The organism is Stenotrophomonas sp. GL_101 (assembly GCF_057835675.1).
In genome coordinates, this window is record NZ_CM174432.1 from 566,360 (window position 1) to 623,737 (window position 57,378).

Here is a 57,378-nt window from a genome sequence, read left to right on the forward strand (position 1 = left end):
CGTCGAGGTCTACCTGCTCGACGACGAAGGCCGCATCCTGGGCCACGACGCGCCCGACGGCCACCTCAAGCGCGACCGCGTGGACCTGGCCCCGGTGCGCGCGCTGCTGCGCGACGAGCCGCTGCCGATCCTCGGCGACGACCCGCGCAGCGCCACCGGCCGCAAGGTCTTCAATGCCGCGCCGTTGTGGGTGCAGGGACGCCAGGCTGGCTACATCTACGTGGTGCTGGTGGGCGAGCAGCGCGAGGCGCTGGCGGCCAACATCGCCGCCAACGCGACCCTGCGCACCACGCTGTGGTCGCTGGCGATCGTGGCCGTGGTCGGGCTGCTGGCCGGCGTGGTCGCGTTCCGCTGGGTGACCCGTCCGCTGCGCCAGCTGACCCGGCGCATCCAGGCGTTCGACGTGGACGCGGCCGGCGCCGGCACGCCGCTGCCACCCACCCCGCTGCGCGCCGGCGAGCGCGACGAGCTGGCCATCCTGCAGCACAGCTTCGGCCACATGGGCCAGCGCCTGGGCGAACAATGGCAGCAGCTGCGCGAACAGGATCTGCAGCGCCGCGAGCTGGTGGCCAACATCTCCCATGACCTGCGCACGCCGTTGTCGTCGCTGCATGGCTACCTGGAAACGCTGGCGTTGAAGGACGCCACGCTGGGCGCCGAAGAACGCCAGCGCTACCTGGGCATTGCGTTGGCGCAGAGCCGCAAGGTGGGCGCGCTGGCACAGGCGCTGTTCGAACTGGCACGGCTGGAGCACGGCGGGGTCAGCCTGGACCTGCAGGCGTTCTCGCTGCCCGACCTGGTCCAGGATGTGTTCCAGAAGTTCGAGCTGGCTGCGCAGGCACGCCGGCAGACGCTCACCGCCGACATTCCGCCGGGGTTGCCCGCGGTCGTGGCCGACCTGGGGCTGATCGAGCGGGTGCTGACCAACCTGCTGGACAACGCGATCCGGCACACGCCCGAAGGCGGCCGCATCGAGGTGGTGCTGCGCGCGCAGGACGGCGAGGTGCAGGTGGCCATCGCCGACACCGGTCCGGGCATTGCGCCGGAGCGCCGCGCGTCATTGTTCAGTACGCCAGCGGCGCTGGGCAGTGCGCGCCCGGACAGCGGCGGGCTGGGGCTGTTGATCGTGCATCGCATCCTGCAGCTGCATCACCGGCAGATCCGCCTGATGGACAGCCGCGAGGGCGCGCTGTTCGTGTTCAGTCTGCCCACCCTGGCAACGCCCGGGCGGCGCTAGCCGTCCGCGAACGGGTCAGGGCGGAAGCAGCAGCCTGAACTGGGCGCCGCCCAGCGCCGAACGGCGCACATCGGCCCGCCCGCCGTGCTTTTCGGCCACCACCCGAACGATGGCCAGGCCCAGGCCGAAGCCATCGGCGTGCGCATGCAGCTGCACATAAGGCGCGAAGATCTTGTCGCGTTGGGCGATGTCCACACCGTCGCCATCGTCATCCACCGCCAGGATCACCCAGCCGCCTTCGCAGCTGGCCGTGAGCCGCACCCGGCTGCGTGCGAATCGCAGTGCATTACCCACCAGGTTCCGCAGCGCCAACTGCAGCGCCTCGCGATTCGCCCACAGGTGGATCTCCGGCTCGATCCGGATAGAGCATTGGATCGATTGCGGCGGCGTCTGTGCAGACAGGACCTGGTCGAACAGTGCGTCCAGATGCACCGGCGCACGTTCCACCCGCTGCAGGCGCCCGATCTTCGAGTAGCCCACGCCGGCCTCGGTGAGCCGTTCCAGGCGCGCGATGTCGCCAAGTACGCCGTCCAGTTGGCGCTCCCGTTCGCGCTGGCTGGTGGCTTCGCGCAGCATCTCCATGCCAAACCGCATCCGCGCCAGCGGCGTGCGCACTTCATGGGCCACCGCGTCGGACAGAATGCGCTGGGCATCCATCAAGGCGCGCAGCCGCGAGGCCATCGCCTGCAGCGACTGCTGCAGGGGGTCCACCAACCGGGTACGGGTTGGCGGGATGTCGGCGTGCAGTCGTCCATCGTGAATGGCCAGTGCGGCAGTGCCCAGCACGTACACATCCCGCCATACCCGATACAGCAGAAAGTACAGCGGCAGGGCAACGGCGATGACCGCATTGAACAGCAGCACCAGCACGTGCACCAGGTCGGACGCATACCAGGGCGCCGGTGGCATCGGGTAATCGTTGAAGTCACCCAGCACCAGCACCTGGTCGCTGCCGGACAGGCGCTGGTAGGACTTGCTGGCATCTGCACGCAGCACCACCGCGCCGTCCTGCAGGTGCTGGAACTGGCTGGCCTGCAGGACGCGTCGGGTGGACGGCAACGGCACCAGCTCGATCGGGTAGGCGAAGCCGCGCTGCACTTCCTCGCGCAGCGCAGGCCATCGTGCCTGCGGAGTATCTGCGAAGCGCAGCGCCAGCAGGTGGTGGGTACCGCTGACCTGGGCTTGCACGTAGGGGGCATGATCGTACTCGCCCAGGGTGGGGATGGACATCGACAACGCCCCCCCGAGTGAGATGACGACCATGTACGCCGCCACAAAGCCGGCGCAGTAGCGCACGAACAGGCCGAAGTGGCCCGGTGCGCGCGGTCGTCCGCTGGCCAGTGGCGCCGCCCCCGGGCTCACGCCCAGCCATCCCGGTTGAACAGATAGCCCTTGCCGCGCACGGTCTTGATGCGTTGGGACGCCTCATCGTCGTCGCCGAAACAACGCCGCAGCCGCGATACGCGTGCATCAATGGAACGGTCGGCACCATCGAAGCCGATACCGCGCAGTGCCTTGAACAGTTCGTCCCGGGACAGGATCCGGCCCGCGCCTTCGGCGAGTACCCGCAGCAGATCGAACTCGGCAGCGCTCAGCGCGATCCGCAGGTCGCGAAAGCGCACCTCGCGGGTGCCGCGATCCAGCTCCAGCCGGCCAAACACCAGCGCTTCATTGTCCTTGTGGGACGAAGGCGCGCGCCGCAGGTGCGCGCGGATGCGGGCCAGCAGCACGCGTGGCTCGATCGGCTTGCCAATGTAGTCATCCGCGCCAAGTTCCAGGCCCACCACCTGGTCAATATCGTCGTTGCGCGCGGTGAGCATGCAGATGACACCGTCGAAGCGCGGGCGCAGGGAACGACAGATATCAAAGCCGTCGCGGCCCGGCAGGGTGACATCCAGCAGGATCATGGACGGCGCATGCGCCATGACCGTTGCTTCGGCGCATAGGCCATCAGCCTGGTGCAGTACCCGGTAGCCGTGGCGCTCAAGATAGCTGGCGATCAACCCGCCAAGTCGTACGTCGTCTTCGATGACCACGATATCGATCATGTTCGACCTCCTGCAGCATCCAGTGCGGGAGCGCATGCTGCCCCGGCGCGCATCGCCAGGACAAGGCGAACTGTCGCAATCGGGCGCGGGCGCACGCCTGCCGTTACGCGCCGTTACCTGGCCGGCACGTTTGGTTGCAAACGCGGTACGAAAGGCGTGCTGACGGGTGCAGCGTCCGCTGCGAGCATCGGAGGAATTCAACAACGGAGCCTGACATGGCCGCACACACTGTGTTTATCGTCCTGAAGCTGTCCTTCTGCAGGTGTCGTGATGATCGTGCCGGCGCGGCACGACGGAGTTGCCGATGAGTGGTCTGTGCGGCGCGCTGGAATGTGTCGCCAACGCCAACGCCAACGGCAACGTGGGGCCCGTGCACGGCACAGGCATCGGTGCGATGGTGACGATGCTGTGCCGACACGGTCGCAAGCGCTGGTTCCATTGGCAGGATCCATCAGCCGGCATCGCGTTGGCTGCCTGCGGCCCGATGCAACCGCTGGACGCGGCACCGGCACATTCGCCCTGCGGCCGTTACGTGGTGGTGTTGGACGGTGTGCTGGGCAACCGCAGGGCAGTTGAGCAGGGGCTGGGCCACAGTGCCGCCGGCGCCACCTGCGACGCTGCCGTGCTGGCGGCGGCCGTGGCTGCCTGGGGGCTGCAGGCCAGCCTGCAGCGTTGCCACGGTGCATTCGCATGCGCCGTGTGGGATGTGCAGGAGCGCACCCTCAGCCTGGCCCGCGATCGCGCCGGCGAGCGGGCCCTCTACTACGGATGGAGTGGCAGCACCTTCCTGTTCGGTTCGGAACTCAAGGCGCTCCAGGCCCACCCGATGTTCGCCGCGACGATCAATCGGGATGCGTTGGCGCTGCTGCTGCGCTTCGGCTATATCCCTGCACCGCACAGCATCTATCAGGACGTGTTCAAGGTACGGCCGGGTCACGTGGTCGTCATGGACTCCGTGGCCCAGGCTGTCGGATCCAGTGGCCACGATCCCCATGCGTCCAGCCAGGCCTACTGGTGTGTTCGTCAGCAGATGCGCGCGCATGCGGGCGCTCCCACGGCGCCATCGCACTGGGTGGAGGGGCTTGAAGGCGTGCTGCGGCCGGCACTGGAGCGGTGCCGGATGACGCGGCAGCAAGGTACCGCCGTGTTCCTCTCCGGCGGTACCGATTCATCCGTGGTGGCAGCACTGGCACAAAGCCAGAGTCGCTTGCCGATCGACACCTTCACGCTGGGTTTTGACGCGGCCGGTCATGACGAACGGCAATGGGCCACGCGCGTTGCCCGGCATCTGGGGAGCCGGCATACCGAGCAGGTGATGGGGCCGCAGCACCTGCTGGACAGTCTTGCCGCTCTGCCGGAGGTCTGGTGCGAGCCGTTCGCCGATCCCTCGCAACTGCCGACGCTGCTCGCCAGCGCACTGGTGTCGCGCCACCGCGACAGGGTATTGACTGGCGATGGCGGCGACGAGCTGTTCCATGGGCACGCCGCCTATACGCGTGCGGTGCGCAACGCGCGCTGGGCAAAGCAGTGCCCGGCCTGGTTGCGACAGCCCCTGGTCGCCCGCTACCGCGCCGCACCGGAGAGCGCTCGGCTTGGCGGGCTGCCTGCGCTGGGTGCCGAGCTTGCCGCGCGTGAAGTGGAGGAGCACTTCCTGCTGCGCGTATTGCGATGGCGGGATCCTGCCGGCGTGGTGCTCGGCGCGCGTGACGCAAGGACCTGTTTCAGCGATCCCACGCAGTGGCTGGGATGCGGCAGCGATGCTGAGCGCGTCCGCTATCTGGATACGCGCATGGACCTGGCCGAAGGCGTATTGACCAAGGTGGATCGTGCGGGGCGCGCTTACGGCCTGACCACGTGCGCCCCGCTGCTGGATCTGGACGTGATGCGCTACGCGTGGTCGCTTCCCGACCAGGCCAAATACGCTGACGGCGTGCACAAGCGTGTGCTCAAGGATCTGTTGCGTCGGCACCTGCCCGATGCACTGGTTGACCGTCCCAAACAGGGTTTCGGCCCGCCGATGGCGACGTGGCTGGCCGGTCCCCTGCGCAGCTGGGCCGAAGAGCTGCTGGCACCGGCGCGCCTGCAGCGGGAGGGATTCTTCGACGCCGCCGTGATCGGGGCGATGTGGCGCGATTTCTGTGCCGGGCAGCGCAAATGGCACACACACCTGTGGCCGGTACTGATGTTCCAGGCGTGGTACGCAACGCATCGCCGCTAGCACCACAGCATGCTCGTGTGCACGCCGTTACACGCGGTCACACAGTGTCCAATGCCGTTGCGATGGACACACCGTAACTGCACTGACAGGCCGTCGGTGGAGGGGCACGCTGGTCGCTCCCCAACCCAAGGAGTTTCCATGAAGCACGTTATTTCCCTCGTCGCGGTCATGTCCGCACTGGTTGCCGGCAGCGCCCATGCCACCCCTGCCGACCGCGCAGGCGGCTACCTATACGGGGGGATCGGCAAGGCGAACGCGGCCACGACGCGTTCTGCGGCGTCGACTGCCGATGGCCGGCGCCACACGGCCAAGGGCTCCGGCACCCTCTATACCGTGGGCGCCGGCTACCGGCTGGCACCCTACCTTGCGGTGGAATCATCGTTGCAGAGCACGGTCGGCTCCGGGCGCAGCAGTACGCAGGGTACGCTCGCCCATCGCAGCGTCGACGTGGGCGGCCTGGTGCTGCTGCCGATTGGCAGTCGCGTGGAGGTGTTCGGCAAACTTGCCTTCGGCAGTCGCCAGCAGCGCTATCAGGCACCGACGATGTCCGATGCCGGATCAACCAGCGACAAGGTCTTTACCGTTACCCCCGGTGTGGGCGTGAACGTTTACCTGACCCCGTCCCTGGCGTTGCGGTCGGATTACACCTTTGCAGGCAAGGTGAGCAAGCGCGTGGTCAACGCCGCCGGTGCCGACAACATACGGCTCAACACCTGGACCGCCAGCCTGGCCTACGGTTTCTAAGCGGAGCTTCGCGACGCAAAAGAAAGGTTCTCCCATCTGAGGGGCGAGTGGAAATATGCGATAACGCTTTCAGACGCGGTCGTCGGCGGGTCGAGCGCTGGGCCCCCATGCCCTTTCCGGCGAATGTCCTCCGGCGTCGGCCTGCGGCCGCCCCTTCCCCCTTTATTTCGCCTCCAAGGGCATGGGGGCCCAGCGCCCGACCCCCTGCTTACCGCAAGCCAAGCCCCGTAGCAGCCGGTAGGCGCCTGGGCAAAATCAAGGAGGAGGCCGCCCGCGGCCGGGGGATATTTGCGCCAGGGGCCTACCGGCTGCTATGGGGCCCTCACGTTCGCGGCCGGCCTGATCGGAGACGCCAGCCGAGCCACGCGGTGTCACCCGCGTAGTGTCGTGCTCACTCTGCGCCAGCCCTCGCAACAAGACGCTCCCCTTGGATGGGAGAAGAACCAAAAAAAGACCCGACAGAGGGAGGGTTCTGTCGGGTCTGGGATTGCGTGGGGGGAGGGACCCACGCAAATTCGATGCGGGTGTGGCTCAGCGCTTGGCAGCACCCGGCTTGGCAGGGGCATCCGCGAACGGACCCCGGACCAGCGCGCTGAACGCCTCGGAGGCTTTCAGCCCCAGGCCGACCACTTCCTGGTGGGCATGGGTCCAACGGGCGAGGTTGTCACGGGCCAGCTGCGCGCCCTTGGGCAGCAGCGTGCCCGGTTCCTGTGACTGCGCGATTTCACCGAAGAACCCGCTGGTGGCGGTGATGTTCTTTTCCAGCGTCTTCAACTGCACGCCGAACATGCTTTCGGCATTTTCCAGTGCGAGCCGATTGGCGCGCGTGGCCGTGGCGGCCAGCTGGCGGGTGTAGTCGCTGAAGGAATCGGTGAACGCGGACGCCATGGGAGCGGCTCGAGAGCGTTGATGCAATGCAGCATACGCCGAAAATATTGCATTGCAACATGTTGTTGCCAGTTGTGGTCCGGTTTCAGAAAAACCGGTTTCCAATCAATGGGTTGCGTTGGCTTGCGGGCGGTTGGGTGGGCCGACAGCCGACCAACGGTCGGCTCTACCGCGCCGTGCACCCGCGCGCCGCCGGGTCAGCCGCGGTAGCGGCAGCCGGAGGTGCAGGTTTCGTGCACGGTCACTTCGCTCAGCTGCGGCAGGGCCGGCTTGAGTTCGTTCCAGATCCAGATCGCCAGGCGCTCGCTGGTCGGATTCTCCAGGCCCGGGATGTCGTTGAGGTAGTGGTGGTCCAGGCGGTCGTAGATCGGCTGGAAGGCCGCTTTGACATCGCCGAAGTCCATGATCCACCCGGTCTGTTCGCCCGGTTCGCCTTCCACTTTCAATTCCACCCGGAACGAGTGCCCGTGCAGGCGCGCGCATTTGTGGCCCGGCGGCACGTTGGGCAGGCGGTGGGCCGCTTCGAGGGTAAAGACTTTGAAGATTTCCATGCCGCCATTGTAGCGGTCGGCCCAGGGCGGCGTGGGGGGCGGGACATGGATGCAGTCGAAACCAAATCTATCCATCCGGATGAAGAGATGGTAGTTTCTCTTATATCCGTATGAAGAGATGTTATTGGCCGGTTCATGGCCAGGCATGGACTACTGCGGAACTTGTCGTCCACCACCCCACTGAAGTTCATGCCCAAGCACACTCTTCTTGTAGCAGCGTTGTCTGCTGCTCTGGCCACGCCTTTGCCTGCGTTTGCCGATACCGCCACCGATGCCGCCGCTGCCGGCGACAGCAAGACCCTTGCCGCCGTGCGCGTCACCGGCTCCAACATCAAGCGCACCGACACCGAGTCGGCCAACCCGGTGCAGGTGATCGACCGCCAGCAGCTGGAGGAGACCGGCAAGGCCACCGTCGCCGACCTGCTGCGCTCGATCTCGGCCAACACCGGCAACGCCAACAACGAGACCACCAACAACGGCTGGGCGTCCGGCTCGGCTGGCATCGGCCTGCGCGGCCTGTCCCAGAAGAACACGCTGGTGCTGCTCAACGGCCGCCGCCTGGCCAACTACGGCTTCCCGGCCGGTGGCCTGTCGGACACCTTCGTCAACCTCAACGCGCTGCCGCTGGTGGCCGTGGAGCGCATCGAGGTGCTCAAGGACGGCGCCTCGGCGGTGTACGGGTCGGACGCAGTGGCCGGTGTGGTGAACATCATCACCCGGCAGAATTTCCAGGGCGCCGAACTCGGGGGCAGCCTCGGTACCGCCGACCAGGGCGGGCTGGACGAGCAGAACCTGAAGTTCATCGGCGGCATCGGTGACCTGGACGCCGACGGCTACAACATCCTGGTCAGCCTGGAAGGCTACAACCGCGAGCGCCTGGACCAGGACCAGCGCGACCTGACCAAGTCAGGGATCTACACCGATCAACCCGGCGGCCGCTGGAACGGCTGGTCGGCCAAGGGCGCACGCTACCTGGTCAACGGCACCTCGGTGCCGATGCTCGATGCCAACGGCAATTGCCCGCAAGGCTCCACGCTGGTGGCCAGCGCGCCGATCGACGGCCTGGCCGGCAATACCTGCGGCTTCAACCAGGCCCCGTACACCACCCTGATTCCCTCGACCAAGCGCTACCAGGCCTACGTCAACGGCACCTTCCGGGTGAACGACAACGTCGAGGCATTCGGCGAAGTGCTCTACAGCGACATCAAGGGCGTGTCCTGGTTCGGCAGCAGCCCGTTCTTCACCCTGGAAAGCGGCCGTTTCGCGCTCAACGCCGATACCGGCCTGGCCGAACCGGTCTCTTCCAACCTGCCGGCCAGCAGTCCCTACAACCCGTATGGGCGCGCGATCCCGATCGAGTACACCTTCTTCAATCTCGGCAGCACCATCAAGACCAACCGCTCGCAGGCCTATCGCGGGTTGGTGGGATTGCGTGGCAGCCTGCAGAACTGGGACTGGGAAGTGGGCGCGTTCGGCGCGCGCAGCAGCGAGCGCGAAACCGTCTCCGGCGGCTTCGCCAACCGCTACGCGCTGGCCGCCGCGCTGGCCGATGGCAGCTACAACCTGCTCAACCCGGCCGCGACCGCCCCAGAGGTGCTCAACGCGATCAACATCAGCACGCTGCGCCCGGCCGAGTCGGTGCTGCAGGGCGTGGATGCCAAGATCTCCGGTGCGCTCGGCCATACCTGGGCCGGTGAGATCGGCTTTGCCGCTGGTGCCGAATGGCGCCGCGAAAAGCTGGACTCCAACAACCCGTGGCAGATCGACGCCGGGCTACAGATCCGCCCGGCCATCGCTGAGGTGCACGGCGAGCGCAAGGTCACCGCCGCCTATGCGGAAGTCAACGTACCGCTGGCCGAACGGCTGGAGCTGCAGGCTGCCGCGCGCGCCGATCACTACAGTGATTTCGGCGATGCGTTCTCGCCCAAGCTGAGCCTGCGCTGGCAGCCGTGGGACATCCTGCTGGTACGTGCCGCCGCCTCCAAGGGCTTCCGTGCGCCGTCGCTGTCGGAGAACTCCAACAGCACCAGCATCGCCTACGGCAGCGTGATCGACCCGCGTGACCCGGACGTGCCCGGTTCGCGGCAGAACCCGACCTTCTTCACCGTCGGCAACAACGACCTCAAGCCCGAGCGCACCAAGAGTTTCAACGCCGGCTTCGTGCTGTCGCCGTGGACCAACACCAGCCTGAGCGTGGACTACTACCGCATCGAGCTGGAAAACCTGGTGGGCACCAACAACACCCAGACCCTGGTCACCGACGACATCCCCGGGGCGGTGCTGCGCGATGAGCGCGGCAAGCTGCTGGCGGTGTACAACCGTTACCAGAACCTCAGTGAGCTGAAGACCTCCGGCTTCGACGTGGAACTGCGCCAGCGCTTCCCGACCGAGCGCGCCGGCGACTTCGCGCTCAGCAGCGCCTTCACCCACGTGCGCAACTACAGCCGCCCCACCGTGGTGGGGGGGCCGCTGGTGGATTACGCCGGCAGCAACCTGGCCGCGACCCTGCCCAAGAACAAGGCCACCACCACCTTGGACTGGAGCTACGGCGACTTCCGCACCGCGCTCACCTGGTACTACACCAGCGGCTACGACCAGAAAGCCAGCGCGGCGGCCACCGCCGTGCAGGATCGCGTGGATGCCTACAGCCAGTTCGATCTGTACCTGGGCTACACCGGCATCGACAAGCTGACCGTGTACGCCAAGATCCAGAACCTGGCCGACGAGGAACCGCCCTACGATGCGTCCTTCCCGGGCATCCGGGCGCCGTATGACTTCAGCCAGTACGACCTGCGCGGGCGCTACTTCACGGTCGGTTTCGACTACCGCTTCTGATCGGGCGGGCCGGTGCTGCCTGCATCGGCCCGGACCTTGGCTGCACCGGAGCGTGCGCATCAACACGGGGCCGGCAGCATTGCCGGCCCGTCACCTTGGGGAATCGCTGTGTCTTTGCATCATCGTGTTTCGCGTCGTATCCGCTGGCTGCTGGGCGCGGTTTGGTTGCTGGCTGCACCGGCGTTCGCACAGAGCGCCTACTTCTTCCCGCAGGGCGGCGATTTCGATCCGTCCATTCCCACGCCGCAGCAGTTCCTGGGCTACGAGATCGGCAGCCGCTATACCCGGCATGACCAGTTGGTGGCCTATTTCGAGGTGCTGGCCAAACACTCGGACAAGATCAAGGTCGAGCGTATCGGCAGCAGCTACGAAGGGCGCCCGCTGCTGATCGCCACGGTCACCTCGGCGCAGAACCAGCAACAGCTGGAAACCCTGCGCCAGCAGCACGTCACCCTGGCCGATCCGGCGCAACCGCTGAGCGCGGCCGGCAACAGCCCGGTGGTGGTGTGGCTGGGCTACAGCGTGCACGGCAATGAAACATCCAGTGGCGAAGCGGCGCTGCTCACCGCCTACTACCTGGTGGCCAGCCGCAGCGCCGATACCGCGCAGTGGCTGCAGCAGGCGGTGGTGTTGTTCGACCCGGCGCAGAACCCGGACGGGCGCGACCGCGCGGCCAGTTGGCACAACGCATATGCGTCCTCGCCGGCCTCGGCCGATCCGGCCGACAAGGAACACGTCGAGCCGTTCCCGCAGGGCCGCACCAACCATTACTTCACCGATCTCAACCGTGACTGGCTGGCGCTCACCCAGCAGGACACGCGGCCGAAAATCGCTTACTTCCACCGTTGGTACCCCAACGTCCAGATCGACTTCCACGAGATGGGCAAGGACAGCACCTACTACTTCGAACCGTCGCCGGCGAGCATGCACAGCCCGCTGATCCCGGCGTCGTCGTACGACTTCAACAAGACCCTGGCCAAGTACCACGCGCAGGCGCTGGATGCGCTGGGTTCGCTGTACTACACCGGGGAAAATTTCGACAACTTCTCGCCGGTGTACGGCTCCACCTATCCTGATTTCCATGGTGCGGTGGGCGTGACCGTTGAGCAGGCCAGTTCACGCGGGCGCGTGCAGGAATCGGTCAACGGCCTGCTCACCTTTCCGTTCACCATCCGCAATCAGGTGGCTACCGGCCTGGGCACCATCCGGGGCGCCGTCACCGAGCGCGATGGCCTGCTCAAATTGCAGAAGGACTTCTTCCAGTCCGCATTGAAGCAGGCCGGCCAGCAGCCGGTGAAAGCCTTCGTGTTTGGCGACGCGCATGATCCGGGCCTGACCAGCAAACTGCTCGACCTGCTGCTGCAACACCAGATCACCGTCGAGGCCCTGTCCAGCGCGGTGACTATCGATGGCCAGCGCTTCGAGCCGGGCAGTGCCTACGTGGTGCCCACCGCGCAGCCGCAGTTCCGCCTGGTCCACTCGATCTTCGCCGAGACCCCGCCGATCAAGGGCGATGTGTTCTACGGCAGCACCTCCTACGCCATCGCACCGGCCTATGGCGTGGCGTTTGCCGGCAGCCGCAGCCGTATCGGCGGCGGTACGCGCGTGGCCGCGGTGCCCGCCGCACACGCGGGCGTGGTCGGCGGCCAGGCCGGCTACGCCTACGTGCTGGACTGGCGTGATTACAACGCCAGCCGTGCACTGTATGCGCTGCAGGCCAAGGGTCTGCTGGCCCGCGCTGCGTTCCAGCCGTTCACTGCCGGCACGGCCGGGGGCGAGCAACCATTCGCACGCGGCAGCGTGGTGATTCCGGTGGCCGGCCAGCCATTGAGCGGTGCCGCATTGCTGGCGGCCGTTGACGAGGCCGCGCGCGCCAGTGGCGTGCGCGTGCACGCCGTGGCCAGTGGCCAGAGCCGCAGCGGCATCGACCTGGGCAGCGACAGCGTCAAATCGTTGCGCAAGCCGGCCGTCGCATTGGTGATGGGCGAGGGCGTCAGCGCCACCGAGATCGGCTCGGCGTGGTTCGTGCTGGACCAGCAGGTCCAGCTGCCGGCCAGCAAGATCGACCCGGCGCAACTGGGCAAGGTCGCGCTGGACCGCTACACCACCATCGTATTGGCCGGCGGTACCTACAGCGGCGTGGATGCCAGCGCGGTGGCCGCGCTCAAGCGCTGGATCAACGCCGGCGGCTCGCTGGTGACCTACGGCAGCGCCGCGCGCTGGGCGATCGAACAGAAGCTGGCCGACGAAGTATTGGGCGAAGAAGAGAAGGACACCGATGCCGCCCGCCGCGCGTTCGGCGACCAGCGCGACATCGCCGCGATCGAGCGGGTCAGCGGCAATATCCTCAGCGCCGACGTCGATACCAGCCACCCGCTGGCCTTCGGCGTGCCGCGTACGCAGTTGGCGGTCAACAAGGAAAACGGCATCAGCTTCAAGCCCAGTCGCAACCCGTTTTCCACCGTGGTGCGCATCGATGAGACGCCCCGGGTGAACGGCTACCTGTCCCAGAGCAACCGCAATCGCGTCGCCGGTGCGGCCTGGCTGCTGGTGTCGCCGCAGGGGCAGGGCAACGTGGTGCTGTTCGCCGATGATCCGGCGCACCGCAAGTACTGGCACGGCACCGAGCGGTTGCTGTTGAACGCGATCTTCTTCGGCAACCAGTTGAACCCGACCAAGCCGCGCGGGTAAGCGGAGGGCAGGGCAGCCGACCAACGGTCGGCTCTACGCGTGGTCCGGTGTCCTCCGAAACCTCCAGCACACCTCATGTGAAAGAATCGTATTGCGAATCATTCGCAACACGGATAGGATGGCGCCCGCCGGGAACGCCCGGTGTCCTCCGCGAGCCCCGCCATGTCGTTTCGACCGTTCGCCGCCCTGCTGCTGACCGCATTGGCCCTGCCTGCCGCCGCGCATACGCCCTACCTGGCCCCGGCCAGTTTCTCGGTCCGGCCCGACAGCGTGGTTACCCTGGATGCCAGCTTCGCCGAAACCTTCTTCGTGCCCGAAGTGGTGTTCGACAACAGTGCGTTCGTGGTCACCGACCCCGATGGCCGCCAGCACGCACCGGACACCGTGCAGCAGTTCAAGACCCGCACCGTGGTCGAACAGACCCTGCCCGGGCAGAAGGGCACCTATCGCTTCAGCACCGGCAACCGCCTGGGCGCGGTGTTCCGCAGCTGGGAACACAACGGCAAGACCGAATCCAGCCGCGACCCGGCCAAACCGCTTCCTCCGGGCGCCACGCTGACCAGCCACTACCAGAGCCTGTCGCGCTCGGAGGTCTACCTGACCGCTGGCGCGCCGAGCACTGCTGCGCTCAAGCCCTATGGCGTCGGCCTGGAACTGGTCCCGATCACCCATCCCGATGATCTGTACCGCGGCGAACGCTTCGATTTCAGCGTGCAGTACGACGGCAAACCGCTGGCCGCGCAGAAGGTGGAGATCCACCGCGCGCAGGGCGCCGGCGCTCCGCAATCCGCGCCACAGGTGCTGACCACCGACGGGTCCGGCAAGGTCAGCCTTGCGCTGGACCAGGCCGGCAGCTACCTCGCCCTGATCCGCTACCGCGGCCCGGCGCCCGCCGGCGCTGCCGCCCCGATGTACGGCAACAACTACACGCTCACCTACCGCGTGCTCGAACCGTAAGCCCACCACACTCTCCAGGGGAACCACCATGAAGATCGCCACGCTCACCGCGGCCCTGCTGGCCCTGGTGCTGGCTCCGGCTGCGCATGCGCAGTCGACCGCCGCACCTGCGCCTGCTGCCACCTCGCCCACCGCGGCCGCCTTCCTGGCCCAGTTCGCCGCCGACGGCGCCGACAGCGTCAGCTGGGCCCAGTTCGAGGCCTTCCGCCAGCAGCGCTACGCCACCACCGACCGCAACCACGATGGCCACGTGGATGCGCAGGAATACGCCGACGAATATCTGCAGCGCTTCGACGTGCGCCTGGCCACCGCGCGCGCCGGGCACCTGAAACAGACCGGCACCCGCTTCAAGGCGCTGGACCGCGACCAGGATGGCGCGATCAGCCGCGCCGAGTACGACGCCGCCGGCGAACGCACCTGGGCCGGCTACGAAATCTCGCAGAACGCCACCCGCGAAAGCGCGGCGGCCACCTTGCGCGATCCGCTGAAGATGCCGACCTCGCACACCGCCAACGGCATGCTCGAGCTGTACGACCGCAACAAGGACGGCGTGGTCGACCGCGCCGAGTTCGATGCGGTGCGCGCGGCCAGCTTCGCCGCCACCGATACCGACGGCAACGGCAGCCTGAGCCTGGCCGAATACACCGCCGAGTTTGAGGGCCGGCTGGAGCAGCAGCGCGTGCGGGTGCGCGCAGACGCGCAGCGCCAGGCCCAGGTGCGCTTTGCCTCGCTGGACAAGGATACCGACGGCCGCATGACCTTCGCCGAGTACCAGGCCTCGGGAAAGCGCATGTTCGACCGTGCCGACAGCAACGGCGATGGCGTGGTTGACGCGCGCGATCCCGAGCCGGTTGCCGGCGCGCATTCGGCCAACGGCAACCGCTAGCGCACGGCGCGCGGCCGGGTCGCGCATGTTCCACCGTCCGGCCCTGCAACGGGCCGGGCAGCGCCTGCGCGCCAGCCCCATTGATGATTCCGGCGCGCCGCCCCGCGCGCCGTCCAGCGCCCCCCAGCCCTGCACGATCACTTGATCGCCGCTGCCAGGAACGGCCTGCCGCCATGCGGCACCACGCCTTTTCCTTTTCCTTGCGGAGTCCGATCCATGAAGTCGTCCCTCACCCTGCTGGCCCTGGCGGTTGCGGCCAGCCTTGCCCCTACTGCGCACGCTGATACGGTCAGCGATGCCGGCACCCTCGATACCGTGCGCGTGCAGGCCGAACGTGCCAAGAAAACCCGCTCGACCAACCAGACCGTCACCGTGCTGAGCGCGGCCGATCTCGATGCCGAGATGGCCAACAGCATGGAAGAGGCGATCCGCTACATCCCCGGCGTCAGCATCGTGGACATGGGCCGCTTTGGCGACAACGGCTTCAACATCCGCGGCCTGGAGAGCGACCGCGTGGCCATCACCGTCGATGGCCTGAGCCTGGGTGAGTCGGTGGAGACCGCCCGCTCCTACGAGTTCTTCCGCGGCGGCCGCGGTGATGTGGACATCGACACGCTCAAGAGCCTGGCGGTGATCAAGGGCGCCGACTCGATCAGCGCCGGCAGCGGCGCGCTGGGCGGCGCGGTGGTGTTCACCACCAAGGACCCGGCCGATTACCTCAAGGCCAGTGGCAACGATACCCACCTGGGCTTCAAGGTCGGCTATTCCGGCGCCAACGACGAAACCATGGGCACGCTGACCTTCGCCAACCGCACCGGCATCGCCGAGTCGATGCTGGTCTACACCCGCCGCGAAGGCCACGAATCCGAATCCTGGTACGACACCACGGTGGATCGCATCGGCATCGGCCGGCGCACCCCGGACCCGGTCGACAGCCGTCGCGACAACCTGCTCGGCAAGCTCGACCTGCAGCTCAATGAGGCCAATACGCTGGGCTTCCTGTATGAGCGTGGCCGCGCCACCAACGAGGTGGACAACCTCTCGCGCGTGTACGCCCCCGGCTACCTGACCCGGCAGGGCCATGACAGCAATGACCGCGACCGCTACGGGGTGAACTACCAGTGGCGCGCCGACAACGCGTTGTTCGACACCCTGGATGCGCAGCTCGATCGCCAGGTCACCGACAGCCGTGGCATCACCACCATCATCGCCGGTAGCGGCTGCCCGGGCGGCGCCACGCCGTGCCTGCGCAGCGAGAACCGCGCCACCGAGCAGACCCTGGACCGCGCCGCGGCCGATTTCAGCAAGGTATTCAACACCGTTGGTGCACGCCACGACGTGGTCTATGGCCTGGCCTGGCAGCAGCGCGACGTGGACTTCACCGCGGTGGATACCCGTTGGAATGCCGCCGGTGCGGTGGCATCGGTGGACGTGGACCCGCGCCAGGTACCCAAGACCGACGTGAAGAACTGGAACCTGTACCTGCGCGACAGCGTGCAGCTGCTTGATCAACGCCTGACCCTGAGCGCCGGCGTGCGCTACGACCGCTACGAATACTCGCCGACGCTGGATGCGACCTTCGTCGACCCCACCGGCAGCGTGCGCGATGTGTCCTTCGCCTCGCCCAGCTGGCAGGCCGGCGCCGAGTTCCGCTTCCTGCCCGACCACGCGCTGTGGCTGCAGGTGGGTCGCGGCTTCCGCGCCCCCAGCGTGGCCGACATGTACTCACCGACCAGCACCACGCGCCTGATCAACGCGCAGAACGGTCAGCCGCTGGTGTTCAACGACACCGTGTCCAACCCGGACCTGTCGGCCGAGAAGAGTCTGAATGTCGAGTTCGGTTATCGCTGGAGCACCGACCGCACGCAGCTCGGACTGTTGGTATTCCGCGACCGCTATGACAATTTCATCGAGTACAGCAGCCTGGTCCAGTCGATTCCGGGCGGCTTCCGCACCACCGCCACCGGGCCGATCCTGTACGAGCGCATCTACACCATGCCAACCAACGCCGGCCAGGTGACGGTGAAGGGCGTGGAGCTGGAAGGGCGCTGGCAGATCAGCGATGCGTGGTCCTCGCGGCTGGCCGCGTCGTACAGCGAAGGCGAAAAGCGCAACGGTGACCCACTGGAGAGCATCGTGCCGGCCAGCGCCGTGCTGGGCGTGCGCTACGCGCCGTCGCCGGTGTGGAACCTCACCGCCAGCGTCACCCACGCAGTGGCCAAGAAGGCCGATGACGCCTACACCACCAACGCGGCCGGCACCCGCGCCACCCCGGCGTTCGTGGACAAGGCCGACGGCTACACCGTACTGGACCTGTACGGCACCTGGAACCTCACCCCGCAGTGGAAGCTCAGCGCGGGCCTCTACAACCTCACCGACCGCCAGTACTACCTCTGGCAGCGCGTGCGTGGGGTCAACAAGGGCACCACCACGCTGTACGGCTACGTCAACGACGAAGGCATCGGCCGCTACAGCGAGCCGGGCCGCAACGCGCGCATGACCGTGGCCTACAGCTTCTGAGCGTAGAGCCGACCGTTGGTCGGCTGTCGGGACGTCCGAACGAAGCGCAGCCGACCAACGGTCGGCTCTATCGGGTCGGGCGCACAACACAGGACGGGTCAAGCCACAAAAAAAGGTTCATCGCGGAATACCGGGGAACGCTGCACGGATTTTCAGGAAGAAGTACTCCTGATCCCGATAGCCGTAGGCCCGGCGTTTGATGACCTTGATGGTGTTGTTGATGCCTTCGACGATGCTGGTATTGAGGCGGTGTCGGCAACGCGACACGATCCCATGCAGATAGGCTTTGAGCCGTTGTGCAAACAGCGCCAAGGCGGCGATTCCGCTGCGCTGGGCCTGCTCCAGCCACTGGTTCCAAGCCTTCCTGGCCCATCCGGGATGGCGGTAAAACCACAGTCGCTTGAGCTCATCGCGCATCAGATAGGTGGTGAGGAGCGGTTGATTTGCTTCCAGCAGCTCATCCAGCCGCACCGTCTGATGCCGGTCCAGGTTGCTGCGATTGCGCAGTAGCAGCCATCGGCTGGATTTGATGACACGGCGCGCAGGCTTGTCGTGCCGGAGCTTGTTGGCCTGGTCCACGCGAACCCGGTCGATCACTTCGCGACCGTACTTGGCCACCACATGGAACAAGTCGAAGACGATCTCGGCATTGGGACAGTTGGCCCGGATCTCCACTTCATAGGCCGTCGTCATGTCGATCGCCACGGCGCGCAATTGCTCGGAAACGCCCGGGGGAAGCTGCTCAAAAAAGGCACGCGCCGTATCGCGGGAGCGCCCGTTGCCCAGCCAAAGTACCTGGCGACTGATCGGATCCACCACGACCGTTGCATAGCGGTGACCCTTGTGCAGCGCAAATTCGTCCATCGCCAGGTAGTGGATCTGGCTCCAGTCCGGGGCTTGGACAGACTCACGCAACAAGGCTTTATCCAGTGCCTTGACCGTATGCCAGCCCAACTGGAAAAAGCGTGCCACGGCCAGGATATTGCTGGATACCAGCAACTGGCTGACCGCTTCGGCCAGCCGGTCAGTGACCCGCTGGTAGCGGCCAAGCCAGCTCAACTTCTCCAGGCGCGGCCCAGCGCACTGGGGGCACCAGACGCGCCGTCGCGGCACCACCAGCGCAACGCGCAATGCCATCAGGGGCAGATCGCGTACCCGGCGCACCGTCGTCTCGTGCACTTGCCGGCATCGGCTCCCGCAGTGCTCGCAATGCATCGTGCGGGCCGTGGGTTTGAGGTAGATAGTGACGGTCCGGCTGTCGCCTTCCGGCCAGGCGATCCGCTCCACCCGGTAGCCTTCCCAGCCACCCAGCCTCTCAATCGTCTTCCGATCCAGCATGACCTGACCCCTGAGGCCCTGATTTCAGGCTTCAAGGGTAACGGGAGCCGGCAAAAGCTCCACGCTAATCCGCGATGAACCCAAAAAAAGGGCGACGCAGATGCGTCGCCCTTTTCAATTCAGCCGTGCCGCGAACCGATCAGCTGGCGCGACCGCCACCGCCGCCCTGGCCGCGACCGCCGCCGGCATTGCCGCCGCCACGGCGCTGGCCCTGCGGCTGGCCGCCGCGCGGCGCACCGCGGCCGGCACCATCACGCTGGCCGCCACCGGCCTTCTTCGGACCGGCATGGGCGTGGCGCGGGGCCTCGGCGTGCGGACGACGCGCGTGCTTGCGCGGCGAACGATCGCCGCCCGGCAGCTCGGCCTTGCCCGGCGCGCTGTTGCCCCAGCGGATCGGGGTCTGCGGCTCGAAGCCCGGCACATCGCGGATGTCCATGTCCTTGTCCAGCAGGCGCACGATCTGGCGCAGCAGCTTGGCCTCATCCTGGGCCACCAGCGAAATCGCCTCACCGGTGGCACCGTTGCGGCCGGTACGGCCGATGCGGTGCACGTAATCCTCGGCCACCATCGGCAGGTCGTAGTTGATGACCTTCGGCAGCTCGTTGATGTCGATACCGCGCGCGGCGATATCGGTAGCCACCAGCACGGTCACCCGGCCAGCCTTGAAATCGCCCAGTGCACGCAGGCGCTGGCCTTGGCTCTTGTTGCCGTGGATCGCGGCGGTCTTGATGCCGGACTTGTCCAGGAACATGGCCAGCTTGTCGCAGCCATGCTTGGTACGGCCGAACACCAGGGTCTGCTCGCGGCTGTCCTTGGCCAGCAGGTGCAGCAGCAGCTCGCGCTTGCGCGCGCCATCGACCGGATGCACGCGGTGGGTGATGTTCTCGGCCACCGTGTTCTTCGGGGTCACCTGGATCTGCGCCGGATCGCGCATGAATTCCAGTGCCAGCTGCTTGATGCTCTCTTCGAAGGTCGCCGAGAACAGCAGGGTCTGGCGGTTCTGGCGCGGCAGCTTGGCCAGGATCTTGTTGATCGACGGCAGGAAGCCCATGTCCAGCATGCGGTCGGCTTCGTCCAGCACCAGGATCTCGATGCCCGACAGGTCCACGCTGCGACGCTCGATGTGGTCGATCAGACGGCCCGGGCAGGCCACCAGCAGGTCCACGCCACGGCGCAGCACGTCGAACTGGTTGCCCATGCCGACGCCGCCATAGATGCAGGCGCTGGGGATGCGCAGGTACTTGCTGTAACCGCGCAGGCTGTCATGCACCTGGGTGGCCAGTTCGCGGGTCGGGGTCAGGATCAGTGCGCGCGGCTTGCGCGGGCCGCTGACGGCCTGCGGGTTGGTGCCCAGGTGCTGCAGCAGCGGCAGGCCGAAGGCAGCGGTCTTGCCGGTACCGGTCTGTGCGCCGGCCAGCAGGTCGCGCCCGGCCAGGGCCAGCGGGATCGCCTGCTCCTGGATCGGGGTGGGGGTTTCATAGCCCTGCTCGGACAACGCGCGCAGCAGGAACGGGGCAAGGCCCAGGGATTCAAAAGACATCGGGTGGAAGCTCCAAAGACAAAGTAACGCCAGGCCGAATGGCCGGACGCGAGGCAGATCAAGGTGATCGGCTGACTCGGAGCGTTCCCGTAAACCGCGCTGCGAGAATTGGGTGCAGCCGGCGCGGTGCGCAGACTGGAATGCATGACGAATGGCGTCGGAGTGGGGGCGGGCGACGGATCAGTAGATCCATATCGCCGGCGATCCCGAAGGGAAACGGACGGCCGTTGCAGACCGGCGAAGTCTACCGGATAACCATGGTCCGTACCAAATAGCCCTGTTCAGGTTCGCTACCCCGGCCTCGGGCCGCCGATGCATTAGGGTAGGCCGATGCGGCGGTGCAGCTGGTGAGCGTGCCCGCCATTTGGTTACACTCGAAACCTGTTTTCGCGATCCCGGATACCCACCCATGAAGCTTGGTTCTTTGAAGGAAGGCGGCCGTGACGGCACCCTGATCGTGGTGTCGCGCGATCTGCGCCACGGCGTGCGTGCCACCGGTATCGCCGCGACGCTGCAGCAGGCGCTGGAAGACTGGAGCCACCTGGCCCCGCGTTTGAACGCCCTGTACCAGTCGCTCAACGACGGCAGCGCCGATGGCGTGTTCGACCTCGACCTGCAGGCGCTGGCCGCGCCGTTGCCGCGCTCCTATGAGTTCGTCGATGGCAGTGCCTACCTGCCGCACGTGGCCCGCGTACGTCGCGCCCGCGGGGCCGAAGTGCCGGAGAGCTTCTACACCGACCCGCTGATGTACCAGGCCACCAGCGCTGGTTTCCATGGTCCGCGCGATGCGGTCAAGGTGGTCAGCGAGGACTACGGCATCGACCTGGAAGCCGAAATCGTGGTCATCACCGATGACGTGCCGATGGCGGTCAGCGCCGAACAGGCCGCCGGCCACATCCAGCTGATCGGGCTGGTCAACGATGTCTCGCTGCGCAACCTGATCCCGGGCGAACTGGCCAAGGGCTTTGGTTTCCTGCAGTCCAAGCCGCGCTCGGCGCTGTCGCCGGTGTTTGTCACCCCCGACGAGCTGGGCGATGCCTGGCAGGACAGCAAGGTGCACCTGCCGCTGGTGACCCACGTCAATGACGCGTGGTTCGGCGCCCCGGAAGCCGGCGTGGACATGCAGTTCAACTTTGCCCAGCTCATCGCGCATGCGGCCAAGACCCGTCCGCTCAGCGCCGGCGCGATCGTCGGCTCGGGCACCATCGCCAACGAGGACACCAGCAAGGGCGCCTCGTGCTTTGCCGAACAGCGCACCGTGGAAACCCTGCGCGACGGCAAGCCGAGCACGCCGTTCATGTCGTTCGGCGACGTGGTCCGGATCGAGATGTTCGACGCGGCGGGCGAGAGCATCTTCGGTGCGATCGAACAGCGTATCGAACAGGCCGCCAAGCCCTGATCGCCCCCCGGGAGCCGTCCATGGAATCCATCGAGCTGTTCAGCTACTGGCGCTCCAGTGCGGCCTATCGCGTGCGGATCGGGCTCAACCTGAAAGGCCTGGCGCACCGGATCACTCCGGTGCACCTGGTGCGTGACGGCGGCCAGCAGCACAGCGAAACCTACGCCGCGCTCAACCCACAGGAACTGGTGCCCACGCTGCGCCACGACGACCGCGTGCTGCACCAGTCGATGGCGATCCTGGAATACCTGGACGATGTGTTCCCCCTGCCGGCACTGCTGCCCGACGATGCCGCCGGCCGGGCGCGGGTGCGTGCGCTGGCACAGCTGGTCGCGTGCGACATCCATCCGCTCAACAACCTGCGGGTGATGCAGTTCTTCAGCGGGACCTGGAACGTGCCGCAGGTCGAACGCGACGACTGGACCCGGCACTGGATGCAGGTCGGGTTCGACGCGCTGGAGCGGTTGCTGGTCGAATCGGTCGACACCGGCCGCTTCTGCCACGGCGATACCCCGACCGTGGCCGATTGCTGCCTGGTGCCGCAGGTGTACAACGCCCGGCGCTTCAACGTGGACCTGGGGCCGTACCCGACCCTGGTGCGGATCGATGCGGCGTGCCTGGCGTTGCCGGCGTTCGATGCCGCCCGCCCGGAAAACCAGCTCGACGCGGGGTGAGCCGGGACGCGTCGACCGTTGGTCGATGCGGCATGGCGCATGCCCCCACCAACGGTGGGGGCCTACCAACGTGTGGAACCGGTAGGCATCGACCGTTGGTCGATGCGGCGTCACCCGCGCTCAGAACCCGTGGGTAATCGCCGGCGGAGTGCTGTTGGCGGAGAAATCCGCGTACGGATCGTGATCGCCGCTGCCCCCTTCGGACAACCGGAACTTCAGCGCCAGGCCATCGCGTGAGTCGGCCGCGCGCAGCGCTTCCTCCTGATCGATGATGCCGCTCTTGGCCATCCGGAACAGGCACTGGTCGAAGCTCTCCATGCCTTCTTCCAGCGAGGCTTCCATGGCCGCCTTGATCTCATGCACCTGGCCGCGGCGCAGCAGGTCGCGGATCATCGGGGTGTTGATCAACACCTCGGTGGCCGGCAGGCGGCGCCCGTCCTGTCCCTTCACCAGGCGCTGGGACACTACCGCGCGCAGGTTCAACGACAGGTTCATCAGCACGTTGCGGTGCGCACTCTCGGGGAAGAAGTTGAGGATGCGCTCGATGGTCTGGTCGGCGTTGTTGGAATGCAGGGTAGCCAGGCACAAGTGCCCGGTCTCGGCGAAGGCGATCGCCGCCTCCATCGTTTCGGCATCCAGGATCTCGCCGATCAGGATCACGTCCGGCGCTTCGCGCATCGCGTTCTTCAGCGCATTGTGGAAGGCGTGCGTATCCAGCCCCACCTCGCGCTGGTTGACGATGGACATCTTGTGCTTGTGCAGGTACTCGATCGGATCCTCGATGGTGAGGATGTGCCCGGTGGTGGTGCTGTTGCGGTGGTCGATCATCGAGGCCAGCGAGGTCGACTTGCCCGAGCCGGTCGAGCCGACCACCAGCACCAGCCCGCGCGGGGTCATGATGACGTCCTTGAGCACCTGCGGCAGGTTGAGTTCTTCGATGCTGGGGATCTTGCTGCGGATGGCACGGATCACCATGCCCACTTCACCGCGCTGCTTGAACACGTTGACGCGGAAGCGCCCGGCCTCGGCCAGGGCGATGGCCATGTTGAGCTCCAGCTCGCGCTCGAACTCGGGCACCTGGCCCTCGTCCATCAGCGAGTAGGCGATTTTCTTGACCATGCCCGGCGGCAGCCCGGTGTTCCCCAACGGGTACAGCTTGCCCTCGATCTTGATGTATACCGGGGCTCCGGTGGTCAAGAACATGTCCGAAGCGTTCTTTTCGGTCATCAGCTTCAGGAAATAGCCGATATCCATGCGAAATGTTTCCCCAACAATCGGCCGCGTGCCATTGCAAGCACGCCGCAGGCTTCCGACAATGGCCGCGCTCCTACTTCTGGCGACGGCACCCCCAATGAAAGCTAGCTTCGCACAAATTCGACGTTTCCCGCCGACCCTCATGATCGTATGCGTGATGGCGTGCACAGTTGCGCTCACCGGTGCGGCCCAGGCGCAGGACGGTGCGCTGGAGCTGATGCAGGCCCGCCAGGCGGTCGACAAGGCCACCCAGGCCGATGCCGACCAGTACGCGCCGGACCTGATCGCCGTGGCCCGGCAGGGCCTGGAACAGGCGCAGCGCGCGGCCGGCGACCGCCGCGAGCGCAAGAACGCCCCCGCGCTGGCGGTACGTGCCAGCGCCGATGCCGACCTGGCCCGCGCCCGCAGCGAGGAAGCCACCGCCACCGCGCAGCTGCAGTTGCGCCGCAATGAAGTCAGCCAGCTGCAACGCCAGCTCGCCACCGGGGAGAATCGCTGATGAAGGCTGTACCGATGCGCGTCACCGCGCTGCGCCTGCCCGGCCTGCTGCTGCTGGCCAGCCTCAGCCTGCCCCTGCTGGTGCAGGCGGCCGAAGACCCGGCCGTGGCCCTGCTCAACCAGCGCCTGATGGCCATCCAGGCCAATCCCGACGCCTCCCAGCTGGCCGCCTTCGAGCGCCTGCAGGCCCAGCAGGCCGTGGCCGAACTGGCCAAGGCCAAGCGCCGCGACCTGGACCAGGCCCGCTACCTGGCCGAGCGTCGGGTCGAGATCGCCGAGACCAGCGTGCGTGCCGCGCTGGCCCAGCGCGAGGTCGACCAGCTTGAGCGCACCCGCAGCGAGCTGTTGATCGAGGCCAGCCGCCGCGACGCCCAGCGTGCCCGGCAGGAGGCCGAGCGCCTGCGCACCCAGGCGCAGATCCAGGCCGAGGAAACCGAGCGCCTGCGCCAGGCCGCCGAAGCCGAGGCGCTGGCCCGCCAGGATGCCGAAACCGCGCTGACCAGCGTGGCCGGCAAGCAGACTGCCCGCCTGAGCGCGGCCCAGCAGAGTGCGGCCAAGCTGGCCCGGGAAGAGGCCGAACTGGTCTCGGGCAGCAAGCTGCCGGGGTCGAAGTTCGACAGCCGCGGCGAGGTGTTCACCTTCAACGGCGATGCCTTCGCCGCTGGCAAGGGCAGCCTGTCCGGCGGCGCCAAGGGCCAGGCCAAGGCATTGGCCGAATACCTGAACATCGGCAAGAAGGGCCGGGTCCGGATCGAGGCCTACGACGCCGCGGCCGGGGTTGGCCAGCAGCGTGCCGAGGCCCTGCGTGATGCGCTGGTGGCCGCCGGGGTCAGTGCCAGCCGGTTGCAGGTCAGTGGCAAGAAGGCGGCGGCGACCAAGGCGCGTTCGGCCGAGGTGATCATCGCGCCCTGATCACCGCGCCAGCGGCCGGTCATGCCCGTAGGGCATGACGCAACTGGTTGTTTTTGTTTAATTTTCGTTGTTCTGCGCGTTCAGCCTGAACCTCGACTGGGCGTCGTCGACGATTTCCAATGAAACCCTTGAAGCGGGTTTGCAGCAGGCGTAGGGTCGATTGTCCGGGTTGCCTGTTGCGGCCCGGACAATGGGAGGGCCGGGTCGATGAACCGAGGGCAAGAACCACAGCAGTCTGCAGTCCGGGCAGTTCCGGTTGCACGTGCGGGTTCGGTCGCGGTTGTCGCCAGGAACTCCACCCAAAAGCAACGCCCCGTGCCGTGAGGCCGGGGCGTTCTTGTTACTGCATGACAGCGATAGGAGGTTCATCATGTTTGAAGGTCAGCCCCAGAGCGATATCGACGCACGCCGCAAGCGTGACCCGGAATTCAAGGCGCTCTACGAACGGCACCAGAAGTTGAACAAGAAATGCATGGATGCCGAGCTGGGCGTACTTCCGATAGACGGTCTCACCCTGGGCCAGATGAAGCGTGAGAAGCTGCTGGCCAAGCAGAAGCTGGAACGCATGTTCGCCTCCCCCCTGCACTGAGTCGTTTTACGTGCCGACCCACGGTCGGCACCTACCGCTTGAGTGCCGGCCCCACCGGCTGGCACGTAACGCTTGTGAGTGCCGGCCCAAGGTCGGCACGGACCACCAAACGCCGCGGGCGGCGTCCGTCTCCTCGTCGAGGGGCGCCGTCCGCGTCGCTCTGCGCCGTGTTCGCCCGGTGCACGCCGCCCGAACGCCGCCAGCGGCCGCTGATCGCCGCAACCTGACTTTCTACGCCAACCGTCGGATAATCATCGGTCAGGCCGCGATGCGGCGCGAATCGACGTGAACCGATGGCAATCCATTCCTCCGTACTCGACCTCATTGGCCAGACCCCGATCGTCAAGGCCCAGCGCCTGGACACCGGCGTCTGCGAGCTTTACCTGAAGCTCGAGAGCGCCAATCCCGGAGGATCGATCAAGGACCGCATCGGCCTGTCGATGATCGAAGCCGCTGAAAAGCGCGGCGAGCTCACCCCCGGCGCGACCCTGGTGGAAGGCACCGCCGGCAACACCGGCCTCGGCCTGGCGCTGGTGGCCCAGCAGAAGGGCTACAAGCTGATCCTGGTGGTGCCAGACAAGATGAGTCGCGAGAAGATCTTCAACCTCAAGGCGATGGGTGCCGAAGTGCGGCTGACCCGCTCGGACGTGGCCAAGGGCCATCCCGAGTACTACCAGGACATGGCCAAGCGCGTGGCCGAGGAGACGCCTGGCGCGTACTTCATCAACCAGTTCGGCAATCCGGACAACCCGGCCGCGCACGAGTTCGGCACCGGCCCGGAGATCCTCGAACAGATGGGCGGCGAGCTCGATGCGGTGGTCTTCGGCTGCGGCAGCTCGGGCACCATGACCGGCCTGTCGCGTGCCTTCGCCGTGCATTCGCCCAACACCGAGCTGGTGCTGGCCGACCCGGTCGGCTCGATCCTGGCCGAATACATCAACGACGGCGTGCTCAACGACAAGTCCGGCAGCTGGCTGGTGGAAGGCATCGGTGAGGACTTCCTGCCCTCCATCGCCGACTTCAGCCGGGTCAAGAAGGCCTACGCGATCAGCGACGCCGAGAGCTTCCACACCGCCCGCGAACTGCTGGGCAAGGAAGGCATTCTGGGTGGCTCCTCTACCGGCACCCTGCTGGCGGCGGCGCTGAAGTACTGCAAGGAACAGACCACCCCGAAGAAGGTGCTGGTGCTGGTCTGCGATACCGGCAACAAGTACCTGTCCAAGATGTACAACGACTACTGGATGCTGGACAACGGCTTCCTGGAGCGCCCGCAGTCCGGTGACCTGCGCGACCTGATCCTGCGTCCCTACGGCCAGCGCGACACTGTCGTGATCGGCCCGAACGACCTGCTGACCACCGCCTACCAGCGCATGAAGCTGTACGACGTGTCGCAGTTGCCGGTGATGGACGGTGACCAGCTGGTCGGCATCGTCGACGAAAGCGACGTGCTGCTGCATGTATATGGCGATGAAGCGCGCTTCCGCGACCCGGTCGCCACCGCGATGGTCAGCAAGCTGGACCGGCTGGACGTGAAGTCGCCGATCGAGGCGCTGCTGCCGGTGTTCGACCGCGGCCAGGTCGCCATCGTCATGGACGGCACCAGCTTCCTGGGCCTGATCACCCGGATCGACCTGCTGAACTACCTGCGCCGCCGCGTTCAGTAAGCGGCGGGGCCGGCGTCCCTGAACAAGCCGCGGTGAGCCGCGGCGGTGAACCTGTGTTTATCCGCGTCAACGGCTGATTAAGCCGCCGCTGATAGACTTCCGCTCCTTTTGCGGGGGCCCCTGCCGGGGCTCCTCCTGCTGGGAAACATCATGTCCGACCACGCTTCCTCCGGGCACGGCAACCGTGCGCTTGCCCTGGCTACCCTGGCCATCCACGGTGGGCAGTCGCCCGATCCGAGCACCGGCGCGGTGATGCCGCCGATCTATGCGACCTCCACCTATGCCCAGTCCAGCCCCGGTGAGCACCAGGGCTTCGAGTACTCGCGGACCCACAATCCGACCCGCTTCGCCTACGAGCGCTGCGTGGCCTCGCTGGAAGGCGGCAGCCGCGGTTTCGCCTTCGCCTCGGGCATGGCCGCCAGTTCCACGGTGATGGAGCTGCTGGATGCCGGTAGCCACGTAGTGGCGATGGATGACATCTACGGCGGTACCTTCCGCCTGTTCGAGCGCGTGCGCCGCCGCACCGCCAACCTGCAGTTCAGTTTCGTCGACCTGACCGACCTGGCCGCGTTCGAGGCCTCGATCACCGCCGAAACCAAGATGGTCTGGATCGAGACCCCGACCAACCCGATGCTGAAGATCGTGGACATCGCCGCGGTGGCCGCCATCGCCAAGCGCTTTGGTCTGATCGTGGTGGTGGACAACACCTTCGCCTCGCCGATGCTGCAACGTCCGCTGGAAATGGGCGCCGACCTGGTCCTGCATTCGGCCACCAAGTACCTCAACGGGCACTCGGACATGGTCGGCGGCATGGTGGTGGTCGGTGACAACGCCGACCTGGCCGAGCAGATGGCGTTCCTGCAGAACTCCATCGGGGGCGTGCAGGGCCCGTTCGACAGCTTCCTGGCCCTGCGCGGCCTGAAGACCCTGCCGCTGCGCATGAAGGCGCACTGCGCCAATGCGCTGGCCCTTGCGCAGTGGCTGGACACCCACCCGGCAGTGGAAAAAGTGATCTACCCCGGCCTTGCCAGCCACCCGCAGCACGAACTGGCCACGCGCCAGATGAACGGCTACGGCGGCATCGTCTCGATCGTGCTCAAGGGCGGGTTCGAGGCGGCCAAGCGCTTCTGCGAGAAGACCGAGCTGTTCACCCTGGCCGAGTCGCTCGGTGGCGTGGAAAGCCTGGTCAACCATCCGGCGGTGATGACCCATGCCTCCATCCCGGTCGAGCGCCGTAACCAGTTGGGCATCAGCGACGCGCTGGTGCGGCTGAGCGTGGGGGTTGAGGAGCTGGGGGATCTGCAGGTGGATCTGGAAGGCGCGCTGTCCGGCGCAGCGGCATGACAGGTATCCATACTGAGTTCGGCAGCTCGCCGCGAGCGCTCGTGCGCAGTCTGGTGTCCAACCGGACGCTCATCTGGCAGTTGGCCAAACGCGATGTGATCAGCCGTTATCGGGGTTCGGTATTCGGTTTGGCATGGTCGTTCTTCAATCCGCTGTTGATGCTGGCGGTCTACACGTTCGTTTTCTCCGTCGTGTTCAAGGCGCGCTGGGGACTTGAAACAGCCAACCATGGCGACTTCGCGGTGATTCTGTTTGTGGGAATCATTGTCCACGGCGTGTTCGCAGAGTGTGTCAACAAGGCGCCGGGGCTGATCCTCAACAGCGCGAGCTACGTCAAACGCGTGATCTTTCCACTGGACACCCTTCCATGGGTGGCCATGGGGGCCACGCTGTTCCACTCTGCGGTTTCGTTGTCCGTGCTGCTGATCGCCCAGCTGTTCCTGCGCGGTTCGATCCCGATCACCGCGTTGTGGCTGCCGCTGGTTATCCTGCCCCTCGTGATTGGCACGATGGGCGTTTCATGGTTGTTGGCCGCGCTGGGCGTGTACCTGCGTGACATCGGCCAGATAACCGGCATCCTTACCACCGCGATGCTGTTCATGGCGCCGGTCCTGTATCCCTTGCAGGCATTGCCGGAACGCATTCGTCCCTACATCTACCTCAACCCGTTGACCTTCATCATCGAACAGGCACGGGAAGTGCTGCTGTGGGGGCACGCGCCCGACTTTGTCGGGTTGGCAAAGTACTCGCTGGGCGCCCTGCTGGTGGCCTGGGTGGGCTTCATGACCTTCCAGAAGATGCGCCGGGGGTTTGCCGATGTGCTCTGACGTTACGCGTGACGTGGCCATCCGGGTAACCGGCGTCACCAAGTGTTTCCAGATATACGAACAACCTCACCTGCGTCTCAAGCAGGCGGTCCTGCCGCGCCTGCGTCGAGCAGCCGGGTTGGAGCCGCGCAATTACTTCCAGGAGTTCTGGGCACTCAAGGGCGTGGATTTCGAAGTCCGTCGTGGCGACACGGTCGGCATCATCGGGCGAAACGGCTCGGGCAAATCCACCTTGCTGCAGATCATCTGCGGCACCCTTCAGGCCACCACCGGTACGGTTGAAGTCAAGGGGCGCGTAGCGGCTCTCCTCGAACTTGGCGCTGGCTTCAACCCCGAATTCAGCGGGCGCGAGAACGTGTACCTCAGCGCCTCCATCCTCGGCCTCGGCCGGGAGCAGATTGATGCGCGTTTCGACGACATCGTTGCGTTTGCCGACATTGGCGAGTTCATCGAGCGCCCGGTAAAGACCTATTCCAGTGGCATGTACGTGCGCCTGGCGTTTGCGGTCATCGCCCATGTAGACGCCGATATCCTGATCATCGACGAGGCGCTTGCGGTCGGTGACGCGATATTCGTGCAGAAATGCATGCGCTTCCTGCGCAAGTTCCGCGAGAACGGCACGCTGCTGTTCGTCAGCCACGATACTGCATCGGTGCTCAATTTCTGTCAGAGCGCCCTGTGGTTGAATCGTGGCGACATGGTGCTGCACGCATCGGCGGAAGAAGCGTGCAACGCCTACATCGAGTATTGCTCGCAGGAAGTCTATGGCGAGACCGTGAAGCTCACGTCTCGGCAAGCGTTGCGGGAAGCTCGGCCGATCGACAAGCCCAAGGCAAAGATCGAGGAAGATACTCGCCTTGAGATGTTCGACAACGTCGCCAATTCCGCAGGCTGGCAGTCGGGCATTGCCAGCATCGACTCGGTGGTGTTGAGCAACCTGCAAGGGGAACCGCTGACCGCCTTCGCCGGCGGCGAAGACGTGCTGCTGACAGTGCGGGCTACCGCGCACGCGGCACTTTCCAGCCCGCTCATTGGGTTCTTCGTCAAAGATCGCCTGGGCCAGTCTCTGTTCGGCGAGCATACCTACACCTATGTGCAGCCGCCGATGCAGGTAGATGCCGAAACCGGCCTGGAGGCCAGCTTCCGTTTCACCTTGCCCATGCTGCCCAACGGCGACTATTCGATGACCGTCTCCATTGCCGACGGCGACCCGTTTGCCAACACCCAGCACGCCTGGCTGCACGATGCCGTCCTGATCAAGGTGGTGTCGCCAAAGCTGCGCTATGGTCTGGTGGGTATTCCCTTTGACGAAGTCAAAATGAAGCGCCTCGGAGCCGGTGAATGAACCACGGATTCATTCCGCCACTTACTTCGGACGATCCGCGGATCAGCATTGGGCGGTTTACCTACGGCGGGGCTGCATTCAAGCTGTGGAGTGCTGGAGAGCGCGTTGACGTGGGTGCCTTCTGCTCTTTTGCCGAGGACGTGTTGATCTTTGGTGGCGGCGAGCACCGTCTGGACTGGGTGACCACCCATCCGCTGAGGATCGCATTCAACTCGCCCGGCGCTGGTGAGGACGGCCACCCCCACAGCAAGGGGCCTACGCGCATCGGCAATGATGTGTGGATCGGCCACGGTGCAATGGTGCTGTCCGGGGTAACCGTCGGTGATGGCGCGTGCATTGGTGCCGGTGCCGTGGTCAGCAGGGATGTTCCCCCCTACAGTATCGCTGCGGGCAATCCCGCCACGGTAGTGCGCGCCCGCTTCAGTGAGGTGCAGATCGCGCAATTGCTTGGGATTGCGTGGTGGAACTGGCCCGTGGACAGAATCAAGCGATTCGAGGCGCTGCTGTGCAGTGGCGACATCGATGCTTTCATTGCGGCCGCGCTGGCCGATCCGGACGCTTCGGCGTCGCATCCGTAATAGAGAAACAGATGATCGATTTCCCGTTGTCGCCGAGTATGCTGATGATGCCCCGGAAGCTGCCGCATAGCGCGTGGCTTGGACACATCCCGTTCGCCAGTTGGTTGCTGGAGACCCAGCGTCCGCAGCATATCGTCGAACTGGGCACCCACAATGGCGCATCTTTCCTTGCGATGTGCCAGGCAGTGGAGGCCCAGCAGATCAGTTCACGCGTGTTCGCGGTGGATACCTGGCAGGGCGATGAGCACGCCGGTTTCTATGGCGATGAGATCTACGCCGAGCTCCGCGACTACCAGCAGCGCCACTATGCGGGCATCTCCGAGATGATGCGCATGCGGTTCGACCAGGCGCTGGAATATTTCGCCGACGGATCGATCGACCTGCTTCACATCGATGGCCTGCACACCTACGACGCGGTGCGCGAAGATTTCGAGACGTGGAAACAGAAGTTGTCGCCGCGAGGCGTGGTGCTCTTCCACGATAGTTGCGTGCGCGAGCGCGGCTTCGGCGTGTGGCAGTACTGGAGCGAAGTGTCGACCCAGTTCCCTTCCTTCGAGTTCACCCATACCCACGGGCTGGGCGTGCTGCTGGTGGGCAAGGAGCAGCCGGAGATCCTGCTGCGGCTGGCCGAGTCCGCCCGTACCGGCGATTTTGCGACGATCAACCAGTTGTTCGATGCGCTGGGGCGCAACATCAAGAACGTCGAGGAGATCGAGCGCGTCAACCAGGGCCTGACCGCCGCCCATGGCGAGATCGGCCGACTCAATGGCGAAGAGGCTCGCCTGCGCGCATTGGTAGAGAAGAGCCACGATACCAACGAAGAACACTATGCGGTCGTCGGATCCCAGCTTCCCGCACTTGCCCAAGGGCTGTCGCTGCTCGAACGCCGGGTCATTGAAGAGATGAACGACACGCGGCTCGCGCTTGACCAGTCGCGGGAGATGTCGGTAGCCAACATGGTGGCATCGGTCGTTCCTCGCCTGGATGAGCAGGACCGTAAGCTGGACCATCTGATGCGCCCTTGGTGGCGCCGTCTCATCGGCCGCTGATCGACCAGTCTTTGCCAAGGCACCTACATGTCAATCGACAAGAGCTTTTTCAAGCGTGGCCTGAAACGTGTGGCGGCCAAAGTGCTGTCCATCAACGGGTTCGCGTTGCTACCCGATCGCGTCAAGCTGTTGATCGTGCGGCGTGCAGGTGTCTGCGACTGGCACTGGTATGCACGCTTCATCATGCGCATACCCGGTGCGGCGGCGGACGGGCCGAGGCACTTCCTCGCTCACGGCAACGGTGAAGGAAAGTCACCGAGCCCGTTGTTCGACCCGGCATGGTACTGCAGTCGTTTCGGCCTGAAGGCCGGGCCGCTCGATGCCCTGGTCCAGTACACCCTGATCGGCGATCGGATCGGGCTGGCACCCTCCCCGTGGTTCGACCCGCGCCATTGCCGGGCAACGGGTCCGTCCAGGACCGTTCTGGGGCCGGTGCTTGGGCGATATCTGGCCGACTACAGGAACGCAGGCACACCGCATCCGCTGTTCGATCAGGCCTGGTATCTGGACCAGTATCCGGACATACGCCGGAGCGGTGCCAATCCGCTCGTGCACTTCCTTTACGACGGTATCCCCGAAGGCCGCTTGCCGAACCCTTACTTCGCACCGGCCTGGTACCTGGAGACGTATCCGGACGTGGGGGGGAAAGATCCGTTGGCGCACTTCGTGCAGCATGGCGCCGCAGAGGGACGCAGCCCGGGGCCTGAATTCAACGCACGCCAGTACCTGGATCAGTACCCCGATGTCGCGCTGTCGGGCATGAACGCATTGGCGCACTACCTGGCGGTCGGACGAGGAGACGGCCGGGAGCTGGGCAAGCGCCCGTTCTCGCTGTCCGATCTGGCGGCTCCGGCCCCGGCCCCGGCCGCGCAGACGGCTGTCGCCGCGGGCGTCGTGGATATCGTCCTGCCGGTCTACCGGGGCCTGGAAGAAACCCGGGCCTGCATTGATTCGGTCCTGCGGTCGCACAACCGCACCCCTACGCGCCTGCACATCTACAACGACTGCTCACCTGAGCCGGAGGTCACCGCCTACCTGCGTGAGCTTGCCGATGCCGAGCATGTTGTACGTCTGGTCGAGAATCCGCAGAACCTCGGCTTCGTGCTGACCGTCAATGCCGGCATGGCCCACGCACTTGAGCAGCCTGACAGCCTGGGTGCGCTGCTGCTCAACAGCGATACCATCGTCGCCGGCGACTGGGTGGACCGCATGGTCGCTCATCTCGACGAAGGCGTCGGCTCGGTCACTGCACTGTCCAACAACGCGACGATCTGCAGCTATCCGCAACTGGGCGCCAATGCGCTTCCTGAAGGATTGGATGCAGCGGCGCTGGATGCACTGACCCGCCAGGCAAATGCAGGCATTGCCGTGGATATCCCGACGGGGGTGGGCTTCTGCATGCTGATTTCCCGTGCTGCACTGCGGGTGGCCGGTTTGTTCGATGCCGAAGCGTTCGGCAAGGGCTATGGCGAGGAAAACGACTTCTGCATGCGCTCGGCCCAGCTTGGGTTCCGTCATCGCCTGGCGATGGATGTGTTCGTCGAGCATGTGGGAGAGGTCAGTTTTGCCGACGACAGCAAGCCCGGCAAGATCATCGCCCAGAAGATCATCGACGAACGCTATCCCGACTATGGATCCCGGGTGGCGCGTTTCTGTTCGATGGATCCCGGATTCTCCGCACGCGTCCGGTTGACCCTGAGCGTTTGGAAGGCGCGGTCGCGTCCTGTGTCCGTGCTGCTCAGCCACACCTGGGGCGGTGGCACCGAACGTGCCGTGCAGGCGACGCGCGCAGCGCTGGCCGAGACGGGCGAGGTGGTGATCATTCGACCGATGGAAGACAACAATGGCGCAGGCCTGGTCAGCGTCAGCCATGCATCGGCGTTCGATGGGTTTGAGTTCCTGTTCCGCTACCGCACACCGGACGAGCTGGCAGCACTGCTGCTGGGGCTCGGCACGGACACGCTGCAGATCCATCATCTGGTGGGCTTCGGTGAATCGGTGCGGCGCGCAGTGGCCCTGGCCGGGCTGCCTTACAGTTTCCACGTGCACGACAATTACGCGATCTGCCCGCAGATCACGCTCACCGATGCGTCGGGCAATTACTGCGGTGAACCGGCCGAGGAGGGATGCGATGCGTGTATCGCCGAACGCCCCTCCAACGGGGCTTCGGATATCCGCAACTGGCGCGCGGACCACCAGTGGCCCATCCTCGGCGCCACCACCGTGCTGGCGCCCAGCCAGGATGCAGCACAGCGGATGCAACGCTATACGGGTGTTCCGGTGACGGCGCTTTACCATGAGGCGGATATGGCCGCCCATCCGGGGCGCCAGGGCACGGGGCAACGGCCCTATCGCATCCTGCTGCTTGGCGTGATGGCAGCGCACAAGGGGTTGAACCATCTGGTGGCCATCGCAGCGGAGGCGCGCCGCATTCGCGCGCCGCTGCGCTTCCACCTGATCGGTTACCCGCAGACCGACGTCCCGAAAGACCCTGGTTTCACCTGGAGTGGACCCTACCAGGAAGAGACGCTGGATGAGCTGATCCAGGCCCACGATCCTGATGCGTTCCTGTTCCTGTCGCAGGCGCCGGAGACCTATTCCTACACGTTGTCGCATGCGCTGCGCGATGGGCGGCCGATTGCCGCCAATCGTTTGGGCGCGTTCACCGAACGCCTGGTTGATGTCCCCAACGCACTGATGCTGGCATACGATGCCAGCGCGACGGATGTGGTCCAGACACTGGTGCGTTGGCTGGAAGGCCTGCACGAAAAGGGGGCTGCATGAGCGTCACGCATCCATCTGCCGGGCGGCCAGCGCTGCGATCCCAGTATGCCTGGCGGATTGCGGTGATACCCGAGCGCTATGGCGCGGTCATGTCGCCCTGCGCGAGCATCCGGCTGCAGGCCTTCACCGACCGCTTCCCGGCGGATGTGCGGTACCTGGTGCCTGAGGAGATTGAACGCTTTGCCCCGCAGGCGATCCTCTGGAATCGAGGGGCGATCCGCGCCGTTCAGCAGATCGAACAGATTGCTGCGCTGGCAACGCGGATTCAAGCCAGGATGATCTATGACATCGACGACAACCTGCTGGCGATGGACGATCACCCGGAAAGGGACAGCTACGCCGAGCTGGTCAGCGCGGTACGTGTCTCACTGGCGGTTGCTGATGAGGTGTGGTGCTCAACGAAGGTGCTGACGTCGGAAATCGCGGCGGCAGGGGCCAACGCCGTGCTGATGCCGAATGCGTTGGACCCCGCTCTCTGGCGTTGGCAGCGTCGAGCCTCGGTGGAATCGCCGGTTCTGAGACTGGTCTACATGGGTACCCGCACGCACGACGAGGACTACGCGTTTCTCCAGCGCGTGCTGACCGATCTGCAGGAGGTTCGTCCCGGCAGCTTCACGTTGACACTGGTTGGCGTGAACGCGGGGGAGGTCAGCTTGCCGCAATGGGTCAAGGTGCTTTCACCGCCTTCCCATGTCGGCGCGTCCTACCCGGCATTTGTACGCTGGTTCGTGCAGCAGGGTCCGTTCGACCTGGGCGTCGCCCCGTTGATTGAAAATCACTTCAACCGTGCCAAGAGTGACATCAAGGTGCTCGACTACGCCGCAATCGGCGTCCCCACCCTGGCTTCGGATGTATGCGCCTACCAGGCGGGAACCCCGGGCGATCGAATTCTCGCGGCGAACGATGAGCGGGCGTGGGTGCAGGTTCTGAAGCAGATCATGGACAACGCCGCCCTGCTTGAACCGATCACACGCGCCGCCATGGACACCACCGGCGAGGCGGTCTTTGCCGCGGCGGTGGACCGACGTTGGTCGCATGTCGTCCCTTGAAGCGGTGCCTGCCCGTCGTCGACCCGGCAGGCAGGCGGTATCAGGGGGTCAGATTCGGGATGCCCACCGTGGCAAACGAGTAGGCCCCCAGAACAACAGTGACCGCAAGCAGGAGATGCGCCGAGCGCTCCAGCGGTGACCCGGGGCGTAGATGGGAGAGCTGGGCACCGATGAGAATGCAGATGCCCAGGATGTACCGCCCCTGGGCCTGGAAATCGTAAGTCCAGCTGTGGAGCAGCGAGGCACCGATCAGGCTCACCGCCGCGCCGGCAGCGAGAATGAGCTGGCCCCGGCCCAGTTGCAGGGGCTGTGACGTGGCCGCGGTGCACAACGCCACCATGATCAGCATGATGGCTACCGACCAGATGGCCCAGTAGTAGGGTGCTGGTGCATAGAACTGCATGTAGCCATAGACACCGAACAGGCTCTTGGCGGTTGCAACGTGCCATTGCAGCGGCGGCTGCACCATCTGCGCAAGCGAGTAGCCCTGGTCCTGCATGCGCAGGCCAGGAGATGGCGCGCTTGCGCCAGGTTTGAACGCAGGCGCTGCATAGGTTTCGCGCAAGCTGTCGACCAGCTCGGCCTTCTCCGCTCCAGCACCATTGCGCAGCACGTCCACTGCGATCCACGGACAGGCGAGTGCAAGACCCAGCGCGAACACCGCGGTCAGTCGGTACACGGTGTTCAGCATGCGGCTACGCAGGATCTTCCACGCTTCGTAGGCCAGCACGCCCAACGCGGCGAGGACCAACAACAAGCCAGCCCCCCACAGGAGTGCATGATCATAGGCTTGCTGGAGCGCCTGGCCGCCGGCTGTCCAGAGGATGGCAAGCGTGCACAGTACGGCGATGGCAAGCGAGCAACGTACCGGCAACCGCAGCGTCCCTGCCGCCAGCGCGCTGGCGATGTAGACAGCGACCGGCCAGTAATTCCGCTTGGAGATGATCAGCAATCCCAGGCATAGCGCGAACAGCAGGACGTGCAGGATGATCTTGGCGTCTGCGGACTGTTCTCCCTGGAGATAGCGGCGCAGCGGGCTGTCCCGGGTCAAGGCGATACCAGCGGCCAAGCTGGCTGCTGCCAATGGCAACGCATCCCCATTCATGTAGGAGAAGACATACCAGGCCTGCGGCGTGAGAAGCAGCGGTGCAAGCGTAAAGGGCGATAGACGGAGCAGAAACACCGCGGCTATCGTCAGCAGCAACAGCGAAGCCTGATAGATCCTGAAGCCCTGTCGCTCAGGAAGTCCCAGCTGGGATGCCAGGTTGCTGGCCTTGCCTGCGAAGAAATATGTCGCGTTCCACTCGGACAGGTAGCTCACACCGTAAGGGCTGGCCTGGTAGCTGGGCAGCATGGCAGGAGCGTCGAGCTTTGGAGGCAACCAGTGCGTTGAGAAGTAGCGGGCACCCGCTTCGTGCAGATCTTCATCCGGACTCACCGACGGGGAGCGCATGGCGAAGATGGCCAGTGCAAGCACCATCACCGCGCAGATCACGGCAGGCCATGTGTAGGAGCCTGCGTAGGCCATCTGTAGGCCCAGGATGACCACGGCGCACAAGGCAAGCGCGCTCCACAGCAGCCGGATGATCTGCCGATCAGCCCGTGAGGCGCCCTCTACCGAGCGTGGCAGCGCCACGAGCAGCTGAGGGTCCGTGGCCGCCTGGACGATCTGGAAACGCCCATCCGCGCCGCCGGCTGGCGCCGGCAGCAATTCCTGGATGGGACTGGCGCGCAGCGCTTCGGCGGGTAGCGGTGTACTACCGTCGATCCGCGCCCCGCTGATGGAAAATGCAGATGCTTCATGGGGGGGATCGATGCGCAGCGCCAGTGTCTGGCCCTGGGGCAGCCGGACCTGCACCGTCGATCCGCCTGCGTGCAGGTGCTGTGTCAACGATTGGGCTTCGGAAAATCCCTTGCCTTGATCGAAGAACACCTGCAGGGAACCCGGTTCGTCGACCTCGACGTCCATGACCAGCACGCTGTCGGTGTAATGGCGCGCACTGGCCAGTGCAAGGAGCACGGTGGCCAGGAGCAGGGTAGCCAACTGCACCTTTCTGAACGTTGCAAGCCCGTGCCACCACGCCGCCAGTTGCTGGAAGACCAACGCGGAGTGGATGCCTGTAGCGGTGTTCCTCATTGAGTCGCGCCCAGGACCTCATCGGCGGCGGCGAAAATCGCATCAAGATGCTCTTCAACCCCCACCCACAGCGGCATGCGCACCAGTCGCTCGCTGAGTGCATCGGTGTAGCGCAACTCGCCGTGGGCGCGGCCTGCCACAAGACCCGCCGGCGCCGAATGCAGCGGGATGTAGTGGAACACCGTCTGCACGCCTCGCTCTTTCATTGCCGCGATGAAGTGGGTACGGGCATCGAGGTCTGGCAACAGCATGTAGTACATGTGCGCATTGTGCTCGCAGTCGGCTGGCACGATCGGGCGTCGCAGCCGGCCTGCTTGCTCATGGGGGGCCGCCCAGTGGTGGTACCTGTCCCAGATCGCCAGGCGACGAGCGGTGATCTGGTCGGCTTCCTCGATCTGGGCGCACAGGAACGCCGCGGTGATCTCCCCGGGCAGGAAGGACGATCCGATGTCCACCCAGGTGTATTTGTCGACCTGCCCGCGGAAGAAACGACTGCGGTTGGTGCCTTTCTCGCGCAGGATCTCCGCGCGTTCGCCAAACTGCGCGTCGCGGCAGAGCAGGGCGCCACCTTCGCCGGAAATGATGTTCTTGGTCTCATGGAAGCTCAGTGCCCCAAGCTCGCCTATGGTGCCCAGCGGACGGCCCTTGTAGGTGGACATGATTGCCTGCGCGGCGTCCTCGACGATGGCAAGCCCATGGCGGGTTGCGATATCCACCAGCGTATCCATTTCGCAGGCCACGCCCGCATAGTGGACCACGCAGATGGCACGGGTGCGCGGGGTGATTGCCGCTTCGACCAGGCGTTCGTCCAGATTGAGCGTGTCTTCGCGGATGTCGACGAACACCGGCACGGCTCCGCGCAGGACGAACGCATTGGCCGTGGACACGAAGGTGTACGAAGGCATGATCACTTCATCGCCGGGCTGCAGGTCGAGCAGCAGGGCCGCCATCTCCAGCGCTGCCGTGCAGCTGTGGGTGAGCAGTGCGCGATGTGCGCCGGTGCGCTGCTCGAGCCAGGCGTGGCTGCGCTTGGTGAACTGGCCATCGCCGGACAGATGGCCGTTGGCATGCGCTTGGGCGATGTGCCACAGCTCGCGGCCGGTCATGAAGGGCTTGTTGAAGGGAATCACGAATGACCTCGCAGAGAGTGGCGTTGGGAGCAGCGTCAGGCAACCGATCGTGACAGCACGACCACGCCGAGCATGATGATCAGTGTTCCGGCGATCTTGTAGCCGTCCAGCTGCTCGCGAAAGATCACGCTGGCCAGCAGTGCGACCAGGAAGAAATTGATCGCCATGTACGGATAGGCGCGACTGATCGGCATTTTGCTGATCGCCCCCATCCAGCACAGCGATGCACCAAATGCCGCCACGAACGCAGAGATCACCCAGGGCTTGAGCAGTAGCTGCACCAGGTTCAGCGGTTGAAGCGGAGCGGCCAGCAGGTGGCCATGTACGCCAACCTGCCATTTCAGGATGAGCTGGCCGTACACCGTCAGGACGATGGTGAGGGCGATGAAAAGATAGTTCATCGTTTTTCCCTTGAGTGAAGGGCGGGCGGAGGTCGCTGCATGCGGCGGTCCAGGTGATAGGTATCAAACGCACCGTCGATCCGCAGTCCGGCACGCGCCCATTGTCGCTGCACCGTGTAATTCCAGATCTGGGTGGAAATGACCAGTCGACGGTCGCCGCGCTCGGCATGGTGGCGCATCACATGCCGCAACAGGTTCCCGTAGTGACCCCGTCGTTCGAATCGTGGATGGACTGAATTGAGCAGAACGTCCGCCACTCCGTCGCGACTGTCGCACGTCGCAAACCCCGCGACATGTCCGTTGTCGGAAACAACCCAGGTCGAGCGGCCGTCATCGTGTTGGTCCAACCGGCTTTGCGCCCATTCAACGTAGCCCTCCAGCACTTGTGCAGCCGGAAGTAACGGATTGGCGGCGTAGTGGGATCGGTAGCCCTCGAATCCGGCGGTGGCAATCTGGATGATGGCGGCGCGGTCTTCAGCGACCGCTCGCCGGACTGAAGGAGCCCAGGCCCCCGATTCCGGCGTCAGGTCAATGCCATGGTAGACCAGCGTATCGGCATGGATGACAACCTCGCCGGTGTTCTGGAGCGCCAACGCTATGTCGGTTCTGCCGGCTGGCACCCTGAAGATCAACAGATCCGCGGAAGAGGCCGCGATCGAGGCAAGCGCTTCTGCCAGCGGCGTGTCCAAGCCAAAGGCACCCCGCGCCACACCGATTCCAAATCGAGTGCTGTCGGGCAGGGAGGGTTCAATTGTCACGGTTGCCCTCATCTGATTGCTGCCAGGTGTCATGCCAGATGATGTATTGCGGGCGACGTTTGGTCTCGCTGTGCACGCGACCCACGTACAGGCCGACAATCCCCAGGCTTCCCATGACGAAGCTGCCCACCAGCCAGATTGACGCCAGGATGCTGGTAAACCCGGCCACTCGAACGTCGCCCATCAAGTAGCGATAGACCGCAAGAAGCGCAATGCCTACGCCAATCGCTGCCAGAGCGAATGCGGCCGACATGACCAGTCGTAAAGGTTTGTCAGAGAATGACAGTGCAATGCGCGTGGCCATCTGCACCAGTTTGCCGAGCGTGTATCCACTTTTGCCTTCGGTACGTCGGCCATGGGATACAGGAACACGAAGAGTGCGGAAGCCTGTCCAGCGAGCCATCAATGGAAGAAAGCGGTCAGCCTCGGGCATGGCATTCATGGCATCCACCACTTTGCGGCTGTAGGCGCCGAAATTTGCGGTCGAAGGATCGTATTCGGTGTCCGTCAACCAACCAAGTGTCCGATAGAAGGCACTGGAGCCGTTGCGCTTGAACCACGAGTCCTGCCGGGCCACCCGCTGGCCCAGGACGATCTCATAGCCCGCGTCCAGACCCGCCAGCAGCCCTGGGATTTCTTCTGGAACATCCTGGAGATCGCAATCCATTACAACGATGCGCCTGCCCCGCGCGTGATTGAGGCCGGCGCTTATGGCTGCATGTTGTCCGAAATTGCGAGACAGCCGCAGGCCGCGAACCCGGGAAGAAAGCTCCCCGAGTTCGCGGATGCGGTTCCAGGCCTGGTCAGGGCTGTGATCGTCAACCAGGATCAGCTCGTGCGTGAGCTTCAGGCCCGCCATGGCTGCCTCAACCCGATCAGACAGCTGCTCGAGGCAACCAACACAGCCATAAACGGGCACGACGACAGACACGTCGGGACACGGCTGCCCGTTCAGATGACTTTGCTTACTGACCTGATTGCGCATGGCGTGCTCACGCATGACGGGGAATGCAGTATGGATTCAAAGCGCCGCTTCCAGCTCCGGCAGCAGCGTGAACAGGTCACCCACCAGGCCGATATCGGCGATCTCGAAGATCGGCGAATCCGGGTCCTTGTTGATGGCAACAATCGTGCCGGCGTCCTTGATCCCGGTCAGGTGCTGGATCGCGCCGCTGATGCCGACGGCCACGTACAGTTCCGGCGAGATGATCTTGCCGGTCTGGCCCACCTGCAGGTCACTGGGCACGTAGCCGGCATCGACCGCGGCGCGCGAGGCACCCACGGCGGCGCCGAGCTTGTCGGCCAGCTGGAAGATCACCTTGAAGTTCTCTTCCGAACCGACGCCACGGCCACCGGAGACCACGCGCTTGGCGCTCTGCAGGTCCGGGCGGTCGGTGGCCCCGGCAGCCAGGCCGATGAAGCGGGTGTGGGTCGGCAGGACCGCGTCCACGTTGGCCGCTTCGATGCTGGCGCTGCCGCCCGTGGCCGCTTCCGGCCAGGAAGCCGCGCGCACGGTGGCGACCACGATCTGGTCGGCCGGCACCTCGACAGTGATGATGGCGTTGCCGGCATAGATCGGGCGCTTGAAGCTGTGGCTGCCTTCCACGCTCATAAGGTCCGAAACCTGGTTGACGCCCAGCAGCGCGGCCACGCAGGGCATCAGGTCCTTGCCGAAGGTGGTCGACGGGCCAAACACATGGGTGTAGCCGGTGGCCAGCTGCGCGATCTGCGGGGCCAGCACCTGGGCCAGGGCCTGGGCGTTGGCGGGGTTGGCCACGGTCAGGATCTTGGCGACACCGGCCAGCTGGGCCGCGTCGGCGGCCACGGCGGCAGGGTCGGCAGCCAGCACCAGCACGTCGATGCTGGCCCCGCTGATCGCCGCGGCGGCGCTGACGGTCTTGGCGGTGGCGGCGTTGAGCTTGCCGTCATGGTGTTCGGCAACAACGAGGATCTTGGTCATTACAGCAACCCCTTCTGCTTGAGTGCGGCAACCAGTTCGGCTGCGTCCTTGACCATCACGCCCTTGCTGCGCTTGACCGGCGCGGCGTACTGGGTGGTCTTGAAGGTGTCGGCGGCGTCCACGCCGAGGTCGGCCAGCTGCAGCGTCTCCATCGGCTTGGCCTTGGCCTTCATGATGTCGGGCAGCTTGATGAAGCGCGGCTCGTTCAGGCGCAGATCGGTGGTGACCACGGCCGGCAGGTCCACTTCCAGCGTTTCCAGGCCGGCGTCGACTTCACGGGTGACCGTGGCCTTGCCGTCGGCAATGTCCAGCTTGCTGGCGAAGGTCGCCTGCGGGCGGCCCCACAGCGTGGCCAGCATCTGGCCGGTCTGGTTGGCATCGTCGTCGATGGCCTGCTTGCCCAGGATGACCAGGTCCGGCTGTTCCTTCTCGATCAGCTTGAGCAGGGTGCGCGCGGCGGTCAGCGGCTGGATGGCCTGGTCGGTCACCACATGGATGGCGCGGTTGGCGCCCATGGCCAGGCCGTTGCGCAAGTGCGCCTGGGCATCGGCCGGGGCGATGGTGGCAACCACCACCTCGGTGGCGATGCCCTTGTCGCGCAGGCGCAGCGCTTCTTCCAGGGCGATTTCGTCAAACGGGTTGGGCGACAGCTTGACGCCGTCGGTGACCACGCCGGAACCGTCCGGCTTGACCTGAATGCGGACGTTGTAGTCCACCACGCGCTTGTACGCGACGAGGATTTTCATCTGGTGCTAGATCCTTCAGTAACTGGAGAACGTCCGGTGCCTGTCACGGCAACCGGTTCGGGGGTGGGACGGCGATTCTAACTGCCCGGGCATGACCGTGCGAATGCGCATGGTGATGTTGCAGTGCGGCACGCATCTGCGCGTTCCGCCGCGCCGTTCACCTCCAGCAGGCAGTCGTGAAGACAGCTGCGTTGTATCCTGTTGCGCTGAGTCGGGACGTCAGCAGACGCCCCCCACATGCATGAAACAGGAGAACGGGTAGTGCCAACATGGCTTGTCACCGGCGGAGCCGGATTCATTGGTGGTAACTTTGTCCTCGAAGCCGTCGCAAAGGGCGTTCGGGTCATCAACCTCGATGCCCTGACCTACGCGGGCAACCTGAAGACCCTGGCCCCGCTGGAGGGCAACCCGAACCACGTGTTCGTGCACGGCGACATCGGTGACGGTGCGCTGGTGTCCCGGTTGTTGGCCGAGCACCAGCCCGATGCGGTGCTGAACTTCGCCGCCGAAAGCCACGTCGACCGTTCGATCGATGGCCCCGGCGCGTTCATCCAGACCAACGTGGTCGGCACCCTGGCCCTGCTTGAGGCGGTGCGCGACTACTGGAAGGCGCTGCCGGCCGACCAGGGCAAGGCGTTCCGTTTCCTGCATGTATCCACCGACGAGGTGTACGGCACCCTGGGCGAGACCGGCAAGTTCAGCGAAACCACCCCGTTTGCGCCCAACTCGCCGTACTCGGCGTCCAAGGCGGCATCGGACCATCTGGTGCGCGCGTTCCACCACACCTACGGGTTGCCGGTGCTGACCACCAACTGCTCCAACAACTACGGCCCCTACCATTTCCCGGAAAAGCTCATTCCGCTGGTGATCGCCAAGGCGCTGGCCGGCGAGCCGCTGCCGGTGTATGGCGATGGCAAGCAGGTGCGCGACTGGCTGTTCGTGTCCGACCACTGCGAAGCGATCCGCACCGTGCTGGCCAAGGGCCAGGTGGGCGAGACCTACAACGTCGGTGGCAACTCGGAAAAACAGAATCTTGAAGTGGTGCATGCGATCTGCGCGCTGCTCGATGCGCGCCGTCCACGCGACGACGGCCAGCCGCGTAGCAGCCAGATCACCTACGTCGCCGATCGCCCCGGCCATGACCGCCGCTACGCCATCGATGCGTCCAAGCTGAAGGACCAGCTGGGCTGGGAGCCGAAATACACCTTTGAACAGGGCATCGGTTTCACCGTGGACTGGTACCTGGACAACCAGGACTGGGTCAACGGCGTGCTCGACGGCAGCTACCGCCTGCAACGTATCGGCACCGCCGCCTGAGCGGCGCAGACCCACACAGACTGAGGAACACCGCATGACGCAACGCAAGGGCATCATCCTGGCAGGCGGTTCGGGCACGCGCCTGTACCCGATTACCAAAGGCGTCAGCAAGCAGCTGCTGCCGGTGTACGACAAGCCGATGATCTACTACCCGCTCAGCGTGTTGATGCTGGCCGGGATCCGCGACGTACTGATCATCAATACCCCGCATGAGCAGGCGCTGTTCCAGGCGTTGCTGGGCGACGGTTCGCAGTGGGGCATGAACATCGAGTACGCGGTGCAGCCGAGCCCGGACGGCCTGGCGCAGGCCTACCTGATCGGCAAGGACTTCGTCGGCGGCAAGCCGAGCTGCCTGGTGCTGGGCGACAACATCTTCCATGGCCATGGCCTGCGTGAAGTGCTTCGCAACGCCGACCAGCGCGACCACGGCGCCACCGTGTTCGGATACTGGGTCAATGATCCGGAGCGCTATGGCGTGGCCGAGTTCGACAAGGCCGGCAAGGTCATCGACCTGGTCGAGAAGCCGCAGAACCCGCGTTCCAACTATGCCGTTACCGGCCTGTACTTCTACGACGGCAACGCCAGCCACCACGCCGCCGAGTTGCAGCCCTCGCCGCGCGGCGAGCTGGAGATCACCGATCTGAACCAGCGCTACCTGCGCGAAGGCAACCTACATCTGGAGCCGTTGGGCCGCGGCTATGCGTGGCTGGATACCGGCACCCACCAGTCGCTGCTGGAAGCCTCCAATTTCATCGAGACCATCCAGACCCGCCAGGGCCTGCAGGTGTGCTGCCCGGAAGAAATCGCGTTCGGCCAGGGCTGGATCAACGCCGAGCAGCTGGAGGCGCTCGCCGCTCCGCTGATCAAGAACGGCTACGGCCAGTACCTGCACACGTTGGCTGTACGAGGAGTCGTGTCATGAAGATCATCGAAACCAAACTGCCGGGTTGCGTGGTCATCGAGCCGGCGGTGTTCGGCGACGAGCGCGGCTTCTTCTTTGAAACCTGGAACGCAGAGCGCTTCGGCCAGCATGGCCTGCCGACCAGGTTCGTGCAGAGCAACGTGTCCACGTCCGCCAAGGGCGTGCTGCGTGGCTTGCATTACCAGTGGCCGCGCCCGCAGGGCAAGCTGGTCAGCGTGCTCGAAGGCGAGGTGTATGACGTTGCTGTCGACATCCGTCGTGGCTCACCGACGTTCGGCCAGTGGGAAGCGGTGGTGCTGAGCGCGGAGAACAAGAAGCAGTTCTGGATTCCGGAAGGTTTCGCGCACGGCTTTGCGGTGCTGTCCGAACGCGCGGTGTTCAGCTACCTGTGCACGGAGGTCTACCTCAAGGACTTCGACGCAGGGGTGCGCTGGAACGATGCGGATGTCGCCGTGGATTGGCCGATCAGCGCACCGACCCTGTCGGGCAAGGACGAAGCCGCGCCGTTCCTGAAGGATATCGCCGAAGACCGCCTGCCGGTGTACCAGCCGTGACTGTGCTGTTGTTGGGTGGCAACGGCCAGCTGGGCCGGGAGCTGCGGCGTGCGCTGGCACCGCTCGGTACGATCGTGGCAACCACGCGTAGCGGCACGTTGCCAGACGGTAGTGCCTGTGAAACGGCCGATTTCAATCAGCCCGAGTCCTTGACCGCGTTGCTTGATCGCGTGCGGCCCAGTGCAGTGGTCAACGCCGCTGCCTATACCGCCGTGGATCGTGCTGAAGAAGAACGCGATGCGGCCGGTCGGGCCAATGCCGAGGCACCTGGCGTGATCGCGCGCTGGTGCGCTGCGCACGGCGTGCCGCTGGTGCATTACTCCACCGACTACGTCTTCGACGGCCAGGGCACTCGCCCGTACCGCGAAGACGATGCCACCGCACCGCTGGGTGTGTATGGCGCCAGCAAGCTGGCCGGTGAAGAGGCGATCCGTGCGGCCGGTGGTCGCCATCTCATCTTCCGCACGGCATGGGTGTACGCCTCGCACAGCGCCAACTTCCTGCGCACCATGCTGCGGGTAGGCGCAGACCGCGATGTGCTGCGCGTGGTGGCCGACCAGGTGGGCACGCCGACCCCGGCTGCCTTGATTGCCGATGTGACCGCGCAGGCGTTGCAGCATCCTGGCGGGCTCTCCGGTACCTGGCACCTGACCGCCAGAGGTGAAACCAGCTGGCATGGCTTTGCCGACGCGATTTTTGCCGAGGCGGTCGTTGCCGGGGTGTTGCCCCGTGCGCCCACGGTCGAAGCGATCACCACCGCCGAGTACCCGACGCCGGCAAAGCGCCCGGCGTATTCGCACCTGGCGGTGTCCAAGCTGGAACAGGACTTCGGCCTTGTTCTGCCCGAATGGCAGGACGGCCTGAAACGGGTCATCGCCGAACTGGGCTGATCCTGCCGTTGGCGCAGATAAAAAAACCCGGCTACGGCCGGGTTTTTCTTTGTACGCGGAGCCTGTCAGGTGCGACCGTAGGTATCTTCGAAGCGCACGATGTCGTCCTCGCCCAGGTAGCTGCCCGATTGCACCTCGATCAGTTCCAGCGGCAGCTTGCCCGGGTTGCGCAGGCGGTGGGTAACTCCCAGCGGAATGTAGGTGCTCTGGTTTTCGCTGAGCAGGATGACTTCGTCGCCTCGGGTCACCTCGGCGGTGCCACTGACCACGATCCAGTGTTCGGCACGATGGTGGTGCATCTGCAGGCTCAGCGTACCGCCGGGCTTGACGGTGATGCGCTTGACCTGGAACCGCTCGCCGTTGTCGATCGAATCGTAGGCGCCCCACGGGCGGTAGACCTTGCGGTGCCAGGTGGCTTCGCTGCGGCCTTCCGCTTTCAGCTGGGCCACCACTGCTTTGACTTCCTGCATGCGGTCACCCTTGCCGACCAGCACGGCATCGTCGGTTTCCACCACGACCACATCGTCCAGCCCGACCAGGGCCACCAGGCGCTGGCCGTAGGCGTAGGTGTTGCGACAATCGATGGCGATCACGTCGCCTTGATGGGCATTGCCGTCCCCATCCTGCTGGGAGACATCACGCAGCGCGGTCCAGGAGCCGACGTTGTTCCAGCCGGCATCCAGCGGAACCACCACGGCATCGGCGGTTTTCTCCATCACGGCATAGTCGATCGAGTCCGACGCCACGGCCGCGAAGGCTGCTTCATCCAGGCGGGTGAAGTCGGCATCGCGGCGCGCCTGCTGCCAAGCGGCACGGCTGCCTGCCAACATCGCTGGCTGGAAGCGCTCCAGTTCCTGCAGGTAGCGCGAGGCCTTGAACAGAAACATGCCGCTGTTCCAGAAATACTGCCCGCTGGCCACGTAGTCGGTGGCTGTCTCCAGGTCGGGTTTTTCGACGAAGCGCTCGACCGCACGGACCCCTTGGCCGTCAGCGGCCTTGATGTAGCCATAGCCGGTTTCAGGGCCGGTCGGCACGATACCGAAGGTCACCAGCTTTCCGGCCTCGGCCGCCGCTGCTGCCTGCAGCACGGTGGCGCGGAAGGCCGCTTCATCGGTGATGACGTGGTCGGAGGGCAGCACCAGCAGCAGTGCATCGGCGCCGTCACGGGTGGCTTCCAGTGCGGCCACGGCAATCGCCGGTGCGGTGTTGCGGCCAACCGGCTCCAGGATGATGGCAGTGGGTTGCGCGCCCACCTGCTGCAGCTGCTCGGCGGCGACGAAACGGTGCGCTTCGTTGGCGATCACCAGCGGGCCCTGCGTGGCGATCGGTGCGACCCTGCGCCAGGTGGCCTGCAGCATGGTCAGCTCGCCGGCCAGGGGCAGGAACTGTTTTGGATAGGCCTCGCGAGACAGCGGCCACAAACGGGTACCGGAACCACCGGACAGGATGACGGGCTGGAGGGTGCTCATGATCGTCCCAGGTTACTGCTGGAGAAGGCCGGAGATTTCGTCGGTGCGCTGTTGCAGCAGCGTCGCATCGCCCCGGGTCTCAACATTCAACCGCAGCAGCGGCTCGGTGTTGGAACTGCGCAGGTTGAAGCGCCAGTTACCGAAGTCGGCGCTGATGCCGTCGGTGTGGTCCAGCGTTGGCGACTGAGCGGCATAGTGATCCATCACCCGCGCTACGGCAGCCTTGGCATCGACGACCTTGAAATTGATTTCACCGCTGCACGGGAATTTCTGCATGCGCGCTTCGACCAGGTCGGCCAGCGAACGCCCCGATTCGGACACCAGTGCGGCAATCAGCAGCCAGGGAATCATCCCCGAGTCGGCGTAGGCGAACTCGCGGAAATAGTGGTGCGCGCTCATTTCGCCGCCATAGACGGCGTTCTCGCTGCGCATCTTTTCCTTGATGAAGGCGTGGCCGCTCTTGCACAGCACCGGCTGGCCTCCGGCCGCTTCGACCATTTCCACGGTGTTCCAGGTCAGGCGCGGGTCGTGCACGATTTTGCCGCCGGGCTGGCGCGCCAGGATCGCCTGGGCCAGCAGGCCCACCAGGTAGTAGCCTTCGATGAACCGGCCGCTGTGGTCGAAGAAGAAGCAGCGGTCGAAGTCGCCGTCCCAGGCGATGCCAAAATCCGCTCCATGTTCGCGCACGGCCTGCGCGGTCATTTCGCGATTTTCCGGCAGCAGCGGATTGGGAATGCCGTTGGGGAAACTGCCATCGGGCGCGTGCGCGATGCGGATGAACTCGAACGGCAGGTGCGGGGCGAGCAGGTCGACGATGGTGCCCGCGCCGCCGTTGCCGGCGTTGACCACCAGTTTGAGCGGTTTCAGCCCGGTGCGGTCGACGTAACCGAGCAGGTGCTCGATGTAGGCGGTCTTGTCCGGGTAGGGCTGCAGGCCACCCTTGGGGGCAGTGGCGGGCGCGGCATCTGCTTCCACGGCGTCGGAAATCGCGAACAGGCCGGTATCGGAACTGATCGGGCGCGCGTTTTCCTTAACCAGCTTCATCCCGTTGTAGTCCATTGGATTATGGCTCGCCGTCACCATCACCCCGCCAGCGGCGTTCAGGTGATCGACCTGGAAATAGACCTCCTCGGTGCCGCACAGGCCGATGTCCAGCACCTCGCGTCCGGCGCCGCGCAGGCCCGCCGCCAGAGCATCCTGCAGGGCAGGGCTGGTCAGGCGCACGTCATGGCCCACCACCACGGTTCCCGGCGACAGCTGCGCAGCCAGCGCCACGCCGATGCGGCGGGCCAGGTCTTCGTTCAGCTCATCGGGCACGCGGCCGCGGATGTCGTATGCCTTGAATGCGGGGAGGGTCATCGTCAGTCCTTTTGTGAAGTCAGCGCGCTAGTTTACTGGCAGCCGTGTTTGAGAATCGTTTGCGAGACAGCCCGACCGCCCTTCACGGGCGCAGCAGGTCGACCCCCGCTGAGAGAACTCCCCGCCCAAACCGACTGTAGTTGCCCGCCAGGAGTTGGCCCAATACCGGGCGTAAACGCTGCAGACGGGAGGCGGGCAGGTCGGCACGGATGGCCACGTGGTGCATCTTGCGGCGGATCAGGTCCAGTGTGTCGGCGGGCATTCCCAGTGCACCTGCACGTGCAAGGAGCAGTTCCGACTGGCGCCGCTCTATGTCCAGCTGACGTGTGCGCCTGGCATTGCGGGGCAGGGGATCATTGCCGCCAAGGCCGAGCTGGTTGTTGCTGTGCAGGCGGTAGCTGATGAGTTTTTCCGGCAGGCTGTCAATGTCACCGCGCATTGCGGCCAGGGTGCCGATCCACGCATCGTGGACCCACTGCGTTTCCGGCAGCGGAAGGGCATCGGCCAGTACCTCGCGGCGGAACGCCATGGCAGCGCCGGTCATCAGGTTGCGCTTGAACATGAGATTGAATCCGCTGCCGCGATGCATCCGGCGCAGCGTTCTGGCATCGATGCCCAACGCCCGGAACAGGCTGCGCGGCAGCGTTTTTCCGGCGCCGTCGATCAGTGTCGCATCGCTGTGCAGGGCCAGCAGCGTGGGTCGGGCAGCAAACTCGGCACAGAAACGCTCCAGTTTGTCTGCGTGCCAGACATCGTCCTGGTCGCACAGGAAGATCAACTCACCGGTGCAGACCCGCAGCGCGCCATCGAAATTGCGCCGATACCCCAGGTTTTCCGCATTGACCTGAAGATCGACGACGATTCCCGATGCCTCGGCGACCGGCACGAACGCGCGAAGGATATCCACGCTGCGATCGCTGGACAGGTCATCGCGAATGACGATCTGGTCAGGCCGCCGGGTCTGTGCCAGCAGGCTATGCAGTTGTTCCTGCAGAAACTGCTCGCCGTTGTAGGTGCAGACGGCGATGGAGACGGTGGAGGGCATCAGGGCCGCACATGTGGACTGTGGCGGAGTATCTCATGCCCCACCGAGGGGGCAGCCGCCGCCTCCGCGGATGGCGCCCCACATCCGGAGAACCGCAGGCACAACCGCTACAATGCCCCCTTACATCAACGAGGTGAGGGCGTAGATGAGCAAGTCCCCAGAGGCCGCCGGGCGGCGCGGCAAGCAGTACGCCAGTGCGGCCGAGGCGCTGCATGGCGTGGTCGTCGATGGCCAGACCCTGGCGGTCGGTGGTTTCGGCCTGTGCGGCATTCCCGAGGCGCTGATCGCGGCACTGCGCGATACCGGCGCCAAGGGCCTGACGGTGATTTCCAACAATGCCGGCGTCGATGGCTTCGGCCTGGGCCAGCTGCTGGAAACCCGCCAGATCAAGAAGATGATTTCGTCCTACGTGGGCGAGAACAAGGAATTCGAACGCCAGTTCCTGGCCGGCGAGCTGGAACTGGAATTCAATCCGCAGGGCACCCTGGCCGAGCGTCTGCGCGCCGGTGGCGCGGGCATTCCGGCGTTCTTCACCGCTACCGGCTACGGCACGGTGGTGGCCGAAGGCAAGGAAACCCGTGCGTTCGACGGCAAGCACTACGTAATGGAAACCGCGCTGCGCGCCGATGTGGCGCTGGTCAAGGCGTGGAGGGCCGATCCGTCGGGCAACCTGGTGTTCCGCAAGACCGCGCGCAACTTCAACCCGGCCTGCGCGATGGCCGGCAAGCTGTGCATCGTCGAGGTCGAAGAAGTGGTGCCGCTGGGCAGCATCGACCCGGACCAGGTACACCTGCCCGGCATTTACGTACACCGCATCGTCCACAATCCGACGCCGGAAAAGCGCATCGAACAGCGCACCGTGCGCAGCGAGGGGAACTGAGATGGCCTGGACCCGTGATGAAATGGCCCAGCGTGCCGCGCGTGAGCTGACCGATGGCGCCTACGTGAACCTAGGTATCGGCCTGCCGACCCTGGTGGCCAACCACATCCCCGAGGGCGTGGACGTGTGGCTGCAGTCCGAGAACGGCCTGCTCGGCATCGGCCCGTTCCCGACCGAGGCCGAGGTCGACGCGGACCTGATCAATGCCGGCAAGCAGACCGTCACCGCGCGCGTCGGGGCCAGCTACTTCGGCAGCCACGACAGCTTTGCGATGATCCGCGGCGGCCACATCAACCTGGCCATCCTCGGCGCGATGCAGGTCACCGCCAGCGGCGACCTGGCCAACTGGATGGTGCCCGGCAAGATGGTCAAGGGCATGGGCGGGGCGATGGATCTGGTGGCCGGCGTGCAGCGCGTGGTGGTGCTGATGGAGCACACCGCCAAGAACGGCGAGCACAAGATCCTGCCCGAATGCACGCTGCCGTTGACCGGCGTGGGCGTGGTGGACCGCATCATCACCGACCTGGCCGTGTTCGATGTCACCGACAAGGGCCTGGTGCTGGTTGAAGCCGCACCGGGCGTGGGCATCGACGAACTGACTGAAAAAACCGGCGTGGCCTTCGGCCAGGCCTGAGCATCCGCCTGTCGGGGTGCCCGCACGCGCGGGCACCCCACCGCCGATGAGGGACCGATGGATCTGCATCTGCGCGATGCGAACGTGCGCTGGCACCGCCACTGGTTGGCGGCCGGCGATGCGGACGTGCTTCAGCGAACCCTGCGCGAGGCCGTGCCGTGGGAGGTGCATCGCATCCGCATGTTCGGGCGGCAGGTGGATTCGCCGCGGTTGAGTTGCTGGATGGGCGATCCGGCCGCGTGCTACCGCTATTCCGGCACCGACTTCGTACCGGTGCCATGGCACCCCGCGGTGCTTGCGCTGCGCGATCGATTGGCCGCGTTCTGCGGCACCGCCTTCAACAGCGTCCTGCTCAACCGTTACCGCGATGGTGATGATGGCATGGGCTGGCACAGCGACAACGAACCGGAACTGGGGCCGGCCCCGCTGATCGCCTCACTCAGCCTGGGCGCGGAGCGTCGCTTCGCGCTGCGCCGTCGTGACGATCACGCGCGCAAGGCCGAGGTGGTGCTCGGCCATGGCGACCTGCTGCTGATGGGCGGGCAGACCCAGCAGCATTACCAGCACGCGCTGCCCAAGAGCACCCGGCCCTTGGCCGAGCGCATCAACCTCACCTTCCGCTGGATCGCGCGGCCCTGATCGAGGCTACCGGTGATCGGCTTGCCCGGTCACCAAGGTCCAGCCCACCACCTCGGTGGTGAGCGCCTGCAGGCTCTTTTCGAACGCATGCGCGACCTCGGCGGTATCGGTGCTGCCGACCGGCTGCTGCTGGCGGAAGCTGCGGTCGGCCACCACGCGCTGGTCGACCACGTGGATGAGCTTGGCATTGACCTCGATCACCACCGACGGGGTGGCCTGGCCGGCATAGTCGGCCTCGAAGCGGCGGACATCCATGGCCAGTTTGTAGTCGGCACGGATGCCGGTGGTGGCGCGGGCCACGCCGCCGATCCGGCCGGAATCCTCGAAGCCGCGCAGCAGGGCGTCGTCGAGCATGTCGGTTGCCGGTTGCGCCCAGCTCACGCCCTTGTAGACCTGCAGTTCGGACGGGGTGGGGCGCACGTTGATGCGCGGGCTGTCGACCACGCGCGCGGCGCTGGGCTTGACCAGGATCAGCTGCCAGTCGACCTTGGGCCAGCCCGGGTCGGCCTGGATGCGCACGATCGGCGAATAGATGGTCACCGCGCTGCGCTCGTTGCTGCCCAGCAGCGAGCAGCCCCCGAGCAGGGCGATCAGGGCAACCGGCAATACGGTTCGGATCAGGGTCGGGCGGCTCATTTGGGGTCGAACTCCTTGGGCGCGTCACGGCCCAGCAGATAGCGTGCTGGATTGTTGTCGAGGCGGTCGCTGACCCGGCGCAGGTCGCGGATCAGGCCGCGCAGCTCGGTCAGGGTCGGGCCGAGCTGGGCCAGGCCGTCGTTGGCGAAGCTGTTGATCGCCGCGCGGTTCTCGCCGAGGATCGAATCGGCATTGCCGGCGGCCGAATCCAGCTTGGTCAGGGTGGTTTCCAGCTTGTCCAGGATCGGCGGCAGCTGCTGCACCAGGTTGGTGTCCAGGCGCTGGATGGTGCCATTGGTGGTCTTCAGCGTGACCTCCAGGCTGCGCGCGGCATCGCGCGCGCTGAGCAGCAGCGCCTGGGTGCCCTGGTCGCGATCGGCCAGGCCGCCGCTGATGGTTTCCAGGTTGGCCAGGGTGGCGTTGATGCTGGCCACGTTGCGGTCACTGAGCACCTGGTCCATGCGCTCGACGATGCGGTTGGCCACGTCGGTGATGTTCTGCAGGGCCGAGGGCATCGTCGGGATGATCGGTGCCGGGTCCTTGTTGACCGCCGTCAGCGCGGCGGCCTGCGGCGTGCCGCCGCTGAGCTGGATGATCGACGGGCCGGTCAGGCTGGTGATCGCCAGCTTGGCGCGGGTGTCGGTCTTGATCGGCGTATTGGAGTTCAGGCGGATCCGCGCGACCACCTGGCGCGGGTCATCGGGGACCAGGTTGAGTTCGGTGATCGACCCGACCGCGATGCCGTTGTACTGCACCGGGCTACCCACCGTCAGCCCGGTGACCGCCTCGCGGAACACCACCCGGTACTCGGTCCAGGTGCGGTCGGAGGAGTACTTGGCGGCCCACAGGCCGAATGCCAGCAGGGCCAGCCCCACCACCAGGGTGAAGGCGCCGATCAGGACGTAGTTGGCTTTGGTTTCCATGGTTCAGGTGCCCAAGAAAGTGCGGTGCATCATCGGGTGTCATCCTCGCTGGCGCGGGGTGAGGCGTGCGTCACTGGCTGGCCGGCGGCGGCGGACGGCGGCAGGCCGGCGCGCGCCGCGCGCGCCCGTGGTCCGTGGAAGTACTCCTGGATCCACGGGTGGTCCAGTTGTTCGATCTCGTGCAGTGGCGCATTGGCGATCACCTTGTGATCGGCCAGCACGGCCACCCGGTCACAGATCGCATACAGCGTGTCCAGATCGTGTGTGATCAGCATGACCGTCAGCCCCAGTGCTTCCTGCAGGGTCTTGATCAGGCGGTCGAACGCGGCCGCGCCGATCGGGTCCAGGCCGGCGGTCGGCTCATCCAGGAACAGCAGCGGCGGGTCCAGTGCCAGCGCCCGCGCCAGGCCGGCGCGCTTGCGCATGCCGCCAGACAGCTGCGAAGGCAGCTTGTTGATCGCATCGGCGGGCAACCCGGCCAGCTTGACCTTCAGCAGCGCCAATTCGTAATGCCAGCGTTCGGGCAGCTCGCGGTGGTGTTCCTTCAGCGGTACCTGCACGTTCTCGCCCACGGTCAGCGAGGAGAACAGCGCGCCATCCTGGAACAGCACCCCGGTGTTGCGTTCGATATGCAGGCGGTCGGCCGCCACTCCCGAACGCGCGTCCACGCCGAGCACCTCGATCTGGCCGGCGTCGGGCGTGCGCAGGCCCAGGATGCTGCGCATCAGGACCGACTTGCCGGTGCCCGATCCGCCGACCACGCCGAGGATCTCGCCACGGCGCACGTCCAGGTCGAGGTCTTCGTGCACGGTCTGGCTGCCGAAACGGTTGGTCAACCCGCGCACCCGGACGGCCAGCTCGACGGCATCGGAGTCGGGCACGGGGTGGTCTGCGCGCGCAATGGCCGGGGTGTTCATCGCTTACCAGTCCATCTTCATGAACCACAACGCCGCGACGGCGTCGAGGATGATCACCAGCGAAATCGTCTGCACCACGCTGGAGGTGGTGCGCTCGCCCACCGACTGCGCGGTGCCTTCCACCTTCAGGCCTTCCAGGCAGCCGATCAGCCCGATCACCAGTGCGAACACCGGCGCCTTGGACAGGCCCACCAGCATGTGCCGCACTTCCATGGTGTCGTACATGCGCGCGATATACATCTGCGGCGGAATGTCCAGGTCGAACGCGCCCACGGTGATGCCACCGGCGAGGCCGGCGATCATCGCGATGAAGGTCAGCAGCGGCAGGGTCAGCAGAAGGGCGACCAGCCGGGGCAGTACCAGCAGGTCGACCGGGTCCAGGCCGAGGGTTTTCATCGCATCGATTTCTTCGCGCGCCTTCATCGCACCGATCTGCGCGGTGAACGCGCTGGCGGTGCGTCCGGCCAGCACGATCGCGGTCAGCAGCACCGCGAATTCGCGCAGGAAGGCGATGTTGACCAGCTCCACCACGTAGATCTCCGCGCCGAAGTCACGCAGGATCGTCGAGCCGAGGAAGGCGATCACCGCGCCGACCAGGTAGGACAGCAGCGCAACCAGCGGCACGGCATCCAGCCCCACCTGTTCCATCTGGGCAACGGTGGCGGTCAGCCGGAAGCGGCGCGGTTCCTTGATCAGCCGCGCGGCCTTGACCAGGTTCTCACCGAGGAAGCTGGCCAGCGCCACGATGTTGTGGCCCATGCCATGCACGCTGACGCCCAGCCGCTCCAGCGCCGCCAGCACGCCGAAGTCGCGCTTGGGCTTGGGCCGCTCGTCGGCGACCTCTTCGATGGTGCAGACCAGCGCGCGGTATTCCTCGCGGAAATTCAGCGCATCCTCGCCGAGCTCGGCGCGCCGCGCCACGCGCAGTACCTGCAGCACGCCGGCCGAATCAAGCTGGGTGATGCCGCTGGCATCGATGCCGGTGAGCCCGTCGGGAATGCCGCGCAGCACGTCGGCCGCGGCCAGCGCGGTGTGCAAGGTCCAGTGGCCGGACAACCGGACAAGGCCGGGGTCCTGCGCATCCTGTTCGAGATGGGGGGCTTGAGTTGGCGTCATGGGGCGTCCTGCCGCGCAGCATACCTTGTCCGTGTAGACGGCAAGTGTGTGACGGGCAACATGAATGTTCAGCCGGGCAAGCTTCGGGTAATACTACAAAACATGTCTGCCGATACCGCCACCATCGTGACCCCCCAAGCCACCTATGCGCAGCGCGTGGCGTTCGTATCGGAAATGGCCGGGCGCCTGCACAGCTATGGCACTACCGCACAGCGGCTGGAGGCGGCGGTGGTCGCCCTGGCGCAGCGGTTGGACCTGGATTGCGAGCCGTGGTCGAACCCGACCGGCTTGATCCTGAGTTTCAGCGACCCGACCAAGGCGATCGGTTCATCGGACATCACCCGCGTGATCCGGCTGGCACCGGGCGAGAACGACCTGCACAAGCTCAGCATTGCCGACCAGATCACCGACGCGGTGGCCAACGGCACCATGAGCATTGCCCAGGGTCACACCGCGCTGCGGCAACTGGACAAGGATCCAGGCCGGCGCGGCAAGATCCGCATGATCCTGTCCTACAGCCTGGGCG

Annotated in this window: 50 protein-coding genes (2 of these 50 only partly in view); 29 read left to right on the forward strand and 21 right to left on the reverse strand. The window is 65.6% G+C overall.

Translation table 11 applies throughout. From position 1 onward, the window contains the following. Window positions 1-1,237: the 3' portion of a sensor histidine kinase gene (locus AC3IR9_RS02560; protein WP_489293853.1), read on the forward strand. 245 nt of this gene lie to the left of the window's left edge; the window shows 1,237 of its 1,482 coding nt (coding positions 246-1,482); the start codon falls outside the window, past its left edge; its stop codon occupies window positions 1,235-1,237. 15 nt (window positions 1,238-1,252) lie between these two features. Here AC3IR9_RS02560 and AC3IR9_RS02565 read toward each other — a convergent pair whose 3' ends face one another. Further along, a complete protein-coding gene (locus AC3IR9_RS02565) occupies window positions 1,253-2,599 on the reverse strand; it encodes an ATP-binding protein (RefSeq protein WP_489293855.1) in 1,347 nt (448 codons plus the stop codon). After that, window positions 2,596-3,285, reverse strand: a complete 690-nt coding sequence (locus AC3IR9_RS02570) for a winged helix-turn-helix domain-containing protein (protein WP_489293857.1) — start codon at window positions 3,283-3,285, stop codon at window positions 2,596-2,598. The genes AC3IR9_RS02565 and AC3IR9_RS02570 overlap by 4 nt, the downstream gene beginning before the upstream one ends. 304 nt (window positions 3,286-3,589) lie before the next feature. Between AC3IR9_RS02570 and AC3IR9_RS02575 the strand changes: the two genes are divergently transcribed. Next, the gene (locus AC3IR9_RS02575; RefSeq protein ID WP_489293858.1) at window positions 3,590-5,503 is read left to right on the forward strand and encodes an asparagine synthetase B family protein; all 1,914 of its coding nucleotides are present in this window, start codon (window positions 3,590-3,592) and stop codon (window positions 5,501-5,503) included. A 138-nt stretch (window positions 5,504-5,641) separates the two neighbouring features. Next, entirely contained in the window at window positions 5,642-6,247 is a 606-nt protein-coding gene (locus tag AC3IR9_RS02580) for an outer membrane beta-barrel protein (protein ID WP_489293860.1), read from the forward strand. 531 nt (window positions 6,248-6,778) lie between these two features. Here AC3IR9_RS02580 and AC3IR9_RS02585 read toward each other — a convergent pair. Further along, window positions 6,779-7,135 carry a phasin family protein gene (locus tag AC3IR9_RS02585; RefSeq protein WP_489293861.1) on the reverse strand — a complete coding sequence of 119 codons (357 nt, stop codon included), beginning with the start codon at window positions 7,133-7,135 and terminating at the stop codon, window positions 6,779-6,781. A 197-nt stretch (window positions 7,136-7,332) separates the two neighbouring features. Beyond that, window positions 7,333-7,686: a 6-carboxytetrahydropterin synthase QueD gene (gene queD / locus AC3IR9_RS02590; protein ID WP_038690662.1), complete on the reverse strand. Its 354-nt coding sequence runs from the start codon at window positions 7,684-7,686 to the stop codon at window positions 7,333-7,335. Window positions 7,687-7,875: 189 nt separating this feature from the next. Here queD and AC3IR9_RS02595 point away from each other — a divergent pair, with 189 nt between their 5' ends. The 5 genes from AC3IR9_RS02595 (at window position 7,876) to AC3IR9_RS02615 (ending at window position 17,575) form a co-directional block, all read left to right on the forward strand. Then, entirely contained in the window at window positions 7,876-10,521 is a 2,646-nt protein-coding gene (locus AC3IR9_RS02595) for a TonB-dependent receptor (protein WP_489295669.1), read from the forward strand. 138 nt (window positions 10,522-10,659) lie between these two features. Beyond that, the gene (locus AC3IR9_RS02600; RefSeq protein WP_489295671.1) at window positions 10,660-13,212 is read left to right on the forward strand and encodes a M14 family zinc carboxypeptidase; all 2,553 of its coding nucleotides are present in this window, start codon (window positions 10,660-10,662) and stop codon (window positions 13,210-13,212) included. Between the two features lie 162 nt (window positions 13,213-13,374). Next, complete coding sequence (locus tag AC3IR9_RS02605; protein ID WP_489293863.1) at window positions 13,375-14,169, forward strand: DUF4198 domain-containing protein; 795 nt, start codon at window positions 13,375-13,377, stop codon at window positions 14,167-14,169. Window positions 14,170-14,197: 28 nt separating this feature from the next. Further along, entirely contained in the window at window positions 14,198-15,055 is an 858-nt protein-coding gene (locus AC3IR9_RS02610) for an EF-hand domain-containing protein (RefSeq protein WP_489293864.1), read from the forward strand. Window positions 15,056-15,271: 216 nt separating this feature from the next. Next, on the forward strand, window positions 15,272-17,575 hold the full coding sequence (locus tag AC3IR9_RS02615; RefSeq protein ID WP_489293865.1) for a TonB-dependent hemoglobin/transferrin/lactoferrin family receptor: 2,304 nt from the start codon (window positions 15,272-15,274) through the stop codon (window positions 17,573-17,575). Window positions 17,576-17,692: 117 nt separating this feature from the next. Here the strand turns inward: AC3IR9_RS02615 and AC3IR9_RS02620 are convergent, their stop codons facing one another. Together AC3IR9_RS02620 and AC3IR9_RS02625 are read right to left on the reverse strand one after the other, a co-directional pair. Next, window positions 17,693-18,913, reverse strand: coding sequence for an ISL3 family transposase (locus AC3IR9_RS02620; protein WP_489291085.1), 1,221 nt, complete (start codon window positions 18,911-18,913; stop codon window positions 17,693-17,695). Window positions 18,914-19,052: 139 nt separating this feature from the next. Beyond that, window positions 19,053-20,453, reverse strand: a complete 1,401-nt coding sequence (locus tag AC3IR9_RS02625; protein WP_489293866.1) for a DEAD/DEAH box helicase — start codon at window positions 20,451-20,453, stop codon at window positions 19,053-19,055. A gap of 409 nt (window positions 20,454-20,862) precedes the next feature. On the opposite strand from AC3IR9_RS02625, the gene AC3IR9_RS02630 reads away from it, so the two are divergent. Continuing rightward, complete coding sequence (locus AC3IR9_RS02630; RefSeq protein ID WP_489293867.1) at window positions 20,863-21,852, forward strand: fumarylacetoacetate hydrolase family protein; 990 nt, start codon at window positions 20,863-20,865, stop codon at window positions 21,850-21,852. 20 nt (window positions 21,853-21,872) lie between these two features. Then, entirely contained in the window at window positions 21,873-22,526 is a 654-nt protein-coding gene (gene maiA, locus AC3IR9_RS02635) for a maleylacetoacetate isomerase (RefSeq protein WP_489293868.1), read from the forward strand. Between the two features lie 120 nt (window positions 22,527-22,646). Here the strand turns inward: maiA and AC3IR9_RS02640 are convergent, their stop codons facing one another. Next, complete coding sequence (locus AC3IR9_RS02640) at window positions 22,647-23,780, reverse strand: PilT/PilU family type 4a pilus ATPase (protein ID WP_489293870.1); 1,134 nt, start codon at window positions 23,778-23,780, stop codon at window positions 22,647-22,649. 97 nt (window positions 23,781-23,877) lie between these two features. Between AC3IR9_RS02640 and AC3IR9_RS02645 the strand changes: the two genes are divergently transcribed. From AC3IR9_RS02645 to AC3IR9_RS02695, 11 genes are all read left to right on the forward strand, one after another. Next, window positions 23,878-24,279, forward strand: coding sequence for a DUF4398 domain-containing protein (locus AC3IR9_RS02645; protein ID WP_489293872.1), 402 nt, complete (start codon window positions 23,878-23,880; stop codon window positions 24,277-24,279). Further along, window positions 24,279-25,190: an OmpA family protein gene (locus AC3IR9_RS02650; protein ID WP_489293874.1), complete on the forward strand. Its 912-nt coding sequence runs from the start codon at window positions 24,279-24,281 to the stop codon at window positions 25,188-25,190. The genes AC3IR9_RS02645 and AC3IR9_RS02650 overlap by 1 nt, the downstream gene beginning before the upstream one ends. A gap of 370 nt (window positions 25,191-25,560) precedes the next feature. Then, a complete protein-coding gene (locus tag AC3IR9_RS02655; protein WP_489293875.1) occupies window positions 25,561-25,779 on the forward strand; it encodes an HP1242/YdcH family protein in 219 nt (72 codons plus the stop codon). A 293-nt stretch (window positions 25,780-26,072) separates the two neighbouring features. Next, on the forward strand, window positions 26,073-27,443 hold the full coding sequence (locus AC3IR9_RS02660) for a pyridoxal-phosphate dependent enzyme (RefSeq protein WP_489293876.1): 1,371 nt from the start codon (window positions 26,073-26,075) through the stop codon (window positions 27,441-27,443). 150 nt (window positions 27,444-27,593) lie between these two features. After that, window positions 27,594-28,787, forward strand: coding sequence for a cystathionine gamma-synthase (locus AC3IR9_RS02665; protein WP_489293878.1), 1,194 nt, complete (start codon window positions 27,594-27,596; stop codon window positions 28,785-28,787). Beyond that, window positions 28,784-29,614, forward strand: a complete 831-nt coding sequence (locus AC3IR9_RS02670; protein WP_489293879.1) for an ABC transporter permease — start codon at window positions 28,784-28,786, stop codon at window positions 29,612-29,614. The genes AC3IR9_RS02665 and AC3IR9_RS02670 overlap by 4 nt, the downstream gene beginning before the upstream one ends. Further along, on the forward strand, window positions 29,604-30,959 hold the full coding sequence (locus AC3IR9_RS02675; protein WP_489293880.1) for an ABC transporter ATP-binding protein: 1,356 nt from the start codon (window positions 29,604-29,606) through the stop codon (window positions 30,957-30,959). Before AC3IR9_RS02670 ends, AC3IR9_RS02675 begins: the two co-directional genes overlap by 11 nt. Beyond that, window positions 30,956-31,537 carry a CatB-related O-acetyltransferase gene (locus AC3IR9_RS02680; protein ID WP_489293882.1) on the forward strand — a complete coding sequence of 194 codons (582 nt, stop codon included), beginning with the start codon at window positions 30,956-30,958 and terminating at the stop codon, window positions 31,535-31,537. Before AC3IR9_RS02675 ends, AC3IR9_RS02680 begins: the two co-directional genes overlap by 4 nt. 11 nt (window positions 31,538-31,548) lie before the next feature. Beyond that, window positions 31,549-32,586, forward strand: a complete 1,038-nt coding sequence (locus AC3IR9_RS02685; RefSeq protein WP_489293884.1) for a class I SAM-dependent methyltransferase — start codon at window positions 31,549-31,551, stop codon at window positions 32,584-32,586. 27 nt (window positions 32,587-32,613) lie between these two features. Further along, on the forward strand, window positions 32,614-35,370 hold the full coding sequence (locus AC3IR9_RS02690) for a glycosyltransferase (RefSeq protein WP_489293885.1): 2,757 nt from the start codon (window positions 32,614-32,616) through the stop codon (window positions 35,368-35,370). Continuing rightward, window positions 35,367-36,419 (forward strand): glycosyltransferase family protein, encoded by a 1,053-nt coding sequence (locus tag AC3IR9_RS02695; RefSeq protein WP_489293886.1) that lies wholly within the window; start codon window positions 35,367-35,369, stop codon window positions 36,417-36,419. The genes AC3IR9_RS02690 and AC3IR9_RS02695 overlap by 4 nt, the downstream gene beginning before the upstream one ends. Window positions 36,420-36,459: 40 nt before the next feature. Here the strand turns inward: AC3IR9_RS02695 and AC3IR9_RS02700 are convergent, their stop codons facing one another. From AC3IR9_RS02700 to AC3IR9_RS02730, 7 genes are read right to left on the reverse strand one after another with little or no spacing between them, the layout of a single operon-like run. Beyond that, entirely contained in the window at window positions 36,460-38,556 is a 2,097-nt protein-coding gene (locus AC3IR9_RS02700; protein WP_489293887.1) for a hypothetical protein, read from the reverse strand. After that, a complete protein-coding gene (gene rffA, locus AC3IR9_RS02705) occupies window positions 38,553-39,686 on the reverse strand; it encodes a dTDP-4-amino-4,6-dideoxygalactose transaminase (RefSeq protein ID WP_489293889.1) in 1,134 nt (377 codons plus the stop codon). Before rffA ends, AC3IR9_RS02700 begins: the two co-directional genes overlap by 4 nt. A gap of 35 nt (window positions 39,687-39,721) precedes the next feature. Further along, window positions 39,722-40,087, reverse strand: coding sequence for an EamA family transporter (locus AC3IR9_RS02710; protein ID WP_489293890.1), 366 nt, complete (start codon window positions 40,085-40,087; stop codon window positions 39,722-39,724). Next, complete coding sequence (locus AC3IR9_RS02715) at window positions 40,084-40,845, reverse strand: GNAT family N-acetyltransferase (RefSeq protein ID WP_489293892.1); 762 nt, start codon at window positions 40,843-40,845, stop codon at window positions 40,084-40,086. The genes AC3IR9_RS02710 and AC3IR9_RS02715 overlap by 4 nt, the downstream gene beginning before the upstream one ends. After that, entirely contained in the window at window positions 40,835-41,845 is a 1,011-nt protein-coding gene (locus AC3IR9_RS02720; protein ID WP_489293893.1) for a glycosyltransferase family 2 protein, read from the reverse strand. Before AC3IR9_RS02720 ends, AC3IR9_RS02715 begins: the two co-directional genes overlap by 11 nt. Before the next feature lie 21 nt (window positions 41,846-41,866). Beyond that, window positions 41,867-42,805 carry an electron transfer flavoprotein subunit alpha/FixB family protein gene (locus AC3IR9_RS02725; RefSeq protein ID WP_489293894.1) on the reverse strand — a complete coding sequence of 313 codons (939 nt, stop codon included), beginning with the start codon at window positions 42,803-42,805 and terminating at the stop codon, window positions 41,867-41,869. Continuing rightward, entirely contained in the window at window positions 42,805-43,551 is a 747-nt protein-coding gene (locus AC3IR9_RS02730) for an electron transfer flavoprotein subunit beta/FixA family protein (RefSeq protein ID WP_489293895.1), read from the reverse strand. Before AC3IR9_RS02730 ends, AC3IR9_RS02725 begins: the two co-directional genes overlap by 1 nt. 261 nt (window positions 43,552-43,812) lie before the next feature. Between AC3IR9_RS02730 and rfbB the strand changes: the two genes are divergently transcribed. The 4 genes from rfbB to rfbD are packed head-to-tail and all read left to right on the forward strand — an operon-like array spanning window position 43,813 to window position 47,234. Further along, on the forward strand, window positions 43,813-44,868 hold the full coding sequence (gene rfbB / locus AC3IR9_RS02735; RefSeq protein WP_489293897.1) for a dTDP-glucose 4,6-dehydratase: 1,056 nt from the start codon (window positions 43,813-43,815) through the stop codon (window positions 44,866-44,868). Window positions 44,869-44,902: 34 nt separating this feature from the next. Further along, window positions 44,903-45,790, forward strand: a complete 888-nt coding sequence (rfbA, locus tag AC3IR9_RS02740; protein ID WP_489293899.1) for a glucose-1-phosphate thymidylyltransferase RfbA — start codon at window positions 44,903-44,905, stop codon at window positions 45,788-45,790. Then, a complete protein-coding gene (rfbC, locus tag AC3IR9_RS02745) occupies window positions 45,787-46,344 on the forward strand; it encodes a dTDP-4-dehydrorhamnose 3,5-epimerase (protein ID WP_489293901.1) in 558 nt (185 codons plus the stop codon). Before rfbA ends, rfbC begins: the two co-directional genes overlap by 4 nt. After that, complete coding sequence (gene rfbD / locus AC3IR9_RS02750; RefSeq protein WP_489293902.1) at window positions 46,341-47,234, forward strand: dTDP-4-dehydrorhamnose reductase; 894 nt, start codon at window positions 46,341-46,343, stop codon at window positions 47,232-47,234. Before rfbC ends, rfbD begins: the two co-directional genes overlap by 4 nt. A gap of 65 nt (window positions 47,235-47,299) precedes the next feature. Here rfbD and AC3IR9_RS02755 read toward each other — a convergent pair whose 3' ends face one another. From AC3IR9_RS02755 to AC3IR9_RS02765, 3 genes are all read right to left on the reverse strand, one after another. Then, a complete protein-coding gene (locus AC3IR9_RS02755; protein WP_489293903.1) occupies window positions 47,300-48,703 on the reverse strand; it encodes a mannose-1-phosphate guanylyltransferase/mannose-6-phosphate isomerase in 1,404 nt (467 codons plus the stop codon). A 12-nt stretch (window positions 48,704-48,715) separates the two neighbouring features. Next, window positions 48,716-50,062, reverse strand: coding sequence for a phosphohexomutase domain-containing protein (locus AC3IR9_RS02760; RefSeq protein ID WP_489293904.1), 1,347 nt, complete (start codon window positions 50,060-50,062; stop codon window positions 48,716-48,718). 82 nt (window positions 50,063-50,144) lie between these two features. Continuing rightward, a complete protein-coding gene (locus AC3IR9_RS02765; protein WP_489293905.1) occupies window positions 50,145-51,107 on the reverse strand; it encodes a glycosyltransferase family 2 protein in 963 nt (320 codons plus the stop codon). Between the two features lie 145 nt (window positions 51,108-51,252). On the opposite strand from AC3IR9_RS02765, the gene AC3IR9_RS02770 reads away from it, so the two are divergent. The 3 genes from AC3IR9_RS02770 to AC3IR9_RS02780 are packed head-to-tail and all read left to right on the forward strand — an operon-like array spanning window position 51,253 to window position 53,260. Beyond that, window positions 51,253-51,987: a CoA transferase subunit A gene (locus tag AC3IR9_RS02770; protein WP_489293906.1), complete on the forward strand. Its 735-nt coding sequence runs from the start codon at window positions 51,253-51,255 to the stop codon at window positions 51,985-51,987. A gap of 1 nt (window position 51,988) precedes the next feature. Then, complete coding sequence (locus AC3IR9_RS02775) at window positions 51,989-52,621, forward strand: CoA transferase subunit B (protein WP_489293907.1); 633 nt, start codon at window positions 51,989-51,991, stop codon at window positions 52,619-52,621. Window positions 52,622-52,678: 57 nt separating this feature from the next. After that, window positions 52,679-53,260 (forward strand): alpha-ketoglutarate-dependent dioxygenase AlkB family protein, encoded by a 582-nt coding sequence (locus AC3IR9_RS02780; RefSeq protein ID WP_489293908.1) that lies wholly within the window; start codon window positions 52,679-52,681, stop codon window positions 53,258-53,260. A 6-nt stretch (window positions 53,261-53,266) separates the two neighbouring features. Here the strand turns inward: AC3IR9_RS02780 and AC3IR9_RS02785 are convergent, their stop codons facing one another. The 4 genes from AC3IR9_RS02785 to AC3IR9_RS02800 are packed head-to-tail and all read right to left on the reverse strand — an operon-like array spanning window position 53,267 to window position 56,852. Further along, complete coding sequence (locus AC3IR9_RS02785) at window positions 53,267-53,896, reverse strand: ABC-type transport auxiliary lipoprotein family protein (RefSeq protein ID WP_489293909.1); 630 nt, start codon at window positions 53,894-53,896, stop codon at window positions 53,267-53,269. After that, a complete protein-coding gene (locus AC3IR9_RS02790) occupies window positions 53,893-54,819 on the reverse strand; it encodes an MlaD family protein (protein WP_489293910.1) in 927 nt (308 codons plus the stop codon). Before AC3IR9_RS02790 ends, AC3IR9_RS02785 begins: the two co-directional genes overlap by 4 nt. A gap of 29 nt (window positions 54,820-54,848) precedes the next feature. After that, on the reverse strand, window positions 54,849-55,736 hold the full coding sequence (locus AC3IR9_RS02795) for an ABC transporter ATP-binding protein (protein ID WP_489293911.1): 888 nt from the start codon (window positions 55,734-55,736) through the stop codon (window positions 54,849-54,851). Between the two features lie 3 nt (window positions 55,737-55,739). Next, window positions 55,740-56,852: an ABC transporter permease gene (locus AC3IR9_RS02800; protein WP_489293912.1), complete on the reverse strand. Its 1,113-nt coding sequence runs from the start codon at window positions 56,850-56,852 to the stop codon at window positions 55,740-55,742. A 102-nt stretch (window positions 56,853-56,954) separates the two neighbouring features. On the opposite strand from AC3IR9_RS02800, the gene AC3IR9_RS02805 reads away from it, so the two are divergent. Beyond that, window positions 56,955-57,378 carry the start of a threonine/serine exporter family protein gene (locus AC3IR9_RS02805; RefSeq protein WP_489293913.1) on the forward strand. It continues 836 nt past the right edge of the window, so the window shows 424 of its 1,260 coding nt (coding positions 1-424); its start codon is at window positions 56,955-56,957; its stop codon lies beyond the right edge, outside the window.

Excerpts from the sequence above, each read along its gene's own strand:
- rfbC (WP_489293901.1), top strand. The coding sequence starts at position 45,787 with ATGAAGATCATCGAAACCAAACTGCCGGGTTGCGTGGTCATCGAGCCG.
- AC3IR9_RS02680 (WP_489293882.1), top strand. The coding sequence starts at position 30,956 with ATGAACCACGGATTCATTCCGCCACTTACTTCGGACGATCCGCGGATC.
- AC3IR9_RS02645 (WP_489293872.1), top strand. The coding sequence starts at position 23,878 with ATGAAAGCTAGCTTCGCACAAATTCGACGTTTCCCGCCGACCCTCATG.
- AC3IR9_RS02710 (WP_489293890.1), bottom strand. The coding sequence starts at position 40,087 with ATGAACTATCTTTTCATCGCCCTCACCATCGTCCTGACGGTGTACGGC.
- AC3IR9_RS02675 (WP_489293880.1), top strand. The coding sequence starts at position 29,604 with ATGTGCTCTGACGTTACGCGTGACGTGGCCATCCGGGTAACCGGCGTC.
- AC3IR9_RS02780 (WP_489293908.1), top strand. The coding sequence starts at position 52,679 with ATGGATCTGCATCTGCGCGATGCGAACGTGCGCTGGCACCGCCACTGG.
- AC3IR9_RS02620 (WP_489291085.1), bottom strand. The coding sequence starts at position 18,913 with ATGCTGGATCGGAAGACGATTGAGAGGCTGGGTGGCTGGGAAGGCTAC.
- AC3IR9_RS02755 (WP_489293903.1), bottom strand. The coding sequence starts at position 48,703 with ATGAGCACCCTCCAGCCCGTCATCCTGTCCGGTGGTTCCGGTACCCGT.
- AC3IR9_RS02650 (WP_489293874.1), top strand. The coding sequence starts at position 24,279 with ATGAAGGCTGTACCGATGCGCGTCACCGCGCTGCGCCTGCCCGGCCTG.
- AC3IR9_RS02695 (WP_489293886.1), top strand. The coding sequence starts at position 35,367 with ATGAGCGTCACGCATCCATCTGCCGGGCGGCCAGCGCTGCGATCCCAG.
- AC3IR9_RS02640 (WP_489293870.1), bottom strand. The coding sequence starts at position 23,780 with ATGGATATCGGCTATTTCCTGAAGCTGATGACCGAAAAGAACGCTTCG.
- AC3IR9_RS02610 (WP_489293864.1), top strand. The coding sequence starts at position 14,198 with ATGAAGATCGCCACGCTCACCGCGGCCCTGCTGGCCCTGGTGCTGGCT.
- AC3IR9_RS02765 (WP_489293905.1), bottom strand. The coding sequence starts at position 51,107 with ATGCCCTCCACCGTCTCCATCGCCGTCTGCACCTACAACGGCGAGCAG.
- AC3IR9_RS02585 (WP_489293861.1), bottom strand. The coding sequence starts at position 7,135 with ATGGCGTCCGCGTTCACCGATTCCTTCAGCGACTACACCCGCCAGCTG.
- AC3IR9_RS02625 (WP_489293866.1), bottom strand. The coding sequence starts at position 20,453 with ATGTCTTTTGAATCCCTGGGCCTTGCCCCGTTCCTGCTGCGCGCGTTG.
- AC3IR9_RS02685 (WP_489293884.1), top strand. The coding sequence starts at position 31,549 with ATGATCGATTTCCCGTTGTCGCCGAGTATGCTGATGATGCCCCGGAAG.
- AC3IR9_RS02595 (WP_489295669.1), top strand. The coding sequence starts at position 7,876 with ATGCCCAAGCACACTCTTCTTGTAGCAGCGTTGTCTGCTGCTCTGGCC.
- queD (WP_038690662.1), bottom strand. The coding sequence starts at position 7,686 with ATGGAAATCTTCAAAGTCTTTACCCTCGAAGCGGCCCACCGCCTGCCC.
- AC3IR9_RS02730 (WP_489293895.1), bottom strand. The coding sequence starts at position 43,551 with ATGAAAATCCTCGTCGCGTACAAGCGCGTGGTGGACTACAACGTCCGC.
- AC3IR9_RS02605 (WP_489293863.1), top strand. The coding sequence starts at position 13,375 with ATGTCGTTTCGACCGTTCGCCGCCCTGCTGCTGACCGCATTGGCCCTG.
- AC3IR9_RS02775 (WP_489293907.1), top strand. The coding sequence starts at position 51,989 with ATGGCCTGGACCCGTGATGAAATGGCCCAGCGTGCCGCGCGTGAGCTG.
- AC3IR9_RS02720 (WP_489293893.1), bottom strand. The coding sequence starts at position 41,845 with ATGCGTGAGCACGCCATGCGCAATCAGGTCAGTAAGCAAAGTCATCTG.
- rfbA (WP_489293899.1), top strand. The coding sequence starts at position 44,903 with ATGACGCAACGCAAGGGCATCATCCTGGCAGGCGGTTCGGGCACGCGC.
- AC3IR9_RS02575 (WP_489293858.1), top strand. The coding sequence starts at position 3,590 with ATGAGTGGTCTGTGCGGCGCGCTGGAATGTGTCGCCAACGCCAACGCC.
- AC3IR9_RS02725 (WP_489293894.1), bottom strand. The coding sequence starts at position 42,805 with ATGACCAAGATCCTCGTTGTTGCCGAACACCATGACGGCAAGCTCAAC.
- AC3IR9_RS02670 (WP_489293879.1), top strand. The coding sequence starts at position 28,784 with ATGACAGGTATCCATACTGAGTTCGGCAGCTCGCCGCGAGCGCTCGTG.
- AC3IR9_RS02655 (WP_489293875.1), top strand. The coding sequence starts at position 25,561 with ATGTTTGAAGGTCAGCCCCAGAGCGATATCGACGCACGCCGCAAGCGT.
- AC3IR9_RS02570 (WP_489293857.1), bottom strand. The coding sequence starts at position 3,285 with ATGATCGATATCGTGGTCATCGAAGACGACGTACGACTTGGCGGGTTG.
- AC3IR9_RS02790 (WP_489293910.1), bottom strand. The coding sequence starts at position 54,819 with ATGGAAACCAAAGCCAACTACGTCCTGATCGGCGCCTTCACCCTGGTG.
- maiA (WP_489293868.1), top strand. The coding sequence starts at position 21,873 with ATGGAATCCATCGAGCTGTTCAGCTACTGGCGCTCCAGTGCGGCCTAT.
- AC3IR9_RS02660 (WP_489293876.1), top strand. The coding sequence starts at position 26,073 with ATGGCAATCCATTCCTCCGTACTCGACCTCATTGGCCAGACCCCGATC.
- AC3IR9_RS02690 (WP_489293885.1), top strand. The coding sequence starts at position 32,614 with ATGTCAATCGACAAGAGCTTTTTCAAGCGTGGCCTGAAACGTGTGGCG.
- AC3IR9_RS02800 (WP_489293912.1), bottom strand. The coding sequence starts at position 56,852 with ATGACGCCAACTCAAGCCCCCCATCTCGAACAGGATGCGCAGGACCCC.
- AC3IR9_RS02770 (WP_489293906.1), top strand. The coding sequence starts at position 51,253 with ATGAGCAAGTCCCCAGAGGCCGCCGGGCGGCGCGGCAAGCAGTACGCC.
- AC3IR9_RS02615 (WP_489293865.1), top strand. The coding sequence starts at position 15,272 with ATGAAGTCGTCCCTCACCCTGCTGGCCCTGGCGGTTGCGGCCAGCCTT.
- AC3IR9_RS02630 (WP_489293867.1), top strand. The coding sequence starts at position 20,863 with ATGAAGCTTGGTTCTTTGAAGGAAGGCGGCCGTGACGGCACCCTGATC.
- AC3IR9_RS02760 (WP_489293904.1), bottom strand. The coding sequence starts at position 50,062 with ATGACCCTCCCCGCATTCAAGGCATACGACATCCGCGGCCGCGTGCCC.
- AC3IR9_RS02580 (WP_489293860.1), top strand. The coding sequence starts at position 5,642 with ATGAAGCACGTTATTTCCCTCGTCGCGGTCATGTCCGCACTGGTTGCC.
- AC3IR9_RS02665 (WP_489293878.1), top strand. The coding sequence starts at position 27,594 with ATGTCCGACCACGCTTCCTCCGGGCACGGCAACCGTGCGCTTGCCCTG.
- AC3IR9_RS02785 (WP_489293909.1), bottom strand. The coding sequence starts at position 53,896 with ATGAGCCGCCCGACCCTGATCCGAACCGTATTGCCGGTTGCCCTGATC.
- AC3IR9_RS02795 (WP_489293911.1), bottom strand. The coding sequence starts at position 55,736 with ATGAACACCCCGGCCATTGCGCGCGCAGACCACCCCGTGCCCGACTCC.
- AC3IR9_RS02700 (WP_489293887.1), bottom strand. The coding sequence starts at position 38,556 with ATGAGGAACACCGCTACAGGCATCCACTCCGCGTTGGTCTTCCAGCAA.